Raw genomic sequence first — 50126 nt, 5'->3', positions numbered from 1 at the left:
CACGCAAAAAGGAGGAAGCAAAGGTTGATACCAATCCGACTGAAGCACAGAAAGAAGCTGGCAACTACAAGAAAGGTCATATCAAGGTAGATGGTTTCAATGTCACTATTGAACAGCCTAAGGGTAGTGTTCGTCGTGGTAAGGACGCAAATGGCAAGGAATGGGAAACCGAGATGCATAACACCTACGGATACATTCGAGGTACGGAAAGTGTTGATGGTGATCATATCGACATCTTCTTGTCAGATAACCCAACAGAGGGTAACGTCTTTGTTGTAGACCAAGTAAATAAAGATGGTTCTTTCGATGAACATAAGGTAATGTACGGATTCTCTGACATGGAGAGCGCAAGGAAAGCATACCTTTCTAATTATGAAGAGGGATGGCAAGGCTTGGGCAACATTACAGAAGTTAGCAAGGAAGAATTCAAGAAGTGGATTGATAGCAGTAAACGCAAGACAAAAGCGTTTGCAGAATATACTTCTGTTAAAACAGAGGGGGATGTTAATGTACAGCATCCTATTGAGGATAAAGGCGGCAAGCGTCTTGTATCTAATGAACGCTACGAAGAGCTAAAGAAGCGTATGCGTTCTAAGTTGGGTCAGCTTAATTTAGGTGTAGACCCTGAGATGTTGGCTATCGGTGCAGAAATGGCAGTGTATCATATAGAGAATGGCGCACGTGCCTTTGGAGCCTATGCAAAGGAAATGATTTCTGACCTTGGAGACGCAATTCGTCCATATCTCAAAGCATTCTACAACGGTGCAAGAGATTTACCAGAGATGACAGAACTATCTAAGGAAATGACCTCTTATAGTGATGTTAGTGCCTTTGATGTAGCTACTATCGGTAATGATGGCGAAGAGGTAAAGCCTACTGTATTCGATACCGCAGAGCAGGTTAGTAATGAGGCTACTGTTGAGCATAACGCACAGGAGGAAGCCAAACAGACAACAGAGACTGGCGATGTTGATAACGATGTGTACTCTATCACTAAGCAGCACAACAACAAGAAAGATGTTGATATTTGGGTTGTACGTGGAAAAGAGCATGTAGACCGTAATGTTTTCATGGGACAGAAGAGAGAAGCTAAAGAGAATAATGGTTACTACTCTTCGTTCCGTGGGGTTAATGGTTTTGTTTTCACCACACCCGAAGAGGCACATTCTTTTGCGAAAAATGTATTCACTAATGAAAATAATAACCAAACATTAAACATAGAAAACAATGAAGAAAATGAGCAAAGAGCAGCAGATACAGAAATTATTGCAAGCCATGCTGAACCTATAGAGGAAGATAAAACTACCACAGACATCAATGGTTTTAAGGTAGGCGATAAGGTTATGTATAAGGGCGAGCCAGCAACCATTTATGACATTGATAGAGGTAAACCTGTCCTTGATACTGGTTTAACACCTGTAATGTATGAGCTGGTAGAATGGGAAGACATTCAGCCTATTACTTCTACAAAAGAGGAAAAGGAGCTTCCACAGAAAGAAAATCAGCCAAAAAGTGGCAACCAAAAGAAAAATAATGTATCTTCGCAGGTAGAGAATGACCTTTTCGGAGATTTGTTCTCACAAAGCGAACCAAAATCACAAGACAATGAAGATAACCAAAGAACTCGAAGAGAGAATAGAAAAAGCGATGATGGAGTTTCGCCACGAGAATCTTCTGGGCGCAGGACAGCTGAACCGGGACAACTGGACGCAAATCCTACAGAACGCAGGACTGAGCGACAAGGAGATAGCGGAGTACAGAGCGGAAATGCAGAAGTACTCAGCAGCACTGGACGACCCACTGGACGCTTATCGAGATTAAACGTTTCTAATAATCATGCTGAGCGTGGTGTAGACTATGCGCCTACATCCGTTGATGCACGTATAGAAGCTAACATCAAGGCTATTGAGTTAGCTAACGACCTTGTCGAGAGTGGTGAAAAAGCAACTCCCGAAAAAATGCGTGTGCTTAGAAAGTTTAGTGGTTGGGGTGGTCTTGGAAAAGCTTTCTCTATAGGTACACCTATTTCTCTCAAACTACAACAAATGTTAGGTGCAGAAGCATACGAGCAAGCCGTAATGAGTGCCAATAGTGCTTATTATACACCAGCATACGTTATTGATACGTTATGGGACGTAGCAAAACAACTTGGATTTAAGGGAGGCAATGTTTTAGAGGGTTCGGCAGGTATCGGTAATATAATAGGGCAAATGCCTATGGAGATTAGCGATAATAGCCATATACAAGCCGTAGAGATTGACGGCACGTCTGGCAATATCTTATCACTTCTGTATCCTGAAGCTAATGTTGAGATACAGGGCTTTGAAAAAACACGAGTACCAAATGGTAGTGTAGATTTAGCTATTACCAATGTGCCTTTTGTAACAGGGCTTCGTGTGAATGACACAACAGGAGATAGCGACCTGTCAAAGAAGTTTCACAACATTCATGATTTCTGTATTGCAAAGAATGTACGCAAATTGCGTGAGGGCGGTATCGGCATCTTTATATCTTCAAACGGTACACTTGATAACTCACAGAAGTTGCGTGATTGGCTGGTTAGCGATGGTAAGGCAGATGTTATCGGGGCATTCCGACTCAACAATAAAACATTTGGTGGTACTGGTGTAACATCTGATATTATTGTTATCAGAAAGCGTGTAGGTGGAAAGGTTTCTCCTAATGCTATTGATGTTAGCACTGTAACAGGTGAGCGCAGCGTTGATTATAATACTGGGGAAGAAAAGAAGATAAAAGGCACGTATGTTTCTGTTATCAAACACTTGTCAATGGATTACAATAAGTATTTCATTGAACACCCTGAAATGATGGCAGGTAAGATGGAGTTTGCTTTCGAGCATGGCGATACCTATCGTGCTACCTCAAAAGGACTTTATCCAACGAGTGATAAGCAACAAGAGAAGATGTTGCAAGATTTCGTGAACTCTTTTGCTCACATGAAAGATGAAGCACAGGTAAAGAAAGAGGAAATGCCTGTCAATGTAGTATATGAAGAGCTTGGCGATGATGTCAAGGAGGGAAGCATGCTTATCAACAAGGACGGTAAGCTTTGTGTTGCTCAACTGGGACAAGCCGTTCCACTTAATTTGAATACAAATAAGGTAAAAGGACACACAAAGGAAGAATGCTTTAAGGCTTATACTGCTATTAAAAAAGCCTTAGATGATGTATTGCATTATCAGTCAGAGAATGAAGACGATAAGGGGTTACAGCCTTTACTTGACGAACTCAACAAGGCTTATGATGACTTTGTTAATACTTACGGACACCTTAACAAGAATGTTTCTATTGCTTTCTTGCGCAATGATATTGATTATCCTAATGTATTCTCACTTGAAAGATATGAGGAAACAGGAGACAAGGATGGAAAACATGTGCAGAAATTCATTAAGACAGATGTGTTCAGCAAACGTGTTATAGAGAAAGACGTTGAGCCTCAACCTAAGAACGTAAAAGACGGTATTATTGTTAGCATTTATAAGACAGGCAAGATTGATATCCCTTATATCAGTACACAACTTAGCATGAGTGAGGACGATGTGAAAAAGGAAATCATTAGCAGTGGCTTAGGCTTTGAAGACCCAACGTGCAAACAGGTAGTCGTTTCTTATCAATATCTTAGCGGTAATGTCAGAGAAAAATTGAAACAGGCAGAGGCTAATAATGAAAATGGAACTTATAATGGCAATATAAAGGCTCTTAAAGAGGTCGTTCCTAACAGCATCCCTGCACACCTCATAGAATTTAACCTCGGTTCATCATGGATTGCTTCTGAACTTTATGACGAATATGTAAAGGAGAAGACTGGTATTGACGTTAAGTTTACGGCAGCAGGTGGTACATGGTTCATGAAAGCACCTGATTGGGGGTTGAACAATGATAAAAACCGTACGAGTGGTGTCCATAGTGAGGTATTCAATGAGTATATTTATGGGCATAAGCTAATCGAGGCTGCTATCCAAAATAAGACCATTTCAGTTTCAAGGGTACAAAAACATTACGATGGTTCCAAAGAGACTATAACAGACAAGGAGGCTACACAGGCTTGTGCATCTAAGATTGATGAAATCCGTCAGAACTTCAAGGATTGGGCAAGAAATAAGATGCAGAGCGACCCTGCAATGTCCGAAAGAATGGAAGCCGTTTACAACGACCTCTTCAATAATTATGTCCCTGTTGATATTCCTTCTGAATATATCCCAGAACATTTTGGAGGTGCAACACACAGTATTACCCTTCGCCCTCATCAGGCAAAGGCGGTAGTACGTGGCACTATGCAACCTTTGATGCTTGCCCATGAGGTAGGAACAGGTAAGACCTTTACTCTCATTTCAACGGCAATGGAAATGCGCAGACTGGGAACAGCCCATAAGCCTATGATTGTAGTACAGAATGCTACCGTTGGTCAGTTTGTTGCCAGTGCAAAGCAATTATATCCTAATGCAAAGATACTCACATTGGAGGATAGCGACCGTAGCGCAGAGGGTAGAAAGAATTTCTATGCCAAGATACGTTACAACGATTGGGATATGATAGTCGTTCCTCAATCCACCTTTGAGTTTATTCCTGATAGCGAAGAGCGTCAGATGGCTTTCATTAAAGACAAGATAGAGGAGAAGATGCTTGTTCTTGAAAAAATGAAAGAAGCTGATGACTCAGAGCGCAACCCTATTACTCGACAGGCAGAAAAAGAAATCCAACAGTTGGAAGACGAGCTTGCATCTATCTCTGGACAACTCGCAGATAAGCGTACAGCAAAAGATGAGAAGAAGCGTGCAGTTACTAAGCAGAATACAGAGGTAAAGGCACGTGAAATGCTCGACCGAAGAACAGACGATACGGAAAACTTTGACGATATGGGTATTGACGCCCTACTCGTTGATGAGGCTCACGAATACAAGCACCTCGGATTTGCTACAGCTATGCAGCGTGGCGTTAAGGGTGTAGACCCATCGTATTCAAAGAAGTCGCAAGGTGTTTATTTGAAGACACAAGCCGTATTGCAAAAGAACTATGGACGTAATGTTATCTTTGCTACTGGTACTCCTATCAGTAATACAGCAGCAGAGATATGGACTTTCATGCGTTATCTGATGCCAGCCGACACAATGAAAGACTATGGTATCTACTACTTTGATGACTTCGTGCGCAACTTCGGTAATATCCAACAGATGTTGGAATTTACCACCAGTGGCAAATTCAAAGAGAATAACCGTTTTGCAGGTTACATTGACTTGCCTGAACTCGTGCGTATTTGGTCAAGTGTGTCTGATACTGTTCGCACAAAGGATGCAGGAGGTGTGAGCGATAAGATACCTGAAATGGAGACAGGAAAGGCACAAGACCTTTATCTGCCACAGACAAAGGCTTTACGTGGTATCATGAAGTTTGTAAAGGGCGAGCTTGAAAAGTACGACAATATGAGTGGCAAGGAGAAGAAAGAGAATTCTCATATTCCACTTACTATGTATGGTATTGCCAAAGCAGCAGCCGTGGATGCCCGTTTGGTTGATGCAAGTGCAGAAGATGATGCTAACAGCAAAACCAATGAGGCTGTGCGCCAAACATTGCGTACTCTGAAAGAAACGGCAGACTATAAGGGTACTATTGCTATCTTTGCAGATAACTATCAGAACAAAGCGAGCGGTTTCAATCTATACGAAGATGTTAGAGAGAAACTTATCAAGGCAGGTGTTCCAGAGAAGCAGATTGTTGTAATGAAGTCGGGAATGACTGTGAAGAAGAAACTTGAAATCTTTGACAAGGTAAATCGTGGGGAGGTTCGTGTTATCATGGGTAGTACATTCACCCTCGGTACTGGTGTGAACATTCAGGAACGCTTGCATACACTTATACATCTTGATGCACCAAACCGACCTATGGACTACACACAGCGTAACGGACGTATTCTAAGACAAGGCAATATTCACAAGGAAATGAATAAGCCTGTACGTGTGCTTCGTTTTGGCGTTGAAGACAGTCTTGATGTTACTGCATATCAGCGTTTGAAAACTAAAGGTGCTATTGCAGACAGTATTATGAACGGCAAGCAGCTTATGTCAAACAGTATGGAGAACCGTATTCTCGAAGAGGAAGAAGATGCTTTTGGAGACACCGTAGCACAACTTTCAGGAAGCGAGTATGCTATGCTGAAAAATCAAGCCGAGAAGAATGTCCGTAAGTTTGAGAGCAGAAAGCGTCAGTGGGAAGCCGACCAAACGTATATCCATAACGCAAAACCACGTCTTAACGGTCAGATAAAGCAGGAGCAGGAGCGTAAGGACACAAATGAAAAGAACCTTTCTCTTGTTCGCAAAACTTATCCTGATGGTAAGTTCAAGATTATAACCATTGGCAAACAGAAGTTTGACAGCGTAGAAGCTATGGCAGACTTTATAAAGGAGCATAACAAAAAGGTCAAAGACGAGAGCGAAAAGGTTAAGGATAGTGCAAATGCCTCATACACGAGTAGCCTCAATGTAAATATTGACGGCTTAGATTTTGTTGTACGCACAGAAGTTGCTAAGGAAACTATATCGCAGGGCATCAATCTATTTAGTAAGGCTACACGTAAGATGTTTTATTCTCAAAAGGAATTAGGTCTTACAGATGTACCTGTAAAGAGTGGCTTGCTTCGCAATGCTATTGAGGATATTACCAAAAATGTTATTAATGGTAATGATTTCGAGAATATCGTTGGATATGCAGAGCAGAACATAGCTCGCCATAAATCCGAACTTAAGCAGATGCAAGCAAGAGAGGGTAAGCCTTTTGAGTTTGAAAAAGAACTTGAAGAAGCTAAGGCGAAATACGAGGAATACACCGAGCTGATGAAGCAGGAGATGGAGGAAAAAGAAAAGAAGTATGCCGAAATGGATAAAGATGTTGAGGCTGTTTCTACTCTTTCTGAAGCATCAGAAGACGAAGAAGACCTTATGCGTGATGGTCAGGGAACATTAACTGATTATGAGTTGAGTTTCATCAACGACCCTTGGGTAAAAATGCTGGGTAAGTCTAACCGTACAGCCAAGCAACGTGCAGCATTTGCCGAACGTGAACGTAGTAGAATGACTAATCGTGTAGGGGAGCTTGCAGACATATTACATCTTGACAATGTAGAAGTGATTACAGATGCCAGCCAGTTAGACGGTAAGCGTGCAAACGCTAAAGGTTTCTACTCAAAGAGTACAGGTAAGATAACTATAGTTATCCCTAATCATGCCAATATAGCAGATGTAGAGAAAACTTTATTGCACGAAGCAGTAGCACATTATGGCTTGCGCAAACTCTTTGGCGACCATTTCGATACATTCCTTGATAATGTTTACCAAAAAGCAGAGCCTGAGATTAGACGTGAAATTGTAAAACTTGCAACCAAGAATGGCTGGGACTTCCGCACAGCGATAGAAGAATACCTTGCATCACTTGCAGAGCAAACCGACTTTGAGCGCATGCCTTATAGTTTCTGGACAAAGATAAAACAACTGTTTATGAAGCTGCTCCACTCTATTGGTTTTGAAAACTGGCAAGGTGGCGAGTTGAGTGATAACGAACTTCGCTATATCCTTTGGCGCAGCTATCAGAACCTAAAAGAGCCAGGAAGATACCGCAGTATCTTAGGAGAAGCAGAAGATGTGGCAAAGCAGTATGAGTTGAAGGTTGGTAATTATGCAGAGCAAGAAGCGGACAAGTCGGACAGGTCGGACCAGGTAAATAAAGCCTTCAACATAGAACTTGAACGCTATCTAAATGGGAATATGGCGACCAACGAAATGTTGCATTTAGGCTTACCACAAGGAATAATGATTGACTTCTTACCAAACCTACCTATTGTCATGCGCCAGCGTATTTTAACCAAGGCAAGCGTAAAGAAACACGATGTTGATTTAAGTGCTTTACATAATCTACCACAACATTTGTCAGCACCTATTTTTGTATTTAAACGTGCAGATAATAATTTAGGTGTACTCACAGAAATGAAAGACCGCAATGGAAAAAATATCTGTGTAGCAATTGAGTTGAACAAGACTATACAAGACGGCAAAGAGTTCTTAGAGGTTAATGATATACGTTCTATTCATGGACGTAACGAACGTGATGTCATTTATCCTATTGTAGAAAATGGCAGCCTACAATGGGTAGACAAAGAAAAAGGGCTTAATTGGCTCTCCTCAGTATCACATTATGCTCAACAGGAAATAGACAATCAAGTCCTTAATTCTGTAGCAAAGATAGTGAAAGATTTTGAGAACCCAAGCGTTTCGGAAGAAAATGTTGAGGAAGATGATGTTTTGTTACGTGAGGGAGAGGGTAGAGTTGAGGCTCGTGATATTTACGAGCAGCGTGTCAGTAGAGCTATGTTCCAAACGCAGGAAGCTATACAAGATAGTATGCTTGGACTTAAAGAGGCTATGGATGCTATTATAAAAGGCGAGGGTAAGAAAACGGATATTGCAGATATAGCAGGTTTTGAGAATGCCTATTTAGGAGAAAATAGATTATCTTCTGTCAATAAGGCTGAGGCAGATGCTTTTGCACACCTTGTATTTCAACCGATGCTTGACGAAGTTGCCAAACTTGCTAAAAATGATAAGCAGCGCACCGAACTCGTTGATTATATGATGGCAAAACATGGTTTGGAGCGTAATCAAGTTATGGCGGAACGTGATGCTACTGAGGCATTCAAAGCAAATGAACAGGCACACCCTAATAGTACAAAAAGTTTTGATGATTATCTTGCAGATGCTCGTGAACGTGATTATGCAGGTCTCACTGCCTTGACCGGAACAGATACAGTGGAAGACGCTGAAGCGGAGGCTGGAAGAATGGTTGCAGATTACGAGCAGAACAATGATACAACAGCGTTATGGAAAAAGGTAAACGATGTTACGAATGCCACTCTATCAAAAAGTTATGAGTGCGGTATGATGAATAAGGACACATACGACAAAATAAAGAGTATGTATCAGTTCTATATTCCACTTCGTGGCTTTGATGAAAAGACAAGTAGCGAAGCATACGCATACCTTACTCATCGTCAAAGTGCTTTTAATGCTCCGATTAAGGTTGCAAAGGGTCGTACTTCAAAAGCAGATGACCCATTTGCAAACATACAAAGTATGGCAGAAAGTGCGATAACACAAGGTAATAGGAATAAACTGGTAAAGCAGAAATTCTTAAACTTTGCTCTTAACCACCCAAGCGACCTTGTTAGTGTGAGTGATTTATGGTTGAAACATGACGATGTAACCGATGAGTGGAAACCAGTCTTCCCTGATAACATAGAAGACACAGACTCAGCAGATGATGTTGAAAAGAAGCTGCAAGACTTTGAGGCACGTATGGAAGAACTCGCAGAGCAAGACCCCGAAAAGTATAAGCATGGCAAGGATACCATCAATGTACCGTATCGTGTCGTAGAAAGTAGGGATTTGAAGCAGCATCAGGTTCTTGTTAAACGTGGTGGTAGAAATTATGTCTTGACTATTAACGGCAACCCAAGAGCAGCACAAGCCCTTAACGGACAAACTAATCCTGATAATGACAATTCAGGTTATATCGGTGCTATTCTTAAAGTTGGTGAAATGGTAAATAGACAGTTGAGCGCATTCTATACAACACGTAACCCTGATTTTGTTGTGTCGAACTTCATTCGAGATATGCTTTATGCTAACTCAATGGTATGGGTAAAGGAGAGTCCAAACTATGCGTTGCGATTCCATCGTAACATTGGAAGATGCAATCCTGTACAGATAAAGATACTTCTTACCAAGCATAGAAACGGTAAGCTCAATATGGATAACGACCTCGAACGTTCATTCTATCAATTCATGATGAATGGTGGCGAAACAGGCTATGCCAATATACGAGATATTGAACAGCATAAGAACGATATCCGTAGAGAATTGAAGCGTGCTAATGGAAAACTTGGTATAGAAAAGGCTATCAATTTATTTGGTGAAAGACTTGATGAGTACAACCGTGCAGTTGAGAACAGCGCACGTTTTGCAGCATTCCTCACATCACGAGAAATGGGAAGAACAATTGACCGTTCTATCTATGATGCAAAGGAAATCTCTGTGAATTTCAATAAGAAAGGCAGTGGCGCAAAGTTTATGAGAGCAGTTGGTCAGACGAAACTTGGCAATACAAGTGCTTTCCTTTCAGGATTTGGACGTAGTGGCTTTGTATTCTGGAATGCAGCCATACAAGGAACAACAAACTTTGGCAGACAATTTAAGAAACACCCTGCAAAAGCATTTACGGCAGCAGCAACGATGTTCATACTCGGTGCTTTGGTAGCAGGAATGGGTATGGGAGACGGCGACGATGACAACAAGAATAGTTATTGGAACTTACCTGAATATGTAAGACGTAGCAATATCTTGTTTAAGGCTGGCGACCAATGGGTATCTATACCATTACCTACAGAATACCGTGCTATATATGGTATGGGCGAGTTAATGGTTAGCGCAATGAGTGGTAAGGAACATTTCACAGGTACAGAATTAGGCAGAGCCATTGCTGGTCAGGTTACACAGATTCTTCCTATAGATTTCTTAGAGGGTGAAGGAGGTTTGAAAGCGTTTATACCAAGTGCAGTAAAACCTTTTGCTGAAGTTTATACCAATAAGAGTTGGACGGGTATGCCTCTCTATAAAGCCACTCCTTATAATAAGGATATGCCTGAATGGACAAAGGCTTACAAGAGTGCTAACAAATACCTTGTTGGAATATCTAAGACTTTGAATGAGGTAACTAAAGGCGATGCTTACACAAAGGGGGCGATTGACATCAATCCTGCAAAGGTAGAATACATTCTTAATGGTTATTTCGGTGGTGTCTCTAATACCATTGACAAACTTACTAAGAGTGCAGAGACTATTGCAGGGCAAAGAGAATACGACCCAAGAAGTTTCTTGCTACTCAATAGAATTTTGAAGAATGGAGATGAGCGCACAGAGTCGCGTGCCATTAACAATGAGTACTACCGAGCAAAAGAGGAACATGACAAGCTAAAGGCACGGATAAAGCATTACGAAAAAGACACAGACAATGGTGTTTTTGACTATGCCGAGAAGATTGATTTTCTCTATAACTCTCCTGAATATGCACGCTATGAGATTTTCGAGGACTATAACAAAGAGATTGACGGTCTCTATGATGAAATGAAAGAAGCGACAGACGATGATGAACGTAAGGTTATCGAGAACGAACTCACTGCATTAAAAAAGCAGATGATTGAGGAGATGAATGCTACACGTAAATAGTTAAACCCACGGTGGCACATATTTTAATTAGATTTGTGCCACCGAAAACAAGAAGATATGCATACAGTTACAAAGAAAAAAGAAAAATTACTACCGATGAGCCAGATTGCACCAAAGGCAGATAGAGAAGAAATGGATACAGTTTCTTTTCGTTCGCATAACTTTGGCAGTCGTAGGGCTTTTGATATTCTTATGGAAGCGCAGCATTACTGGAACCAAATGGAGCAATTCCGAAAGGATAGACAACGTAACAAGCGTTATACATACGGAAGCCAATGGGACGATATGATATGTGTAGATGGTAAATCTATGACAGAGGAAGAATATATCAAGCAGCAAGGTAATGTTCCTCTAAAAAACAATCTTATTCGTAGGCTTGTGCGTAATGTGTTGGGGGTTTACCGTTCCCAGTCGAAAGAGCCGACTTGCACCGCACGGGACAGAGACGAACAGAAACTGGGAGAAACAATGTCTACCATTTTACAATGCAATATGCAGCTTAATCGAATGAGTGAAGTCTTTGCACGTACTATGGAGGAGTTTCTTATATCAGGCTTTATTGTACATCGTAAGAGTTATGGCTGGCGCAATGGTAAGGAAGATTGTTGGACGGACTATGTTCAGCCAAACAATTTCTTCATAGATAATAACATGAGAGATTTCAGAGGTTGGGATGTTAGTTGTTTAGGAGAGGTTCACGATGTGAGCTTTGGACAATTGTGTGAGCAGTTAGCCGAGTCTCCCGAAGACTATCAAAAGCTAAAAGAGATTTACAAATGGGCTGCACGCAAAGAATTTCTTGTCAATTATGCAGAACATTTTGGTTACAGTAGGCTTAATAATTACGATTTCCTCTTTACAAGTGAGCCTGGTCGATGTAGAGTAATCGAAGTATGGCGCAAAGAACAAAAACCTCGCTACCGATGCCATGATTATCAAAATGGCGATATATACAAGATTGAGGAAGAAGATTTTGAAAAAGAGGTTACTTTGGTTAATGCACAGCGTATGCAAATGGCTGAGGCTACAGGGATGCCACCAGAAGAAGTACCACTTGTCAAAGCTACTTGGTTTATGGACGATTATTGGTATTTCTACTACCTCACTCCATTCGGCGATATTCTGAAAGAGGGAGAAACTCCTTTTGAACATGGTAGCCATCCGTACGTGTTTAAGGCATATCCATTTATTGATGGAGAGATACATTCGTTTGTGGCAGATGTGATAGACCAGCAGCGATACACAAACCGTCTTATCACTCTTTACGACTGGATTATGCGTGCCAGTGCCAAAGGTGTATTACTTATGCCTGAGGATAGTTTACCTGATGGAGTAAGCATGGAAGATATTGCAGAGAGTTGGGCTGAGTTTAATGGTGTTATTGTCTTCAAGCCATCAAAAAGCGGTCAAATCCCCCATCAGGTAGCTAATAACTCTACAAATATAGGTATAACCGAACTTCTTAATTTGCAGCTCAAATTCTTTGAGGATATTTCAGGTGTTAATGGAGCATTACAGGGTAAACCTGGGTATGCAGGGACAAGTGCAGCTAAATACAACCAAGAAACTCAAAACGCTACAATGTCGCTTCTTGATATGTTGGAATGTTTCTCGTATTTCGTTGTCGATGGTGCTTACAAAGACGTGAAGAATATTCAACAATTCTATGATGGTAAGCGAGTATTCAATATTGCTGGTAAGACAAGCGCACAAATTGAATACGACCCAAAGAAGATTAGAGACGTTGAGTTTGATTTGTCGATAACAGAAAGCACAACAACTCCTGCTTATCGTCAGCTTGCAAATGATGTATTGATGCAGTTATGGCAAGCAAATGCCATCAGCGTGGAGCAGTTACTTGAACATGGTAATTTCCCATTTGCGGACGAATTGTTGCAGAGCATACAATCTCAGAAAGAACAGTTGCAACAGGGACAAACACCGCAAGGTGTATCTCCAGAGATTATGCAACAGGCGCAGCAGGGAGCAAATATGCAAGCTGTAAACCAATTACACCAAGCAATCGCATCATAACAATAAAAGGCGTAAGATTTATTCCTACGCCTTTTATATTATTTACCTTTATTATTCTTCCCCTTTCGGATATTCTCTAATGCCAGCGCATCATTCGTAAGTGTAGCAACACCATCGATGTCTTGCTTACTCTTTGTGCTGTATCTTCCCATCATACCATGCGTAATACTGTCGCTTTTTAAACTCAATAACTAAAGTAGAGAACTCCGCAGAACCATTTCTGTAAGGTGTAGCATAGAAGCACCCTCTTTCGAGGTCGGCAACAAAAGCCTTGCTGGTGATGTAGCCCTTATGCTTCAGCTTGCGAAAATTGAACCTATCCATAATTAGGAGTGTCTTCTTTTTACTTGATGAGGGCATTACATAGTAACGCTCGCCTGTTTTCTCGTGAGCCTCATCAGCTTTATTTACCGCTTTACGATAACGCAGATAGGCTTTGAATTTCTTAAATACATTCATAGTTTAACAATTTTGATAAATGAAACTTATATGGTGGCAGCAGATACTGCTTTTTTTTTCTTTGGCATTATTCTATTGACACGCAGAACAATTGTTGGTATAGGCATTTCGTAGAAACAAATATGTAAACCAATAGCACGTGTCATTAATAAGTCGTCATGCTTGCCTATGATAGCTCCAAATGCACCGTTCTGTTTCTTCTCATATACCACATATTCATCTAAGCAACGCTCATCACGTTCTATGTATAGATGTTCACGCACTACCTTGATAAGCGTTGATATAATCATTGGCTTGGTAGCTACATTTGTATGGAAGCCGTATTTGCGAGGAATACCCTCTCGTATCTCATCTTCCGTCTGCTTGCGTGCATAGAGGTTAGGATAAACGTCTTTAATCTGATTGAGGATAAAGTGAGACAAATCACCATCAACAGAACGCTCCTTGTCGTGCGTTTCAAGCGTGTTGCTCTCAATTACCAACAGGGAGTTATCATAGAACGCAGCTATCTGTGCAGCTTTCCATGCAAGTATATCCATATCAATATGTCCATACCACTGCGCTACTACTTGCGGTCTACCACCGTCCATCATGAAAAGGCGGTCGATTACCAATATTACAGACCAGTCTGCTTTTTTAGAACGTCCACCAATATCAACAATAGTAACGTATCTATTGGTTACAATTTCCTTATCGTCTATTTCAGGCAAATCCCATACCCACAGAAGCCCTTGTGCGTCTTCTGTAAAGCGCAGGTTCTTCAAAGCATTCTTACCTTCATCTTCATCAGCATAAACATCACCAATTAGCTTAGGAGGTTTACATGAAGCTCGGAAAGTATCAACCTTATACTTATCGAATACACGTTCACCTGAATGAACAAAAGCCTCAACATCATCAGATGGATATTCAGAAGCCATTGGTGCGTGTTCGTTGTACTTCGCACGTTCTTGTACATACCAATTGATAGCTTCCAATGTTGCACCCTTCTGCCAAAGCCACCAAAGATACCTACCACTTTCCGCACGTGCAGAAGATGGTGTTGTATTGTTTTTATTTTTCCAAAGCCATATAGCGAAGTCTGCTTTTTCATCATCATTATCAAATGGCAAAGAATACTGTTCAATATCAAACCAAGATACAAACATAGCTTCAAACTGTGAAGTTCCACGCTTTGCTGCATCGTATTCACGTTGGAAGAAGTTTCCCGTACCATTAGCCGTACTCTCATAGACAATCATCGTATAGGGTTTTAACAAGACACCCGAACAGGCAGAACGCACAATATCTTCAGGTTTTTTTCCGTCAGTAGTCTTCCATAGTCCAACCTCGGACAAATGCACAAGGTTGTAATCTCCACCACGACAAGAGTCTGGGCGTTCAGCAGTACCAATCTTTATCTTACAATTACGTTGTGGTACACGATGGATAGACCCTGAATGTCCTACACCTACCAGTTTAGACTCGTTCTCATTGTATGTTTCTCCCAGCTTATAGAGCATAGATATAGGGTAAGCCTTAATCATACGATCGAACATATCCTTGATTTCATCAGAACCTGCACCTTGATGAGCAATGATAAGAGAATTAAGTCCGACTTTATGAATGAGTTGTAACCATGCCATATACAGCTGTGAAGTTGTTGAACCACCCCATTGGCGAGCCTTTAACAACACTATTCGTATAGGTTTGTTGGCTTTACGAAGTGCTTCAAGACGTTCTACAAACTTTCTCTGCGGACGTGTCAGGCGAAATAGGACATCATCTCCACCGCCCTTGTTCTTGATGTACACATACATAGCAGCCCAAAATGCAAAATCATACCTGCATCGTAGGCGCACGAATTGTTCTATAACTTTCAGACGGTCTTCTTCGCTATACTCTACCGCCAGTTCAATAGTTAGAAAATGTTTGATGCTTCCGCATTTCATCAGTAATTTAACCAATAGAAGATTAAGCATTTCGACTGGTAGATATTGTGTCTCTAATGGGAAATCGTCAATATGTACTTCTGTACGTTTCCCTATAGAGCCAATACCACTGATAGGGTCGAACCACTGATAGACATCGGCATTGCGCTTGTTGTTCTCTTTTAGTATGCTCACTACTTCTTTCTGCATATTGTTATAGGATAGTTAAGAAGTGAAAACACGACCCCACACAAATAACAATACAGATGTAACCAAGCATTAGTATTGGGGAAGAAGAAACCAACAATAAGATAAAACAGCATCCACGACTGGTAGTATAGTTTCTTTCTTACTTCAAAGGAGATAGAGCCAAATAGAAAAAATACAATACCTGACATACCTACCGTTGGCAAAGGTGGAAATGATATAAAGGATGACAAAGTGTCAATAGGAAAACTTACAGATACAATATACGCTACGAATACCCTCGTAAGTTTTATGTCATAGATAAACATCAGGCATATAAAACACCAAGCATTAAGTGAGGCATGTACCACACTGGCATGAAAAAAAGGGTAGAGTAATCTCCCTATCCACGAGCCTCCTGCATAGATACCAATTGAGTACCAATTAGAGGAACCTATTAAAGAAAGTACAATAACTGCAAATGCTAAAAGCAATGACGTAGCCTTTTCTTTCTTTCTTCGAAACGTCTTTTCTTTTCCTTGCATATCATTACTCCTATACTTTCTGCTGTAAGATAAAATTTCGGAGCAGGTTGTTCTACAACAATCTCACAACATTTTTTTATTGTCCAAGAAGGGTGCAGCTTTCGCAAAGTCTTAACTCGTCTGAATATCTCTTGAAACATTTCTCTTTTAGACGGTAACATATTTTTAAGCTGGGATCCCTTAAACATTGCATACATCATCTTGCTTGCCCATATACTTGACACCCAAAAACGTGGTGCAGGTATATTAGCTATATGTTTACAAATATAAGAGGTGTCGATGTATTCACATGATGAAATATATTCATCATAGATGCGCATTATGCTTTCGATGCGCTCTTGAGAATGCTCCATTAAAGAACCTCGTTTCTTCATATTTACCTTATCTACGTTTCAAAGTTACTAATAAAAACAATAATACTTATACCTAAAACTAATATTTTACAATGTATATTTGCAGTAAAACAATCATCAAAATATAAAATCATAAAAGATTATGGCTGATAGTACAACAGTTAGAAGTAATCGAGACAAGTTTTCGGAAAGGATGAAAAATAAATATCCTGACCGACAATTTGATGATGATGAGACTTTATTTAGTCAAATCAATGACGATTACGATAATTATGACAAAGAGGTAGCAGGGTATAAGGAAAGAGAAAAGGCTTTTTCCGACCTATTTACGAGCGACCCTCGTAGTGCAGCATTCCTTACCAATTGGCGTAAGGGTGGTAATCCTGCCATTGAATTGGTACGTATGTTTGGAGAAGACTTTGTAGAGGAGCTTCAAGACCCTGCAAAGCAAGAAGAAGTTGCAAAGGCAAGTAAAGAATATGCTGAGCGAGTTGCTAAGGAGAAAGACTTTGATGAACAATATCAAAAAAATATCTCCGAAACTTACGATACCATTACTGCAATTCAAGAAGATAAAGGCTGGAGCGATGAAGAGGTAGACCAAATTATGGAGTTCCTTATAAACATTATGAAAGATGGTATACTCGGCAAATTTTCACGTGAGAGTATAGAGATGGCATCAAAAGCTATTAACCATGATGCCAACGTCGAAGAAGCTGCACACGAGGGCGAGGTAAGAGGACGAAACGCAAAGATTGAGGAGAAGTTGAAAAAGTCCTCACGAAATGATGGTACTGCCAATCTCAATGGAAAGAATGGAGGTGGGAAGGCACAGAAGCCACTTCCAGAGCTAGGAGCTATTGGACGGTACGATGGCAATCAAACTATTTGGGAACGAGGAGGTGAGAAACGAAAAACCTATAACCGATAACAAATATCACTCATATATAAATTTCATAATAACAAAAGCAATGAAAACATTACGAAAAAGTTCAAGTTTTCTTTATCGCATTATGCTGACGGTGTTGGCATTTGTGACGGGTGCATCAAATGGTGTGCTTATGGCTGATGCCTCTGCACTTCCCGATGCAGGAAAGACCAGCGCAGGAGCTGAGGGAGATGGAAGTAAACAGACCACCGCAGGTATTGCTACCGAAACACAGGGGCGCACAGACGGTGATGGTAACTTCTACATGAGCGATGTAGACCAGCGCATCGTTAAAATTCGACCAATGGCTACTCCTGTAGACCAGATTAGCCGTTATGCTAAGTCAAGTTCTTGCGACTCATTTGAGGTTAAGTACTACTCCGTAGGAACACGAGAGATTAAGTGTACTACAACGAAGCAGGTAGATGCTATGAGTAGCGGTGCAAGTACCTCTTTGCCTGTAAGCGATACCAATATGTTCACTCTTGACGATACTATCCGTGTTGTAGGAGTTAAGGGTGTTACTGACCCCAATACAGGAAAGGCTTATGAGGGTAGCAACATTCCAGACCTTGTATTGTGTGTATGTGGTAAGGATGCATCAACTAATCTACCTACAGTCTATGCCGTAAATGGCGCAATGGATTCTACAAGTAAGCAGCCTATCTTTGTTCCACAGATTAAGAGCGGTGCAACCCTTGTAAGAATGGGTAAAGCATGTGGAGAATTAGATGTTCAGACAGGTCGTTTCAACAACATTCCTATGCCTGAGACGCAGTACTGTCAAAACTTTATGATACAGGTTGAACAATCTACCTTCGATAAGATAGCTGCAAAGGAGGTAAACTGGAACTTCTCTGACCTTGAAGAGGACGGTATCTATGATATGCGCCTTGCAATGGAAAACACCTATCTTTTTGGTGTAAAGAATGTTATCAAGCACATTGCCAAAGAGGGTATGAACACATGGTTCACTGGTGGTATCTGGTGGATGGCTGGTAAAGACATCGAAGTTGGCGAGTGGGATACAGAAAAGAAGTGTGCAGTAATTTCGGACGAGAACCTTGTAGATATTACTAAAGATTTATTTGTCGGCACAGGTATTGGTAATAAGCGTAAGATTTTGTTCTGTGGTTCTGACATGCTTTCCGCATTCTCTAAGATTAAGAGCGATAAGTTCCGTTTGAAAGATACTGTCGAAGTATGGAACTTGAAATTTAAGTCTTGGGATACAGACTTCGGAGAAGTACTAACTATTCATCACGAGTTGTTTGATGTGAACGGCATGAGTGATTGCGGTTTTGCAATGGATCCTGAATACCTTTCTAAGAAGACACACGTTTCTTGGGCGCGTAATGTCCTTGACTTGAAGACCGCAGGTATCCGTAACACCGATGCAGTAGTTATTCAGGAAGTGAGCTGTTTATACTTGCGCTATGCTAAGGCACACGCACGAATGAAACTTGCACAAGCACCCCAGTCTTATAAGAAGAACTAATAAAAATAACATTACAAAAGGGGGTGGGATAATTAACATCCCATCCCTTTCTTAATTATAATAGATATGATAAAGCATTATAGTTCGGACTCAAATATTGCGGTAAACTTAGTTCTGCGTAGTGGCAAAAGTACGCACATAGCCTTTGTCCCATTATCAAGTGGTGGTAGTACTTTTTCAACCAATATCGAGGATATTCAAAAAGCCCTTGAAAATCATTACCGATTTAACTCTCTCTTCAAACTTGACAGAGCAGAAGACGAGAACGCACCAAAGACTACACCTCTGCAAGAAACAAGTAAGGAAGATACGACAGTATCATCAAATGGTCTCCGTAAGATTACTGTACACGATGAGGGAGAAGCAAAAGACTACTTAGCTGATGTGTTAGGTGTTAGTCGAACCAAACTCCGCTCCTCAAAAGCCATCGTGGATGCAGCAACTGCAAACGGCATTGAGTTTGAGGGATTGTAATAGAGGTTATAGGTATGAAAGTTTATCGTCTTGAAGAAATAGCAAAAGATGTCCGTATTGCCATAGACCAAAATATGTCAAGTGAAACACTTAGTGATTTTGGCGATGTGGACACGCTTTCTCTTAATGACATTATCAAATCAAAGATAGTTGATGCCATTAGGAGAGTTCACAGTAAAGCTCCTTCCTACTTACTTGACAGTGGAAGTAACTTTGGCGATGCTATCTATTGGAAAGAGCTTGAAAGCGGTTGGTGTCTACTCCCTGAAGACTTTATGCGCCTTGTAGTATTCCAGATGGACGATTGGGAAAGACCTGTTTACCACGCTATCAGTGAAGATGATGAAGAATATGAGAAGCAAAGCAGTCGTTTCAAGGGCATACGTGGTACTGCACAAAAGCCTGTTTGTGCCATTGCTATACGTCCCGAAGGAAGAGTGCTTGAGTTCTATTCCTGCAAGAGTACAGATGCTATGGTTAGTAGAGCAGTTTATATTCCATATCCTAAAATTGATGATGATGGTGGAGTACAGATTTGCGAACGCTGCTATCAAGCAGTAATATATACTATAGCATCATTAGTATTAACAACATACGGCAATGCAGACCAAAGTAAGGCTTTGTCGGAACTGACTAAATCAACATTAATATGAGTTCAATAAAAAACACACAGATAGACGGTGATGTTTCCGTTGGGCGCAATGTCTCTATTGGTGGTAACACAACTATTCAAGGAAATGGTCATATAAAAGGCGGTTTTAAGGTAGATGGTTGGCTTGAAGCCAAAAATATAAAGGGTGCGAACAAAGGTATATTTACCACTGTTGAGAAATTACGTGAAGCCTATCCATTGCCACATGATGGTTGGTGGGCTATTGTAGGGCGTTCACTCCCCAGTCCTATTTACGTTGCAGACGGTGGAGTATGGGTAGCTACTGGAGGAAGTGGTGGTAATCCTACAGTAGATAGTGAGCAGCACAATAATAACATTGCAAAGCTACAAGCAGACATTAGCGAAAACTCCAATAAGATAAAAGCACTTGAAGTACAAAGTACTACACAAAGGGATAGTGTAAATCAAACTCGTGAAGCAGTTGTGAAAGCACAACAGACTGCAGAGAATGCAAAGAAAGCAGCATCTGATGTGAATGCTGAATTAACCACTATAAAAGACTCGAAAGGCAAGGCAAATGGTATTGCACCTTTAGACGAAGAAGGCAAAGTATCATCTGCTCATTTGCCGAGTTACGTCGATGATGTCATAGAGTTTGATAGTTGCTTGGATAGCTTGACAGCACAGCAGCAAGCTACAGATAAGTCATCAAAAGATGAACATACTAAAGTCGTCTACAACAGAGCTAAGAATAAGTTTGTATTAGCAGTAGCATCAGACGAAGATAGTACAACCACATATTACGGTGATTGGTCTGGTGCGGACAATTACGGTACTGCGTCTAAAGATGGTCGCACCCCTGCAAGTGGTAAAGTATATATTGATTCTTCTGACAATATTACCTATAGGTGGAGTGGGACGAAATTAGCTCCCATTGGCTCAGACCTTGCACTCGGCTATACAAGTAGCACTGCATTTCCTGGTTACGATGGAAAGCAGCTGCAAGATGATATGACCGATGTCAAGAAGCGTGTTTCTACGTTGGAGAGCAGTAATTCTAATACGGTAACGCAGATTAAGGCACGTGGCGTTATCAATGTTAATAAGCTATTAGGTCAAGAGAATGGCGATATGACATTCTCTGTAGCTCTATCAAAGATTGATGAGCTGCCAAATAAAGCAGATTATCAGATAGCAGGTATTGTCCTTACTTTCAATACTCCTAATAATGGTTGGCAGTCAAAGCAATGGGTGAACACCGAGGCGTGGAACAAAGAGGGAAACTGGAAAGATTTTGGTACAAATGGTAGTAACATTGGAAACATTCTCAATGTAAACACTATATGCTCAGACGTTGAATACACATTAAGTACAGCTATTAAAGCCGTTCAGAACTTAGAAAAACAAAGTGGATTTAAGTATTTTAAGAGCGGTGTAGTACTAACATTCAAGACTGCTGACAATGATAGTAACGGTGCTCCTGTGTGGTCGACATTCCAATTTACTCGTGAAGTACCAGACATCAATCCAGCAGATTTGAAGCCATGGGTTGCCTTTGGAGGTGGAGGTACAGCAAAGGTAGAAGTATCTGACACCCCTGAGCAAAATGGAGAAAAGGCTTTTTCAACAGGTGGAGCTTATTCTAAGATACCAACAAACATCAAACTCAACACAGAGACCGAAGGTGTTGTGAAATTGCAGCTTGTCAATGAAGCCGATGAGGGTGTAGGAGATGAGCAACAGTTTACTGTTGGTACAAGTGGAAACACAAGTGGAACAACCATTGCCATAGCTTTTAAGGAAAACCCATTGTATGGAAAGGCTGGTGGTTCATTTATCTGCCATGCTGCTATTATGAGTATTACTAAGGCTGGAAGCCAAGAGACAAGCAACAGTATTACAAACGTGCAGTTTGTAGACCGTACAACAAAGAAAGTCGTTGCTACATTCGACACAAAGAAACCATCATCTTCAACTTTGGAAGACTATAGCTTTGTCTTTGATTTGAGTTCACTCTATGTAAATGCAGGACAAGGGAGTTTACAGATGCAGGTCGTTGATGACGGAGGGAATACAGCACGTAAGAACCTCTCCGTTACATCTGTCGATGTTACTTGTGTCAGTGCGCAGACACTCAACTATACGAAAGATACCAGTCTAGAAGTCGGTGGTAAGCCCAAAAACATTCTCATGTTTTCATACCCCAACAACAGTAGTGATAAGGGTGTCAAGACTACTATAGAGATTTATCGTGATGGCTCTTGGAAAACACTTGCCACTCCTATAATTACCGATACATACTCGCATACTGTGAACATTGATCCTACAGGATTATCTCATGGAGCATACCCTATCCGCATACAGGGACAAGATGTCTCATCAGGGGTAAAGGGTAATGTTCTGTATACTGCCGTTATGGTAATTCAACAGGATAGTAGCCTTGATGACTACGATAAACCTATTGTTGTAGCACGGTGGAGTGATAATAGTGATGGTAAAAAGAAACTTTACTCTACCATTTCTTTTGATGTTGCAGTATATCAACGTAGCACTTCACGCCCCGAAGCAACTGTAACACTTACAAATGTAGCAGGAGGGAAAGTAGAAACTGTTACAAAGCAGATAATGGTTCGTGAAAAAACTTTCACTATCAGCAAGCGATTAGTTAGCTATGCAGAAAATGACCAGCTAACATTTGATGTTACGTGTGGAGCAAGCTCTTTGGTTGAACTTTATAAAATTACTATCAGCGGTACACTATTACCTATCAGCGAAACAGAGGGTGCTTTGTTTAAGATAAATATGTCCGAGAGAAGTAATGCCGACAGTGATAAGACCATTACGACACAGACAACTGATGGGCAAAAGATTGATATTGCGGTAAAAGGTTCTAACTATTCAACCAACGGCTTTGTCAAGGATAGTTTCGGTACAAGTAGCTATGGCACTACAGATGATAACGGACGTATGGCATTGCGCATTGCAGAAGATGTTTCAGCAGTATTCAGCTATCATCCATTTGCTTCTAACAGTATAGAAACAAACGGTATGGCGCTTTCGTTTACAGTTATGACGAAAAACGTTGCAGATAACCACACACATATTATTAAGTGTATGGGAGAGAAACTTGGTTTCATACTCACTGGAGAAGAACTTATCCTTGCGACAAATGGTTCTCTTACAGATGCTGCAACAACGGCAATAGTACCATACGTTAATAATAAGGTAACACGCTTCGATATTGTAATTGAACCATCAGCCATTGCGCCATATAGTGGTATTGGTGTAATTAAAATATTCCGTAATGGAGATGAGGCTGGTGCTGTAGCCTATAAAGCTGGAGAGCTTACAAACCATTATACACCTATCAGTTTTGACGGGCATAAAGCAGATTTATATCTATATGATATAACAGTTTGGAACACATACTATAACTTTATTCAAGCATGTAATAACTATATTGTAGGGCTTACAGATACGGCGGCAATGTTTAACGAATACGAGGAGAATGATGTTCTTGCGAGTGTTACAGCAGAAGGGACTACAAAAGAGAGACCAACCATGCAAAAGTGTCTTGATGCAGGACTTATGGTGTGTGCTATATGTAAGAACCCAGACACAGAGGATATAGCAGCCAATTACCCTGATTATCTTGAAGCTAAGGACGGTGACAAGAAGACAAAACAGATTGTAGATTGGTATTGTTATTTCCCTGACCGACCTTGGCAGGATTGTAAGATTATTGGTATCTCGCAGACCAATCAGGGAACTACATCTTCTTGGAGACCTATAAAGAACAAGAAGGGAAAAATGAAGAGGGCTATTGTAACCTTGTTGCATACACGAGAAGAAATTGCAGCAATGTTCCCTGGCAATTCCGAAGCTCTTGCAAAGTATGATAAGTGTGTATCTATGGCAGCAAAGCACCGTGTTCAAATTGTTGATGGTGGTAATTTTACAAAGATCTTTACTATTAAGGTAGACTATTCTGATAGTTGTGGCGCTCACAATGGTGCCATGATGGAACTAATGAACGATACGCAGATAGCTTTGGGAAAGGCTTACATGACCCCCGCTCAGATTTACAATGAAGGGGAATATGAAATCCACACAAGTATAGATAGCGTACCTTGTGCATTATTTCGTACTGATAGCAAGATGAACCATAACGATGCCGAAAATCCGACCAAAGCTTATTTCCACGCAAAAGCCAACTTCAATGCTGATAAAGGCGATGCAGACTTCTTTGGCTTCAAAGGGGTAAACGGATATAGTAAGAAGTGCCTCAATTATGGTGACTTTATAGAACTCGTAGCAGCACAGAATCAAACACTAACAGTTTTTAAGTCGCAAGTGTTAGCAGACACCACCCAATTAATTGCAGGAAATATCTATGTTCTTAGTGAGTATTGTGGTGATAAGCATATTGTGATTGAGAATGATGGTAAAGGTACTATGCGAGAGGTACAGGCTGTAGAAAAGCCTGTTGCAGTCGACAAAACGCTTGCAGAAGTTCTTACAGATGATGTTAAGAACTACACTTGGCAGAACGTGTACAAGACCAGTGATAACCACTATGTACAGTATCAAGGTGGAAACTGGATAGACACTACTGGCAATATGACCTTTAACAAGGCTACTAAGAAGTGGAGTGTTACGGGACGAGTTGTAAATCCAACAGAGTGCTATGAATACTTAAAGTATGATAGCCTATGTTGGGGTCAGGGCGTGAACAGTCTTGATGACATGATGCGTATCGACCCTGCAATAGGAGCACCAATCTGGATGAGTTATTATGAAACTCGATATCCTGATGATGACAATCTTGAAGCGCTTTACAAAGCAGGCAAAAAAGTCCCTTATAACCTTTATAAGTGGCTTGTGTTCTCACAGCAATGTAACCAACATCAGACAGAAGCAAATGGAAACATTACACTTGGTGATGTCTCAGTGCCAGGTACAAAGGAAAATCGTCTAAAGAAATGGCAGCAAGAAGTGCATAAGCACGCCAACCCATATTCATTGTGTTGCTATACAATTGCGTCCGATTACAAGGCAGCAGTAGACCAGCGTAGTAAGAATATGATGATTGCCTTCTATTTGGAGCCAGATGGAACGATACGAGCCTACTTCAACCATTGGTACGATGGAGATTGTGTAGACGGCAGCGACAATGACTGTGGTCTTACAATTCCTTGGGATATGGATGCCGTCACTTCACATCTATATCAAGGTTGGGATAGTGTAACATTCGTACAGACGTATGCAGCACCAAACTTATGGATAGATGATAGTGGCACAACAACCATCACACTACATGATGTGGCTGATGCAATGCGAAAAGCAGAGCGCAATAACCGCAAAGTTTTCTCCGCTGATGGCTGTTACCATTACTGGATAACAAAGAGATTAAGCAAATGGGCAAAGGTTACAAGTTCATTTGATGGAGAACGTAAGTACATTCAGAGTTCTACCTCTGCTGCTAATTATTTTTACGCATTGCATGGGTTGAGACTTGAAGATTTACCCGATTATCAGCGTAAGCGTTTTAAGTTGCGTGATGGCTTCTATAAAGTGGGCGATCTTTATACAGCACCTTTCAAGGCTCGTATGATGGGAGTTATCAATATTAAGATTACAGCTGCTCAGGACGGCTTCTTCGGTTTGGGAGAAGACCGTGCAGATACAGTAACAGATAGTTGCTATTTGAAAGCTGGTGAGAGCTATACCTTACGTTCTAATGATGCTCAAGAAAGTGGCAAGATGATTTATATCTTTGGTGCTGATAAACTTGGAGTACTTGATATTTCAGCGTGTACACCTAAGCAGGAAGCGTTCGATATAAGTACTTGCACACTATTGGAAGAATTGATTGTTGGCGGAGAAAGCTATACACCTGCCTACACAACAGGAATTCTGACTTCTCTTAATCTTCCTGCAATGCCATTCTTAAAGAAGATAGATATACAACATACCAAGGTACTTAGTGTGAGAGCAGAAAACTGCCCACGCTTAAAGACAGTCCTTGCGAAAGGAAGTACCCTTAAAGCATTTACACCAGCAGAGGCTTGCCCTTTGGAGGTTGCAGAGTTTCCTGCGAGCATGACGGATATTGTATTTGTCAACATGCCAAATATAACATATCCTAATGGGGGCTTAACATACGAGGGACTAAGCAAGGTAAACACAATTAAGATAAGTGGTTGTGCCAATATAGACCCAATACAGGTACTTGAAGATGTTATAACAGCAGGTGCAACAATCAGCACAGTGTCTATTCAGAATATAGAATGTACTAAAAAAGATACGGCACTAACAGCGATGAAGGCAATGGGTACACGTGGTATTGGTTCTGAACAGAAAACACTTTGCGATGGTCTCAGTGGTATTTGGACTCTTAATAAGTATATTGAAGAAGAAATCCTTGCATCTTTACAGGGGTATTATCCGAACTTAACTATTCATCAGTCGCAATACACCATGATTGTATTTGATGACACTATAGATGACCCTGCAAACATTTCCAATCTTGACAACAACACTGGTAAGCAGTTCGATAACGAGTTTGTAGCAAGTGGTCACGTTACCAAGATACGCAAGAACTTAATCCCTGTCAAAGGAAAGCTGAATACAGAACGAGATGTTTGGGAAGGTGTGAAGATTTCGGAAGAGAACTATCACAACTTAGCAAATGGAGAAGAGTTTGACTATAAGGATAAGGCAGCTGGTGGGTATGATGTTATGATGCGTTGCCCAACACTGTGGTATAAAGGCATTAATGACTTCAAGAACCAAAAGAAGTATATTGCATGGAGTAGCCTTGAAGACAAGCCACTGTCAAGTGCCAAGAAGACTACACGCAAAACGTTGAGTGATATTCTTCTAAAAGCCAACACTGGTGTTATGTCGGAGAGTATTTCGGAGAACGAAAGTACTCTTGGAAGCGCAGGAGTTCTTGCAGATGTTTTAAACGTTAACACCTACAAGATTGATGTAGAGGGCATGAAGCAAGTGAGATATCCAGGTATGAACAACTCTACTATTGGCGCATGCTTTGTAAATGCAGATGGTTTGATTATCTCCAAATATAACATGACTATTGGTAATACGTTATTTGATTTTGTAGATGGGGACTATATCTTTATAGAAGTACCACATGGTGCAAAGAGTTTTATATTCTCTTCTCGCAATACCAACGCAGAATTAGAAGCTATAGCAGTAGACAGTTCGGAGGTAGAAGCTATTGAACCCGATTGGGTACGCAGCGAAGAATGGCTTGGTGGTGTTTATCAGGCATCGGTAGATAGCTTGTTACGCTTACGTTCTGTTTCAGATGCTCCAGTAGGCTCAGGAGACGGTGAGGACAAAACATCTCCTGAATGGCAGTATGACGAGAATGGAGAACCGAAAAACATGCCTGTAAATACAATTCACTATACTGGAAAAGATTTTCAGAATATAGCACATAGGAGAGGAAAGGGTTACCAGCTATTTGACTACGAAATGTCTAAGTTGATGGCAATACTTTGGTTTTCCCTTAATGGCACACGTGATGCGCAGCTTGTATGTGGTTACGGAAGAAGTTCAATAGGTACTACTACTGGTTTTCGTGATGATATTGGTAATACTGACAGTAAGCGTAATGACAATGAATATAACAAGTGCCTTGGCTTTGAGAGTTTCTTCGGTTGTTTGTGGGAGTTTATGGATTATGTTGCCATAAACGTTCCAACGTATGAGCAGTTTATGAAAGACAAGTGTGTACCTGCCGATACATATCCGCTTGATACTGTATGGCATATCTACGACCCATTGACAAAGACAGAACGCACCGTACAGGGGTTAAATATAAATAACTACTGTATTGCAAGAACAAAACATGGCAGATATTGTGATGTCATTGTGTCTAAATGTAATTCAGACAACATAAGGTCGGCTTTTAACTATACTGATGAATATCATCATTCTCAAGATAGAGGCGTTTTTATCATTCGTAGCGGTGGGCAAGCGAGAGCTTATGGCGGTCTCGTCTTTGCGAATTCGAGATACACATCATCGAGATCGTTCTCTGATACTGGTTCTCGGCTTGCCTTCAGAGGAAAAATAGAGATAAGCGAATAAAGCGAGAAGCGCAGAGCGTCGGCGGGTAAAATCCGCCACGCCTTGTGTACAAATTCACATAAAAGGAATTGTTATGAACACAGAATTTTTCAAAGTATTTGGGATGAAGAAAAGACATGATGAGTTGTTGAAGTTAAGTGAAGATCATTATGTCTTATTTTGGGGATTTGTCAAAAACGAAGAGAGCGAAGAAGACGGCTACTGTTGGCGCAAAGACTATGACCATAAGCCAACAGAAACAGAGTTAAAGAGAGACCTTGTAAAATTCATAAATTCTCTCATTGATGCAAAAATTCTCAGTGGTTTCACTTATGAAGGAAATATGGTATGGCTCTCACAAGAGAACTGTTTCAACTACAAAGCAGCCTTTGATTTGTGTATGATGACAGATGGAGCAAACCTACCTATAACCTTTAAGTTCGGAAACGAAACTGAACCTGTGTATAAGAAGTTTGAGACAAAGGAAGAGTTAAAGAACTTCTTTACTTCTGCAATGTCTTTCATTCAGACTACATTACAGGAGGGATGGGAGGAAAAAGATAGCATAAACTTAACTGTATTCGGATTATGATAATTTTACTTATTCTTTCAGTGTTACTGTCAATACCAGTAACATTACTTGCTATACGGAAAGCAAAAGAACTTCCTGATAGTGTTAGTAGCTTTAGTTACTACATCGGGGATGTTCTGTTTTCATTATGGATAGCATCAGTAGCTTCATTGCTTTTATTCCCGATGCTTCACGCATTGCCTACAAGTCTTGTATTTGTTGGTGGATTGGTAAGTGCTGGGCTGTTGATGGTTGCAGCCTCTCCATATTATCGAACAGAGTGGAAAGTCATACATTACTTTGGAGGTTACTTATTTGGTGTAGGCAGCCAAATAGTTGTGGCGATATTAGAACCTTGGTTACTTTGCTTATGGACGGTTTTCCCTTTTATATTCATTAAACATGAGTGGAGAGAGAATGCAACATTCATCAGTGAAGCTATTTGTGTACTATCATTGGTAGCCAGTATAGCAATAAAGCTGTATTAAAAGATAAACCAAAAGTGCAATAATATAAAATTATCTTTGCATGAGGCACATTCTAAAAGAAGATTTATGAAGAAAATTATTGAATGGATAAAACAGAGCAATCGCTGGAAGCATCTATTAGGAGGAATTCTGATAGGCTTAGGGGCTAACGATTGGTATTGTGCTGCATATTCAGGAATTGGCATTGCAAGCGCACTAGAGTTAAAAGATAAGATGTGGGGCGGAAAGGCAAACATCATCGATTGGGGGCTGACTGTTGGAGGTGTTGCTATCGGCTTTGGTATACGAACATTAGTATTAATTTGTAAACGATGAGTAACTCTATAAAGAACACATTGATAGGTGTGTTTTTGACCGTAGCTATCGCATTCTTCGGAGCTTGGGTTCAAATAAATTCACGCATTTCTATGTTGGAAGTTCAGGTAAATGATGATCATGTAATGTTTCAGCGACAGACAGATAAATATGAAACAAACATGAAAGAGCTGATGAATAAAGTAAATGATATTCAAAACAAGGTAACAGAGCTTGGTGCAAAGCAGGAGGTTAAAAATGAGTTTTAGGGAATGGGGATATAGGTGGAAAGCTAAGACTCCATCTTTCTTTAAGAAAATAATCAAAATAAGTTTGGCTATCAGCGCAACAGCGTTAGCCATTCATACGGCACTTGTATCAGGTGGGGCGATAGAACCTTACTGGTGGTCTATAATATATCCGTACTTGATAGGTGTACCAGCAGGTGCAGCTGCTCTTTCTAAATTTACAATGGAGGATAAAAGTGATGAGAATAATTAAATTTATAGCAGTACATTGTACAGCAAGTCATCAGACAGAAACCATTGATGGTTTGCGTAAGGAATTTAAGCGTAAAGGGTGGAAGAACCCAGGCTACCATTATGTGGTGTCGCCAGATGGCAAGATTACACAACTTCTTGATGAGACCAAAGTCAGCAATGGCGTTAAGGGCTTTAATTCTGTTTCTATCAATGTTGCTTATATTGGTGGCATTGATACTAATGGCAAACCCACTGACAACCGCACGGACGAGCAGAAAGCAAGCTTGCGCTCGCTGTTAAAGATGTTGCATAAGAAATATCCAAACGCTATCATTCAAGGGCATAGGGACTTTTCGCCAGACCTTAACAAAAATGACAAGATAGAACCGTTTGAATATATCAAGGCGTGTCCATGCTTCAACGCAAAAGAAGAGTATTCTAATCTATAAACTTATCATTATGGAAAAGAAAAATACTTTTACAAAAGCATTAGTATCTATAGGATGTTTGCTTATAGGTATGTTTGCTATTATCTATTATTTCTTGTACCGATATTACAAGTTACCTCTACCGAAATTGAACGAGGTAACAGATACTATCCATTTTCAAGATACTATACCGTACTATTTGCCTGTACCAAAAGATAGTACCGTACTTAGATATGATACCGTAACACTCCCTGTTAGCTGCGAAAATACACATTCTGATAAAAAATATATTCTAAATAATACAACTTCTGATGGAAATTATATAATGCCGACTGACAGTAGCATCAAAAGTACTCCTGATAGCGTAAAAGTAGTGATACCAATCACACAAAAGGTTTACGAGGACAGCACATATAAAGTATGGGTAAGTGGCTACAATCCAAAGGTAGATAGCATCTTTGTGTACAACAAAACGAACGTTGTCAATCATTATTTCAAAAGCAAAGAGAAGCATTGGGGGGTGGGGGTGCAAGTAGGCTATGGTATTGGTAAAAACAGCCTACAACCATATATTGGTATAGGCATTAACTATAATATCGTAAAATGGTAACATGAAAAGTATTGAATTTCAAATAGCTAAGGGAGAAGTTTATAATGAAGTTGCAAAGACAACCTCTTATACTGGTGCCAAGATGGAAAATGACGAAGATGCTTACGACCGCATCTTCACAACTGATGAAGATAAAGCAATGCTTGAACGCTTTTGGAATGAGAGCAAGAATATGGTTGCAGGCAGCTTAAAGAAAGTACTTGGAATAGAACAGGAGGTAAGCGACCTATACACATTGGGATTAGAATTATCTAACTCTTTCGATGAAAACCTGAAAGAGAGTATGCAGCGTAGCCTATTCAGCTTCTTTGTTATGAATATCACGAGTAAGTGGTATACATTCACAAATAAGAAAGAAGCAGAAAGTTATGCGAAATCTGCTGCAACCGACATGGAAGATATTCTGCGTAAGGCTTATTTTAAGAAGAAGCCGATACGTCCAACATACGAATAGTTCATCTAATTATATAAATGATATGGCAGAAAACAAGAAGAACCTCGTTATAACGGAAGAGGTTAAAGAGCTTATCTATGACATTCAGAACAAAGCCTATCTAACAGGACAGGCACGTGAGGCTGAGGGTAAGAAGACTTATGAGGCAGCATCGAATATGCAAGCAAGTGATGATGATGAGAACAGCTATCAGGTACGCCGTTCACTTGCCAATGCTTTTTCGTCCCTCAAAAGTCTGCTTGGCGAATATCTGTCTGAAGATAAGACCACAAGCAATAACCGTATGCAAAGTGAGATTGATAATAGCGGACAGCTTACTCTTACATTTAGACTACCATCTAACTACAACAATGCTTCAGCAGATAGCTTAGGTAATGGCATACATTCGTATTTGGTTGATATGGCACTTGCAGACTGGTTTGCCATAACCAACAAGGAAGACGCAGAAACGTATGCAAGCCATTCAAAGGTTAGTCTGGAGAATGTAAAGCGTGCTTTGTATAAGCGCAGCCGTCCTACACGTCCTACCTACTAATCTTCTGTAATATGGGATATTGCCAAAATCAGAACACAGCTGAAAAAAGTAACAAATTGGTAACGCTTACATTCAAACGTGCCGAGTTGTTGTATGATGCGAGTAATTACTCTTTCGTTGAGGCTGATATTATGCCACAGGATGAGGAACACACGAAGCATCAGGTGTTTGATATTGCACAAGACGGTAATGTGGATCGTGTTACACGAGTCCTAAATTTAGCCCATTCTGAATGTGTTGAGTTACTATTTCCATATGCAAAGGAAGATATACCAGATACGGAACAGACGCTTAATGATATTCTCGTAGAACCTGATGAGTACAAGGTATGTCTATCCTTACCGTCTACATTCTCTATGACCACCGTTAAGATGTTAGAGCATTTGATACATGAGTTTTTGATTTGTAGAGTTCTTGCAGACTGGATGAGCATCACGCTTCCTGCGAGTACTGGACACTGGATAGATAAAGTGGACGAACTGAAAACAAAGATACGGACATCACTTGTGTCAAGAACTGGAAAGATAAGGCGGAAACTAAAGCCGTGGTAAAAAGCAAAGGCAGAGTTACATCACGTAGCCCTGCCTTTTTCCATGAATAACAATCTTAACCTTAGTAATAACTAACTTAAACTATCGTGGTTGGTTGTTCAGACGTGGAGCGAACTGTACAGAACAACCAGTAATACCTTCACCTTTCGTAAGCTCAGCAAGTAAAGCTATACGCAAGTACTTATACGGTGTACCTCTAAACCCTCGCAAGTAATGGTCTGCAGAAGACCATACAGGAATCCAATTATACAAATCATTAGAAGCAAACAATACCGATTTTACGTGTCCTTTATGGAATACACCACGTTGTATAATGGTATCAACAGACTTGTGTATATCGAATGCGTCAAGTTTTATAGGGCGAGATATGACAATATTTTTATATGTGTCATCAGACTCATCAGAGAAATTTACAAGACAACCATTATCAGTTACTGCCAGTGCATCAGGGTAAGCATTTACACTATTTGCTATGTTTGATTGCATCATACCCCATTGCTTTGATTTCATCGACCATACATAAGCGTAGTTGCATCGGGACTTATTAGTACTTGTGTCTTTGCTATTATTGTACACGATAATACGCTGATGCTTGTAGTCGTATATCATACGGCAGTCCTGAACAAACTCTATAAAAGGAAGAATCTGCAAAGATCCTTTGTTTTGTCCTGCGAACTCTAAAATTTTATCTATTTTTGGTAAGTTCAGAACAGACACCGAATTATCTCCATTAAGAATATTGGATATACACGTTGATTGAGAACCTTGTATCATCATTATTCCTCTATTTGTGGCAAACAAGACAGCAGAATCAATCTGCGTGAGCGACTTTGCATCAAGACACACATCACGAGTAATGGGCTGTCGTGCTGTATATGTCCCAGTTTTTGATACTTCTAAAGCCCAAACTCCTTCTGTTGTAAACGCATATAATGGGAACTGTCCGAATTGACCTTCACTAAGAGCTTTTGCAGCAGTCGATATACCCAAAATCTTACCTGTCCCAACAGTATTTATGCCTAATAATGGATAATAGAGAGGGTTGTTTATCTCCGATGTGTATATTTTGTTTGAAATATCTATTGTACGTTCGTTATCGTTAGATACAGTAGGAGTAGGAGAAACTCGCCCCGATATTTTTCCCCATTCTGCGAAACATAAAGGAACACCATCCTTTATTATTTTTCTAAATCCTCCGAAATAGAAAGAACCATTTAGGAAAGCATGTCGTTCTAACGGTATTTCGTAGAATATTCTCGAATCGTCATTATAGTCGTAACATTCCAAAACAGCTTTATAAGCATTCACATTTGGGTAATATATAAAGAAAATGGGAGAACCATATCCTAATACCCCTGCTTTACCATGAACGACTATTTCCTTTCCACCTTGCCTAATATATATATAAACTGAAAGCACGATTTTTTTATCAAATTCAGTAGTAGGAGGCTTATATATGTTGATTATTTTTACATTTCCATCTGTAAAAGGCAACATAGAGACAGCATTAAAACCTTCAAACAACCTTTTCCTTACATTGGTGAGGTTTACACGTGAGTTATAGACAAGCGCATTCTTCGGGATTAAGTTATCGTGACTGTCATAATCATCAGTCATAACCTCACGAGTAACAAGCGACTGCAAATAATCTTCTTTTATGTTGATTATTGTACGAGTCGTTGTTAGTTGCTCAACCTTAATACTTTTAAGGAAATAAAAGTTAGAACAATTTCTAATCTCCTCTTTTATCGCAGATATATCTCTATTTGGAATTCCGATAATATAACCCAAACTGCGATTAAAATTAAATTTAGAAAAGGAATTATAAAAAAGCTCGTTCATACTTTTCATTTGATAGCGTACTGGAAATTTAGCAGCTGTGTCGACTGTTTGATTGATATGTTTACAAACAGAATATCCCAAATCCTCATTTTCGTACTCTTGCTCGCGATAGATTTTATCGCACTCTCCGTTTTGGTCGTAAGTATAAATAGGCTTAGAAATAAATATGTCTACAGACTTAACTATATCTGACCAATTCTTAAGCAAATTCAATTCGCTTTCATTGATAACAGCATAGTCGAGTTGATGTAACATACCTGTGACACTAAAGTAGACATGACCCATTTTCTCTTCTGTAAAAATATGATCACACGCCACAATGGGTGCGCAACTGGTTGTACAAACCATTAGTATAGGTGCTGAATGCCTGGTGAGGCTACCATCATATAGTCTATATGCATATCTCAAAAGAAAAGGATATAGGAATCTTCCTTTATTTGTGGACTCATCAGCTATAAACTTGTTTACTTTAGCAAGAACCTGTGAAGTTACTTTTTTCTTGCCTTCGGCTGAAAACTCATGAAAGAACATTAAATTATTATCATTGTACCAAGGGCTTAGGGGGACAGAATTTATTGTAAAAATTTCAGTTTGCTCCATTTTCCCTTGTAACCCAAAAGATAAAGATAACTCAGGAATATTATTTCCAAGGAAATGATAACCAGAAGTCTCACTTTTCCAAAGGAAGTAGAGCATACCAATACTTGTAAGGGCTATAAGCGTATTACCAACACAAATAACTTTATGCAATTCTTTTGTGTCTAAATCATACAAATCTGCGAACTCCTTACCATTAGAAGTCCATACCAGCTTATTACTTTCGGTATCATGTATGATATAATTCTTGTAGACTGAGGACTTATGTATATAGACGATACGCATATTTGCCTGTAACTCCATGACCGTCTTTGGTGGCAACACTGGTTTCAATGCACCATCTTCAGGCACAATATTAAGTAAGAAGGCAGCATCACCATCAGGACACAAGTTGTCTGGAGGGGTGGTTGTAAGTCCGTTATACTTAATTTCCTTTATCATATTACTTGCTTGGTTTATCTATTTGGTAAAATAGCTTTCCATTTGTTGTTTTTACCGACGACACAGACAGTTTGTAGCAGTGCTGGGCAGACAGTCCGTAGTCGTATAGAATACGCCCAACAGAGGGATTGAGCGTTTCAAATCCTATACACTTGTATTTACCGTTATACTGAATGTCGCATAGTTGTGTTGGCTTGTCTATGTCAGGATTGAGCATGAAGCCAAATAAACCAGTATCAGATATACGGAATACAAAAACTGTGGCTTTTTCAGCTACACCCGAATTATTACGAATGTGGTTGAAAAGATGCTTTGATAACGTTACAGAGTTGTCGGCAGGGTCAAGTATAACGAATAGACGTAAAGACCTATACCAGTTCTGTATTTTATTGAATATTGTTACCATAACGCAAATATATTATACATAACCGACAACTTAGGTTTATCTCTTAATACTCTTTACGAGAACGAAAAGAAACTGTTTCAATGAAGAGGAATGAGAGCGTTGTTTGCAAGTCTGCTCTATGCTTGTCGGCTTCCTCCCTGCTTTTGAAGATGTAAGAACAGAGTTCTTTTTTGCAAGTTCCCTTTGTTGCTACGATGTTTGCATAATACTTGCGTCCAAACAGGAACGCAATTACTTCTTTTAATACTGTTGTTTGCATAATTTATAAGTTAATATTTAATCTTTTCTTTCATTATTTCTTTCAGTTCCTCTGCACTTGCATAAGAATGCTCTTTCAGAATAGCGAGAAACCTATCACGCTTTAATTTCTTGTAATACTTTACGAAGTCCTCTCTTACGAGGTCGCACGGCTCACCCGGCTCAATCGCCTTTTCCTTTCCTGTCCTTTCTGCAATAGTGGATAATGCGAATATATCAAGACCGTCCTTATTAACGATGATGTACATATTTCGGTTAATGGTTATCCTACCATAGTATCTCACTATTGAAAACTGGGAGTTTGCCCAATATTCCTCTGCCATGCAAATTGGTATATCGTTGTTTGTCATGTTCTTATTATCCTTTCTATGTTTGTCTTATTATTCAGATTTTTGTCTTTTTTAGTTCTTCGATAAGTGCATCTGCAAACTTAACAGACAACTTACAAACATCAGCCATAGTTGGGTTAGGATTTACTCCTTCAGTTGTAGGCATAGCAAGTACTCCAACCATAGCAGCTTTCGCAATCTCGTATCTGCGTTGCTCCCAGTCAATGGTATATTCTGGAATTATCAACAAATCATCTACGCAAAAAGGCTCAATCCGCATAATTCCGTCATTACCATAACATTGCATATTCTTATCTTCAGTTGATATGGCAACGATTGTTATAATTTCCCCTGTGCTTTTAATTTTTGCTTTCATATTATTTTGTTTCAATTAGTTCTTTGTTCTCATACACGTTCCCGACAACAACCTTTTTAAACTCATCTATCCATCGTTGAATTATGCTACATTGAATATCACCAAATACAGCTTCAAATCTCGCCTCTCTATCATTGTATAGTATGCTGTGCCTGCAACCATTGCTCTCTATGATGTCCCCTTCAAATATCCTCTTTCCTTTTGCATCTTTCAGTCCTGTGTACTGCCCTACCGTGTCAGCGTCTATCACATAATCCTCGTAAGACGCTAAAGGATTCACGAACTCATCGGGCGATATAAAATGCTCGCCACGGTTCACTAAGTAGTAGCCGTACAACCACTTTTTATTTTTCTTGTTCCACCCACGAAACAATATCTCTCTCTCTTTGCCATATACGTAATTCTATTTATATTGTTCTTTATAATTTTATGTTGTATCTGTAACTTATCCTCGCTATTTCGTCTTCGTCTGCCCCAAGAAAATTGCACCGTAAACTTGATAACAAGTTTAATCATAGCTTGTTAAGTTTATTCGCAAGAGAATTGAATACCCTCGCAAATTTCTTATACTGCTCCTTATCTTGTATTGACGATGTAAACTTGTGTGCTATGTGTTTCTTCTTCAAATCCCATATAAGACGCGCCTTATCTACTCCGTCCACGAAGAAAATGTGAGGATATTTTCGCCATTGAATTAATGTGCCAACTTCTACCAATGATACGATTTCGGCAGGTAGTAACGATGTTGTGCGTTCTATATATTTTATCTTTAATTCCTCTTTTTCAACAGCTATCTTTGTTTTATCAATATCCTTTTGAAGATTATTCAATGCGCTGTTTTGTTTTTCCCACCTTCGCATTGTGGATTGACCACACCGCTTGTCGTTCAATGGTTGTCCGTTAGCTCGCTTGACATCGTTGAAATGCTCCTCTATCTTTTCATTAAATCTTTCCTCTTTCTTCATCAGTGAGGATTTCAATATTTCTAATCTACTCATATCGTTTTTATTTACAAGGTATCATCGGGCGATATAAAATGCTCGCCACGGTTCACTAAGTAGTAGCCGTACAACCACTTTTTATTTTTCTCGTTCCACCCACGAAAAAGTATTTCTCGTTTTTTCATTATCTTTGCTTTTTGTCCTTATTTCTTATCTTTCTCCAAGTCAGCGTACATCGCTTCCACATACCTCACGACACGCTCGTATTCACGTCCGCTCACCTCGCTGTCTTTGTATGCTTTCTCAATAAGTTCCTTACCCGTTCCGTAGAAGCAGCCTACCTTCCACATCTTATTGGAGCGTGTGTATGTGAAGTAGCGACCGCTCGACCATACATTCTTTCCCACGTAGTAATCGGCTGTGTCTCTTATCCTCGCATCGCCGAAGACCCAAGCGTTGCCATCTACACGAGCATTGCCATATACCAAAGCATCGCCATACACCCGAGTATCGCCAGCTACCCAAGCATTGCCAGCTACCCGAGCCTTGTCAAATACCCGAGCATAGTCAAATACCCGAGCATAGTCAGTTACACAAGCGTTGTCAGATACCACTGCGTTGCCATATACCCGAGCGTTGCCATATATCTCTGCGTTGTCAGATACCCGAGCGTTGCCATATACCTGAGCATAGTCAGTTACACAAGCGTTGTCAGATACCACTGCGTTGCCATATACCTTTGCATTGTCATATACCCGAGCATCGCCATACACCTCTGCATCGCCATAGACCTTTGCATTGTCATATACCCGAGCGTTGCCATATATCTCTGCGTTGTCAGATACCCAACAATTACCAATATGTGATAGGTTATCCTCGCTCTCTATATAACCTCCTTTATCCCCTTTCTTAACGTTTGCAAAATCTTTCAACGCCTCGATACGGTAAAGTGTCCCACTGCCTACCGTAATAGTATCATTCTCCAATAGTCTGTATTTCTTTTCCATAGTCATTGTTTTATCCCTTTTCTAATTGTTTAATAATTTTTGCTCCCAGTCAATTGTAGGAATAGCAAGTACTGGTTTGTTTGTATTTTCTTATCTTCTGCGATAAGAGCCAAAAAATTAATACAACCGAGCATCAGGAGGATACCTTTGGCACGTCTGGCGAAGCACACAGGCGATACCAGAACAATAGGCATAGTCGTTTTTAATGTTGTTCATACGTTGTTAGTTCTAAAAGACGGTTCATTATCAAAGTTTACGATATGTGCCATTTCTCTTAATCGGTCAGCAAGACGTTCATCGTAATATTTTCCTATCTCCTTTCCCGACAAGTTAGAAGTTGCTATGGTGCAGAATTGTTCCTGATAGCGATGATGGATAATATCGGTAACTGCCGTTATGATTTCTCCATAGTGGAGGCTCTCACGTGCTTCTGCACCAAGGTCGTCAATACATAAGACTTCTATATTCCTTATCTTGTTGAAATACGCTACAGCCTCTGCATTCTCTTTAGTTGGATTAGCGGATGCTTTGGCATACTGCACCAGTTCTTTTGCCGTGATAATCACAAAGCCTTTGTATGGTAACTCGTACAATTCTTTTTCTGTGTGTGAGGTTTCATCTGAATGAATATAGGCGTAAAGTGATTGCAGGGCTTTAACGATAGTTGTTTTGCCATTGCCTTTATTGCCTGAGAGAAACAGACCGAATGTACAATCAGTAGAAGTGAGCCATTTAGATATATCCCAAAGGTGTTGCTTATACTTATCAGACAACATGAACTTGCGCATACGAGCATTAACCTCAGCCTTGCACGAAGCATATAGCATAGTATAAACTTGTTCTGTTGTATAGGGTAATCTAAAACGAGTTGGAATATGTTTTTTCTTCATCAGTCTTGAGTAGATTTCCTCTACGTCCAGCTTTGCAGTCGGTTCTAACTTTATCATTGCTTGTTACAATTCTTAACCAGTTATTAAAATGTTTTTTTGCGTCATTGATATTGTCGTGTGATGTTTTACCATCAGCAACACATTGAAGTTTGAAGTCATCAAGTTTGTTTTTGATTTCATCTACATTCATGTGGTGGAGGTTCTGCATACTATCCAACCATACTTCTGACGATTTCATTTCATCTATTTCCTCATCGAGTGTTGTTGCGTCTGTAATTGGCAGCGAAGAAGGTTGAGATTTCTTAGTATCATCTTTTGAAAGATTATTATCCCATCTTGCTTTGGCTGCTCTACTTCGCCTATCAGAGACCGTCTCGAATTTTTCAATATTTCTATCTATTGTTTTTTTCATGAATGAGAACGCCATTTTACTTAGCGGTTTCAGCTTTACCAGTGTCCCCGTTGCTGCATACGTAATGATAGCATCGTACACCTCAAGTCTGACCTCCGCAGGGTATTCCATCAGGATGTCCTGCCATTCCGTGTAAAAAACGAAACTTTCTCTTTTGCTCATAATCAATCACAGTATTTAATGTAGTCGTCAACTTCTCTGATAAAATCATCGAGAGAATGACAAACCACGTATTTATAATCTCCCTCAGAGGTAATGATTTGCTCCCAGTCCTTTTGCGATTTACTTTGTCTACCTGTCAGAGTCTTCATTTCAACAAGCAATGCTCCATAAAATCTATTAGGAACAAGGAGTATTAAATCAGCCACCCCAGCCACGACGCCCTCAGCTTTTAGTTTTGCACCAGTAAGCGCATCACGTTTACCACCATTAGGGACTGCAAATAGTCTTCCTTTTAGTTTCCGATGTTTGAGGTTGAACCACCGCACGCAAGAACATTGTATGCGGTGTTCCTCATCGGACGGACGCTTTCGAGTGGTAGCCTTTTTCTTTGCTATCAGTTCTTCGAGTGTCATTCGTACTTACTCTTCTATGATAACAATATCAGGTGCAATCTCTTTTATAGAAGTGACTTGCTCGTCAATAACCTTATCCCTCTGCTCCTCTAAGGTTTCCTTTGCGCCTGGAGACAGAAGAATAAACTGTACCTGTCTGCCATCTACTTGCGCAAATGTTTCCACTTCAAGGATTTCTGCTGGTAGACCTTTGAAAACAGGGAGCTTAACAGTGAACTTATCAGGGAGGTTACTGTTTACTACTTGTGAGAAATTGTCAGTACGACTTCCGTTCTCCTGTAACTGCTTATCTAATTTGTTGTTAATGGTAGCTGTGAAGTTCATCAGTGTTGCCACTAACTTCATATTCTCACTTCTGTCAGCGAAGAATGAACGGTTCATCTTACAGAACATTCCCAACTCGTTAGGTGTCCAAACCTTATTGCTATTGATACCAAAAGCCTCAAAAGCTGGATGTACTTGCAGTTTGCCTCCAATAGTCCCACGCTTGTATGCATCAGACTCGTTAATGATGAGCGTAATACTTACCTGCTCTCGATTAACAATAATGTGAGCATTATCAATATTGATAAGTTCTACACGCTTTTCAAGAAAACGAGCAACACTATCAATGTTGCCATAAAGACTAACAGGGATTGGAGCTTTCTCTGGAAGCTTTTCCGGAGCTTCCCCTTCACGAATAACCAACTCTTTGATACCTTTCTCCAAATTGATTTGAAATTTTTGTTCTTCCATTTTTTCTTAATATTAAAAGAATTATACTAATTTGCTTATGCTTCAGTACCAGTCTTTGCTGGTGTGTCGTTACCAGACGTTGGCATCGTATGGAACAATGTTGGTTGCAACTCATCTGCCGTAGATGGACGTTCTTCGACAAGATCGCCATCAGAGTTGTAATAAGCAGTTCGTCTTGTGTCTCTGTCTACAAAGGCATAACACTGCTCTTTCACCATTTCAGCTTTTTGCTTAATGTTATCGACCATTTCTTTTCTGTCTTCCTTAAGCGGTTTAAGCATTTCCTTATAATGTTCCTTTGCTGCCTTCAGTTCCTCTTCAATGTCTTGAATTTCAATTGAGAGATTTGCAAGGTTCTCTTTATGTTGCTGCAATTCTTCTGGAGAGTAAGACTTCATGTAGAATTTCTCCTCAACCTTATCGCAGTTGTCTTTTAAGAACCTCATGCGTTCAGCAGGGTTCTTGTACTCTTTTCCTATTTCGCTTTGCATAGTGATGAGTATTTATTTGTTTATGAGTTTTTTCAACTCCTGACACGCCTTAATCTTTACAGTCTTGTGTGCAGGGATAACCGTCTTCTTTCCATGCAGTCCTGACACACGTTCTTTCACGTGTACTACTTTTAGAGTAGCGAATCCACGAAGAGTAACATCTTCACCCTTAATGAGTGACTTCTTGATAGCATTGATGATTGCTTCATAAGCCTTGACAGCTTGTGAGCGTGTAAGGTCGGTTGCGTCTATTACCTCTGATAGAATTTCATTCTTTTTCATTTTTCTTATTATTAAAAGTTAATACTAATTTGCGTTTAAGTTTCGTTACCAGTTGTCTGATACAGCATGCACGAGAAACGTATCTTTGTCCTTTCGTCTTATCATACAGGCTGGCAGCATCTTCCAAGTACTTGATGATTTTCTCTATATCCGACTTGCATATTTCCATTTCATTTGTTCAAGAAAGATGAAACCAATTCGTCATAGTACACTTCATCAGTAGGAATATCATCTTCTGAGTTCATAATCTCTTTAGCGATAGACTTTTTTCGCTGAATAAGAGAATAAATAGTATTGTCGATTGTACCACGACCGAGCAGATAATAACAGTTTACATTATCATTTTGCCCGATACGGTGCGCACGGTCTTCACATTGACAACAATCTGCCATTGTCCATGGCAATTCACAGAAAGCTACGTCCGAAGCAGCGGTAAGGGTAAGCCCAACACCAGCAGCTTTGATAGAACAGATGATGAGGCGTGTATTTTCGCCAGTCTGAAAGGCATCGACAGCAGCTTGTTTGTTTACTGCACTGTCACGACCTGTAACCGTTACGGCTTTTGGAAACGTTTTACATAGTTCATCGACAATCTCATGGAGAGAGCAGAACACTATTAGCTTCTTACCACTTTCAAGAAAAGTGCTGATGAAGTCTATTGCCTGTGCAATCTTTCCTTTTGTGGCAAGCGCACGCAACGTCATGAATTTAACAAGAGCTTCCATACGCATCTTTCGTCTTATCTCCCAGTCTGTACACTCCGTGTACTGTTCGAGGTACGCAACAAGGTTTGTAGCAGCCGTGTTATATTCTTCTCTGTTAGATATATCCACATAAAGGTCGGTACGTGTCTTGTCTGGAAGTTGAGGCAGCACCTTTGTCTTTTCTCTGCGTATCATACATGAGCTATACAGTTTGTTGCTTAGTTCTGATAGAGGTACGGCTGGTGTAGCATCCTTATCCTTTGGGTCGGTGCAATAATCGGCAACAAATTGAGAACGTCCACCAAATTCATTAAGACGACCCATTATTGAGAGCTGCGCTATCAAATCTTCGGGACGATTAACTACTGGAGTTCCTGAAAGGAGTGTTATCCATTCCTTACCAACTGAGAGACCTTTTGCAAAAATTGTCTGTTGTGCAGATGGGTCTTTTACACGGTGGCTTTCGTCAATAATAATAGACTTGAACACTTTAATTGCTGGGTGGAAAACAACATCTTTTAGTCGGAAAGACTTTCGACAACCTTTAATATCCCAAACAAAGTACTTGCGAAGACTCTCATAATTGACGATTGCAACCTTATGCACTCCCATTTTCAACAGATACCCCCAAGTAGTCTGTACACTATTATCAAGCACGAGGGCGGACTTATCTGTGAATTTTTCAAACTCTCTTTGCCAATTGATTTTCAAAGATGACGGACAGATTACGAGGCAGGGATATGCGTTAGCGGTATCTACAATGCCGATAGACTGCAACGTTTTGCCAAGACCAGGCTCATCACCGATAAGTATTCGTTTGTTTTCAATTCCGAAACGAATACCCTCAGCTTGATAAGGATAAGGCTCAATACGGAGATGATGTTTTAATGTTGTAGTCATATCAATTGTTTTGAGGTGTCATACACCAATAGGCAAAAGCCAGTTCTTCATATTTCTCACGTCCATGTTGGTAGATTGCATCACCACGGTTGATGAACTTTTTGAATACTTTACAGTTCTTTTTTGAGATAGCATAGATAAAGTCCTTATCAGAATGTGCTATATCCATATACCATGCACGGCTTCTATCCCAGTCGAAGAAATCTACAGCCTCATCAAATTCCTGTTGAGATGAGGCAAAGGTTGTCTTTAAGTCTCCACCGAAGTGAAACGCTTCCAACCACCAATCCCATTTGCAACGCGTATCGAGAGAGAAAGGAAACTCGCAATAATAGAACTGCTGTCCTTTGTTTACCATGCACTTTTGTGTGTCAGATAATTCCAAGACCTTTGCTAAGAATGGGTCTTTCTGAGCTTCCAACCTAAGTGAGCGTTGCATTTCCTTTGCGTGTCTGAACTCATCATCAGTATATTCTACATCATCAACAGTAAGATGATAGTAATCTACTCTATCAGGTTCTGTTATCAGTGCATCAACCAGTGTCCCGAAACGGAAAGCAGCCTCTCTATCTCCGAACATCGGTCGTGGGTGCATTACCTCTTTGAGTGCAGTGAGGTCTGAGTTACTGACCTCACTGCGGTTATAGTATGTATCGGGATTATGGTTCATATTACTTTGCCTTTACATCGTTAATGTACTCGACACTTTCGTCCTGAATGAAGGTACCTTCCTTGTTAGCTTGTTTCTCACAGAAAGTGATTTGCTTCTTAAATGTTTTAGTAAGCTCATCAACAGACATCTTGCATCCCTCATGGCTCCACCACATTGTGATAACAGGCAGAATACCTTCAGGATTGAGTAGATGCAGCTTCTTAGTTACCTTTGTCTTAGGCTGATATGCTGCCATAGTAGCCTGCCCAGCAAACAAACCGTCCATTTCGGCTGCTTGTTTCTTCATTTCAGCTTGCTTGCGTTCTTCCTCCTCACACTTCATACGTTCCTGTTCCAATCGAGCAGCTTCCTCACGTTCTTTCTTCTGCATTTCCTCTTTGAGTCGTGCAGCCTCTGCCTCGTTAGATTTTGCAATTTGTTCGAGGTTAGCTTTCTTTGATGGAAGATGGTCAAGGATATAAGTCTTCATTTCTCCTACTTCAAAGCCGTACTGCTCCTTGAACTTTTTACACAGACTATGGCTAACGCCCATTTCTATAGCTTCTGCCTCGGCAGCTGTAATGTTATAAGGCACACGTACAGTAGCTCGTAGGTTGTTAATCCACACAGGAGATAAACTGGTTGAGTATGTATTGATGTCATTTAATGACTTCTCGTAATTCTCAAGAGTAACCGCATTGTCAATGTTTTTTAGTGCATTGAGATTCTTGTTGAGCTCAGACTGAAACTGAACTTTTAGATTATACTCAATGTCGAGTTTGAAACGCTCACGAGCTTGAACAGCTTGTTGCTTTGCAAGTTCTTCCTGACGGCGTTTCTCTTCCTCTGCACGTTTCTTTGCTGCAAAAGCATTACGGAGCTGCTGCAACTTGTAAGATACAGTATTAGCTTTCGTTGGGTCAATATCGTTCTCAAGAACGGTAAATTCCGTGCGTATCTGGTCGAACAACTTAGTAACTGGAGAACGACGTTCGTTCATCTTCTTAACCGTCTTACGTGCTTTCTCAATGAACACTGCTGCTGCTTGGTCGAGCTCATCAGTCATGTTGCCACCGTTCTGCTCGATGAGGCTAAGTATCTTCAGTCCAGCCTCGACACACTTATCATGCGATAGGGAATTATCCTTGTATGATTGCGGTGCAGCTTGCACAATCTGCGCAATATTTTCTTGTTTTACTATTGTAAGTTCGTTATTCATATCTTTTGTTTTTAAGGGGGTACACATTGGTATTTTAGTGTACTCCATATATCTATCTAATTTGATACAGTACAAACCATTGATTTGTTGGCGTACATCTTTACATTGCTTACAAATATCTGATGGCATTCGTTAGAAAGTATCGTCATTGTCTCCCTGCTTTGCAGGGTCAATGGTTACACCTGCCGACATATCTTGTGGGGCAGCGAAACTCTCTTCCTCTGCTTGCACAGTATGAGGCTGAGACTCAGGTTCTGCTTCCGTTTCCGTTACGCCTCCGTATGGGTCGAAGTCCTTTGTTGGGTCATCAATAACATCACTCTCAAACTGTGTACCCTTACCGATAGCAATCTTAGGGTAAGACTTGAAAGCATGCTTGATGCACTTTGCCATAAGGAAACCTGTATCTATCTGACCATTAACGGAAAAATAAAGCTCGTTGGCTTTTTCTACACGTTGATGTGAGTTCTGATCATAGTAAGCATTATTCTTTGCCGAATAATTGGCAAGACGCTGCCAGTCGCCCTTCAACATTACAGAATAATCTACGCTCCCATCTATGCGTGTTATCTTCATAAAACAAGCAATGATATTCTCAGATGTACGAGGAAGATTACAACGATAGTTTACATACTTGTGTCCGTCCGTTTCTCCGTAAGAGAACTCATCACCCTCATACACAATAACAGGATTATCAGCATGTCTAATTTGTCCTGCTCTTGCCCGAAGTACCAATTCTCCATACCCCGAAATGGTAAGATTACAGCGACTTTCCCACATATCCTTACCATTCTGTGGGTTTACACCAGCCTTATGGTTACGAGGTAAGAGGTAACATAATGCCTGTGCGCCTTGTTCCAAAGATAGACCACGTACAGCGAGGTCTATGAATGCAAAGAATACCGATATACCAGTACACTTACGCAATTTCTCGTTATCTCTCAACTGCTTATTGAAGTTGATTGCTTCTCGTTCATAGGCAGCTTCTCCACCTTGCTTCCATATCATGTCATAGACATTGATAAACTGGGAGCGTACATACTCATCACGCACCACTTCTGTTGCAGAAAGTGTTTGCAGATGTTTTGCTTGATTGATAGTCTCACTCATAATTATTAATTTTGTTTGTTATAAAATCGTTGTGGCTCGGATTGGAGTTGCACCAATTCCTCATTCGACCCAAATCTCCACTTATCGAGCGTGCCCTGCGTACACTACCGAGCCTAATAGACTACTCGAAGTAGTCTTGCTCTGTGCGCTGAAGTACTCTTAACCTTTTTGTGGAATATTCTACCTTGCCAGGTCTCTTATATGGATGTATCAACCCTTTCTTACGCCACCTATCAACATTGCCACGCCCGAACATACTGTAGGCTTTTCGCTGGCTTATCATTTCAGGATCATTCCTGTCGTTCTGTAAGAATGAAGCTAAACGAGCAGCTAAGTCGTTCATAAACGTGTCGTACGAAACCACCTTATCGGAGAATACTAATTGAACCATAGCTTAATCTTCTTCTATTGCCAAGTCTGACAGTTCCTTAATCTTGCCGAGACTATCCCAGTGCTTGAACAGTTTGTAGAAAGCAGCAAAGCCGACTAAAGCAAAAGTTTTTGTCAATAATAACATCAACGTATTGTTGGTCTCACTAAATAAAAAGAATAGTGAGACGGTGAAGATGGCAAACAATACGTAATTGCGCCAATTCTTGTAGATTGAAAAATACTTCTTCATAACTATTTACTTTAATCGTTTAACTTTGATAACTCGCTTTACTCTATCGGTCTCAGTGGTATATTTGCGGTCGTATCGCAAACCTGATGTGCTGGCAATACTCTGAACAGTACTAATTCGCTCAACAGGAAATTCTATTTCCGCACCGACTGCCATTTCGTACATTTGTTTTGATAAACTTTTTCTTACCATTGTTTTGATATGTCAATTTATAATTTTAACTTTATAGTGCAAAGATATTCATTCTGCTTTTAAAAAACAAGCATATTGCGAACTTTGTATATTCATTTTGAATTATTTAACATTTACAATATGGAAAAGAAAGACATTCTTGAAAGCCTTGTAAATTACTATACTAATGGTAATAAGGCTAAATTTGCAGCGAAGTTGGGAATAAAGCCACAAACCATAAACACATGGTTAGGTCGCAACTCTTTCGATATAGAGCTAATATATTCAAAATGCGAATATTTATCAGGAGATTGGCTTCTTAGTGGAGGTGAGGGTGAAATGCTTCGTGCTACCAAGATAATCAAAGCGGATAATGGAAGTATCGTTACAGGAGACAATAGCAGCGTTCACGGCAATGCCACTAATGTAACGTTGGCGGACGTGGCTGTGATGCAGGAGCGTATCAAGTCACTTGAGGCGTTGCTGGAGGAGAAAGAGCGATTGATAAGAGTGTATGAGAAAATGAACAAATAACTTTCAAACAGCCTTGACTTATGAAAAACTTAGATGAGATAACCATTAACGACATCCTTGAAAATATCATTAAAACCTATGCAATCAAAAAGAAGCGGAAAGATATTATTTCTTACTATGTTCAAAAATTTGAGGTCGGTCTTTTTGGAAATGAGAATGAAGAGGGAAAGTTTATAACAGAAAATGAAATAGCAAAACGAGTTGAAGACGTACAGAAAGCAGATAAGAATAGTGCGGATCCATATCTTCGGTATTCAAGTCCCTATTACTCAAAATCAAGGAAGAAAGGTTTGATACGTTTGTAGGTACACAGATAAGATACATATTAGTTGCAAGATGTTCTTTTAACGGAGAGGACAGAAATCTGTTTTTTACATTTACCAACAATGACATACAACGGCTGATGTATAAGAAAGTCATACCACAGCCAGGTGGCGATGGGAAAAATCTTTCAATAAAGATAGAGTTTGACCAAAGAACTGGTAAAGCATGGATGTATAACGACAAAGACAGGGACGAGGTAACATTTAATATGAACAATTTTGATTTGTAGTAACGATGAAAAAGGCATTATTAGTTTTTGATGTATGAAGAGAATACTTTTGTTATTTATAGCTTCTATGTGTTTTTTGCTTTCCTTCTCGCAAGTCCATATGACGGCACAAGAGAAAGGTTATTATAAAAAGCAATGGATTGATATATGTCGTACCATAAATCAGCAATGTCCTATACATGTTGATAAAGTTACCGAGTTAAGGTCGATGGTGTTCTATAATTGGACTGTAACAACTAATTATGTTACGAATATAGATTGGAGTCTTTTAGAAGAGGCTGAGAAAAAAGAGATAATGTATAACGTGAAGAAAAATATGAAGGCACGGCTGAAACAAATATACGCAAAAGGGAAATACAGCTTTGGAATGAAGAATTTTTCAGAAGTATGTAAGTTGTTAGGTCTAAAATTCCGATACAACTATATTGATGAAGATGGAAGATTAATAGGAGTTGTGACTTTGGATTATAAAGATTTTAGGTAGAATTAATTTAAGAGAACTGTTATGCTGTATGAACGGTTTGCAGAATTGCGCACAGAGCTTCCAAATTTTAATAACGATACAACAAGATAAATAATAAGATTAGGAATGAAAAAAGGAATTTATAATTTGGTTTTGGTAGCAGTGTTTATCCTTTGTATTCTTGCAGTCTCATTCATTATGGCTTGGGTAGAGAAATTATTTGCTATACGTATTGGACAGGCACTCATGTATGCAGGATTTTTTGTAGGCATTGGTATTTTCTTTATATTAAAGCCAATAATACATAAGCTCTTTTTCAAAGATAATCAATAATGGCAAAGAAATAAGTATGGCTGATAAATATTATAACTTAGCTAAAATTATCATCTGGTTGCTACTAACAGGTTGTATTTATCTGATAGCAGAGGACAACCGTTATCACTACATAAAGATATCTGATGATACCTATGCGGTCTTTGACAAATGGACACGAACATACAGGGTTGGCATCGTAGATTTCGACAACGACCCATATTCATGGCAGAGGCACGACTTGATGCCTAAGAAAATTAGTCTAAGGCAAAAATAGCCATTTTAAGCCGTTAAAAAATCGAGTACAATTACTTTATCGTTTTTGGCGTTCGAAGCGGTAGAAACGAAAGGAAATGGACAAATAAGCGATTTTACAAGATGACTCACAGACAGCATAAACAATAAAGCAAAAAACAATGAATTAAATATCAAAAAAATGGAGAGTATAAGTTGTTTACACAAGTACTCTAACTGCACGATGTTCAGGCATATTTTTCTGT

General features: G+C 39.9%; 49 protein-coding genes. 23 read left to right on the top strand and 26 right to left on the bottom strand.

The window, feature by feature from the left end:
* Together HMPREF9018_RS11215 and HMPREF9018_RS02530 are read left to right on the top strand one after the other, a co-directional pair.
* Positions 1-11291: LPD38 domain-containing protein (locus HMPREF9018_RS11215; protein WP_008447507.1), on the top strand; the 11291-nt coding region annotated here is incomplete at its 5' end.
* Positions 11292-11348: 57 nt separating this feature from the next.
* Positions 11349-13325, top strand: a complete 1977-nt coding sequence (locus HMPREF9018_RS02530; protein ID WP_008447459.1) for a portal protein — start codon at positions 11349-11351, stop codon at positions 13323-13325.
* A gap of 126 nt (positions 13326-13451) precedes the next feature.
* Here HMPREF9018_RS02530 and HMPREF9018_RS02525 read toward each other — a convergent pair whose 3' ends face one another.
* From HMPREF9018_RS02525 to HMPREF9018_RS02515, 4 genes are read right to left on the bottom strand one after another with little or no spacing between them, the layout of a single operon-like run.
* Positions 13452-13784 carry a hypothetical protein gene (locus HMPREF9018_RS02525; protein WP_039864105.1) on the bottom strand — a complete coding sequence of 111 codons (333 nt, stop codon included), beginning with the start codon at positions 13782-13784 and terminating at the stop codon, positions 13452-13454.
* Between the two features lie 26 nt (positions 13785-13810).
* The gene (locus HMPREF9018_RS02520) at positions 13811-15904 is read right to left on the bottom strand and encodes a hypothetical protein (protein WP_008447470.1); all 2094 of its coding nucleotides are present in this window, start codon (positions 15902-15904) and stop codon (positions 13811-13813) included.
* Positions 15889-16425, bottom strand: coding sequence for a rhomboid family intramembrane serine protease (locus HMPREF9018_RS10600; protein WP_081452754.1), 537 nt, complete (start codon positions 16423-16425; stop codon positions 15889-15891). The genes HMPREF9018_RS02520 and HMPREF9018_RS10600 overlap by 16 nt, the downstream gene beginning before the upstream one ends.
* On the bottom strand, positions 16365-16799 hold the full coding sequence (locus HMPREF9018_RS02515; RefSeq protein WP_039864103.1) for a hypothetical protein: 435 nt from the start codon (positions 16797-16799) through the stop codon (positions 16365-16367). The genes HMPREF9018_RS10600 and HMPREF9018_RS02515 overlap by 61 nt, the downstream gene beginning before the upstream one ends.
* Before the next feature lie 121 nt (positions 16800-16920).
* Here HMPREF9018_RS02515 and HMPREF9018_RS02510 point away from each other — a divergent pair, with 121 nt between their 5' ends.
* The 15 genes from HMPREF9018_RS02510 to HMPREF9018_RS02440 all read left to right on the top strand — a co-directional run bounded on the left by HMPREF9018_RS02510 (position 16921) and on the right by HMPREF9018_RS02440 (position 32804).
* On the top strand, positions 16921-17709 hold the full coding sequence (locus tag HMPREF9018_RS02510) for a hypothetical protein (protein ID WP_039864100.1): 789 nt from the start codon (positions 16921-16923) through the stop codon (positions 17707-17709).
* 40 nt (positions 17710-17749) lie between these two features.
* Positions 17750-19204, top strand: a complete 1455-nt coding sequence (locus HMPREF9018_RS02505; protein WP_039864098.1) for an SU10 major capsid protein — start codon at positions 17750-17752, stop codon at positions 19202-19204.
* 66 nt (positions 19205-19270) lie between these two features.
* Positions 19271-19678 carry a hypothetical protein gene (locus HMPREF9018_RS02500; protein WP_008447452.1) on the top strand — a complete coding sequence of 136 codons (408 nt, stop codon included), beginning with the start codon at positions 19271-19273 and terminating at the stop codon, positions 19676-19678.
* 14 nt (positions 19679-19692) lie between these two features.
* Positions 19693-20331, top strand: coding sequence for a hypothetical protein (locus HMPREF9018_RS02495; RefSeq protein ID WP_008447517.1), 639 nt, complete (start codon positions 19693-19695; stop codon positions 20329-20331).
* The gene (locus HMPREF9018_RS02490; RefSeq protein WP_008447504.1) at positions 20328-28412 is read left to right on the top strand and encodes a glycoside hydrolase family protein; all 8085 of its coding nucleotides are present in this window, start codon (positions 20328-20330) and stop codon (positions 28410-28412) included. Before HMPREF9018_RS02495 ends, HMPREF9018_RS02490 begins: the two co-directional genes overlap by 4 nt.
* Before the next feature lie 73 nt (positions 28413-28485).
* On the top strand, positions 28486-28983 hold the full coding sequence (locus HMPREF9018_RS02485) for a hypothetical protein (protein ID WP_008447475.1): 498 nt from the start codon (positions 28486-28488) through the stop codon (positions 28981-28983).
* Positions 28980-29450 carry a hypothetical protein gene (locus HMPREF9018_RS02480; protein WP_008447462.1) on the top strand — a complete coding sequence of 157 codons (471 nt, stop codon included), beginning with the start codon at positions 28980-28982 and terminating at the stop codon, positions 29448-29450. The genes HMPREF9018_RS02485 and HMPREF9018_RS02480 overlap by 4 nt, the downstream gene beginning before the upstream one ends.
* A gap of 36 nt (positions 29451-29486) precedes the next feature.
* Positions 29487-29765, top strand: a complete 279-nt coding sequence (locus HMPREF9018_RS02475; protein ID WP_394330068.1) for a hypothetical protein — start codon at positions 29487-29489, stop codon at positions 29763-29765.
* Entirely contained in the window at positions 29762-30013 is a 252-nt protein-coding gene (locus HMPREF9018_RS02470) for a hypothetical protein (RefSeq protein WP_050773460.1), read from the top strand. Before HMPREF9018_RS02475 ends, HMPREF9018_RS02470 begins: the two co-directional genes overlap by 4 nt.
* Positions 30003-30245: a hypothetical protein gene (locus HMPREF9018_RS02465; protein WP_008447445.1), complete on the top strand. Its 243-nt coding sequence runs from the start codon at positions 30003-30005 to the stop codon at positions 30243-30245. The genes HMPREF9018_RS02470 and HMPREF9018_RS02465 overlap by 11 nt, the downstream gene beginning before the upstream one ends.
* Positions 30232-30675, top strand: a complete 444-nt coding sequence (locus tag HMPREF9018_RS02460; protein WP_008447456.1) for an N-acetylmuramoyl-L-alanine amidase — start codon at positions 30232-30234, stop codon at positions 30673-30675. Before HMPREF9018_RS02465 ends, HMPREF9018_RS02460 begins: the two co-directional genes overlap by 14 nt.
* Positions 30676-30685: 10 nt before the next feature.
* Positions 30686-31264, top strand: a complete 579-nt coding sequence (locus HMPREF9018_RS10455; protein ID WP_008447506.1) for a DUF6808 domain-containing protein — start codon at positions 30686-30688, stop codon at positions 31262-31264.
* A gap of 1 nt (position 31265) precedes the next feature.
* Positions 31266-31718, top strand: a complete 453-nt coding sequence (locus HMPREF9018_RS02450) for a hypothetical protein (RefSeq protein WP_008447447.1) — start codon at positions 31266-31268, stop codon at positions 31716-31718.
* A gap of 22 nt (positions 31719-31740) precedes the next feature.
* Positions 31741-32253 carry a hypothetical protein gene (locus HMPREF9018_RS02445; protein ID WP_008447482.1) on the top strand — a complete coding sequence of 171 codons (513 nt, stop codon included), beginning with the start codon at positions 31741-31743 and terminating at the stop codon, positions 32251-32253.
* An 11-nt stretch (positions 32254-32264) separates the two neighbouring features.
* Complete coding sequence (locus tag HMPREF9018_RS02440; RefSeq protein ID WP_039864092.1) at positions 32265-32804, top strand: hypothetical protein; 540 nt, start codon at positions 32265-32267, stop codon at positions 32802-32804.
* 81 nt (positions 32805-32885) lie between these two features.
* On the opposite strand, the gene HMPREF9018_RS02435 is transcribed toward HMPREF9018_RS02440, so the two are convergent.
* The 22 genes from HMPREF9018_RS02435 to HMPREF9018_RS10870 all read right to left on the bottom strand — a co-directional run bounded on the left by HMPREF9018_RS02435 (position 32886) and on the right by HMPREF9018_RS10870 (position 47785).
* Positions 32886-35684, bottom strand: coding sequence for a hypothetical protein (locus HMPREF9018_RS02435; protein WP_008447495.1), 2799 nt, complete (start codon positions 35682-35684; stop codon positions 32886-32888).
* Between the two features lies 1 nt (position 35685).
* On the bottom strand, positions 35686-36090 hold the full coding sequence (locus HMPREF9018_RS02430) for a hypothetical protein (RefSeq protein ID WP_008447510.1): 405 nt from the start codon (positions 36088-36090) through the stop codon (positions 35686-35688).
* A gap of 43 nt (positions 36091-36133) precedes the next feature.
* Positions 36134-36349 carry a hypothetical protein gene (locus tag HMPREF9018_RS02425; protein WP_008447451.1) on the bottom strand — a complete coding sequence of 72 codons (216 nt, stop codon included), beginning with the start codon at positions 36347-36349 and terminating at the stop codon, positions 36134-36136.
* A 10-nt stretch (positions 36350-36359) separates the two neighbouring features.
* Entirely contained in the window at positions 36360-36698 is a 339-nt protein-coding gene (locus HMPREF9018_RS02420; protein ID WP_157794580.1) for a hypothetical protein, read from the bottom strand.
* A gap of 34 nt (positions 36699-36732) precedes the next feature.
* On the bottom strand, positions 36733-36984 hold the full coding sequence (locus tag HMPREF9018_RS02415; RefSeq protein WP_157794579.1) for a hypothetical protein: 252 nt from the start codon (positions 36982-36984) through the stop codon (positions 36733-36735).
* A 70-nt stretch (positions 36985-37054) separates the two neighbouring features.
* A complete protein-coding gene (locus HMPREF9018_RS02410; RefSeq protein WP_232724630.1) occupies positions 37055-37390 on the bottom strand; it encodes a YopX family protein in 336 nt (111 codons plus the stop codon).
* Between the two features lie 175 nt (positions 37391-37565).
* Positions 37566-38051, bottom strand: a complete 486-nt coding sequence (locus tag HMPREF9018_RS02405; RefSeq protein WP_039864084.1) for a hypothetical protein — start codon at positions 38049-38051, stop codon at positions 37566-37568.
* A gap of 146 nt (positions 38052-38197) precedes the next feature.
* Positions 38198-39001 carry an LbetaH domain-containing protein gene (locus tag HMPREF9018_RS02400; RefSeq protein WP_008447498.1) on the bottom strand — a complete coding sequence of 268 codons (804 nt, stop codon included), beginning with the start codon at positions 38999-39001 and terminating at the stop codon, positions 38198-38200.
* A 212-nt stretch (positions 39002-39213) separates the two neighbouring features.
* The gene (locus HMPREF9018_RS02395; RefSeq protein ID WP_232724629.1) at positions 39214-39948 is read right to left on the bottom strand and encodes a P-loop NTPase family protein; all 735 of its coding nucleotides are present in this window, start codon (positions 39946-39948) and stop codon (positions 39214-39216) included.
* A complete protein-coding gene (locus HMPREF9018_RS11075; protein WP_008447493.1) occupies positions 39860-40414 on the bottom strand; it encodes a DUF7833 domain-containing protein in 555 nt (184 codons plus the stop codon). The genes HMPREF9018_RS02395 and HMPREF9018_RS11075 overlap by 89 nt, the downstream gene beginning before the upstream one ends.
* 53 nt (positions 40415-40467) lie before the next feature.
* On the bottom strand, positions 40468-40878 hold the full coding sequence (locus HMPREF9018_RS02380; protein ID WP_008447500.1) for a VRR-NUC domain-containing protein: 411 nt from the start codon (positions 40876-40878) through the stop codon (positions 40468-40470).
* 6 nt (positions 40879-40884) lie between these two features.
* Positions 40885-41613: a hypothetical protein gene (locus HMPREF9018_RS02375; RefSeq protein WP_008447485.1), complete on the bottom strand. Its 729-nt coding sequence runs from the start codon at positions 41611-41613 to the stop codon at positions 40885-40887.
* 35 nt (positions 41614-41648) lie between these two features.
* Positions 41649-42104: a hypothetical protein gene (locus tag HMPREF9018_RS02370; RefSeq protein ID WP_008447491.1), complete on the bottom strand. Its 456-nt coding sequence runs from the start codon at positions 42102-42104 to the stop codon at positions 41649-41651.
* A gap of 12 nt (positions 42105-42116) precedes the next feature.
* Complete coding sequence (locus HMPREF9018_RS02365; protein ID WP_008447487.1) at positions 42117-42386, bottom strand: HU family DNA-binding protein; 270 nt, start codon at positions 42384-42386, stop codon at positions 42117-42119.
* Positions 42373-42555 (bottom strand): hypothetical protein, encoded by a 183-nt coding sequence (locus HMPREF9018_RS02360; RefSeq protein WP_039864078.1) that lies wholly within the window; start codon positions 42553-42555, stop codon positions 42373-42375. The genes HMPREF9018_RS02365 and HMPREF9018_RS02360 overlap by 14 nt, the downstream gene beginning before the upstream one ends.
* A gap of 1 nt (position 42556) precedes the next feature.
* Entirely contained in the window at positions 42557-43990 is a 1434-nt protein-coding gene (locus HMPREF9018_RS02355) for a DEAD/DEAH box helicase (RefSeq protein ID WP_008447477.1), read from the bottom strand.
* Between the two features lies 1 nt (position 43991).
* Positions 43992-44660: a PD-(D/E)XK nuclease-like domain-containing protein gene (locus HMPREF9018_RS02350; RefSeq protein WP_039864075.1), complete on the bottom strand. Its 669-nt coding sequence runs from the start codon at positions 44658-44660 to the stop codon at positions 43992-43994.
* A 1-nt stretch (position 44661) separates the two neighbouring features.
* Entirely contained in the window at positions 44662-45861 is a 1200-nt protein-coding gene (locus HMPREF9018_RS02345) for a hypothetical protein (RefSeq protein ID WP_039864107.1), read from the bottom strand.
* 132 nt (positions 45862-45993) lie between these two features.
* Positions 45994-46971, bottom strand: coding sequence for a recombinase RecT (locus HMPREF9018_RS02340; protein ID WP_008447497.1), 978 nt, complete (start codon positions 46969-46971; stop codon positions 45994-45996).
* Positions 46972-47092: 121 nt separating this feature from the next.
* Positions 47093-47362 carry a hypothetical protein gene (locus HMPREF9018_RS02335; protein ID WP_039864072.1) on the bottom strand — a complete coding sequence of 90 codons (270 nt, stop codon included), beginning with the start codon at positions 47360-47362 and terminating at the stop codon, positions 47093-47095.
* A gap of 3 nt (positions 47363-47365) precedes the next feature.
* A complete protein-coding gene (locus HMPREF9018_RS11380) occupies positions 47366-47488 on the bottom strand; it encodes a hypothetical protein (RefSeq protein WP_262498007.1) in 123 nt (40 codons plus the stop codon).
* Between the two features lie 111 nt (positions 47489-47599).
* Entirely contained in the window at positions 47600-47785 is a 186-nt protein-coding gene (locus tag HMPREF9018_RS10870) for a hypothetical protein (protein WP_100067220.1), read from the bottom strand.
* A 120-nt stretch (positions 47786-47905) separates the two neighbouring features.
* Here HMPREF9018_RS10870 and HMPREF9018_RS10450 point away from each other — a divergent pair, with 120 nt between their 5' ends.
* The 6 genes from HMPREF9018_RS10450 to HMPREF9018_RS02315 all read left to right on the top strand — a co-directional run bounded on the left by HMPREF9018_RS10450 (position 47906) and on the right by HMPREF9018_RS02315 (position 49903).
* On the top strand, positions 47906-48298 hold the full coding sequence (locus tag HMPREF9018_RS10450) for a helix-turn-helix domain-containing protein (protein WP_008447502.1): 393 nt from the start codon (positions 47906-47908) through the stop codon (positions 48296-48298).
* Between the two features lie 20 nt (positions 48299-48318).
* Positions 48319-48603, top strand: coding sequence for a hypothetical protein (locus HMPREF9018_RS02325; protein WP_008447479.1), 285 nt, complete (start codon positions 48319-48321; stop codon positions 48601-48603).
* A 98-nt stretch (positions 48604-48701) separates the two neighbouring features.
* Entirely contained in the window at positions 48702-48851 is a 150-nt protein-coding gene (locus HMPREF9018_RS10965) for a hypothetical protein (RefSeq protein ID WP_008447471.1), read from the top strand.
* A gap of 34 nt (positions 48852-48885) precedes the next feature.
* Complete coding sequence (locus HMPREF9018_RS02320) at positions 48886-49335, top strand: hypothetical protein (RefSeq protein WP_157794578.1); 450 nt, start codon at positions 48886-48888, stop codon at positions 49333-49335.
* A 105-nt stretch (positions 49336-49440) separates the two neighbouring features.
* Positions 49441-49647: a hypothetical protein gene (locus HMPREF9018_RS10960; RefSeq protein ID WP_008447457.1), complete on the top strand. Its 207-nt coding sequence runs from the start codon at positions 49441-49443 to the stop codon at positions 49645-49647.
* 16 nt (positions 49648-49663) lie between these two features.
* Positions 49664-49903 (top strand): hypothetical protein, encoded by a 240-nt coding sequence (locus HMPREF9018_RS02315; protein ID WP_039864068.1) that lies wholly within the window; start codon positions 49664-49666, stop codon positions 49901-49903.
* Positions 49904-50126 lie beyond the last annotated feature (223 nt).

The organism is Prevotella amnii CRIS 21A-A (assembly GCF_000177355.1).
Classification (GTDB): domain Bacteria; phylum Bacteroidota; class Bacteroidia; order Bacteroidales; family Bacteroidaceae; genus Prevotella; species Prevotella amnii.
The sequence above is the reverse complement of the archived record's forward strand: the minus strand, read 5'-3'. Positions and strand labels throughout refer to the sequence as shown.

Bases quoted from the DNA above. Each gene is read 5' to 3' on its own strand.
- HMPREF9018_RS02530 (WP_008447459.1), top strand. From the start codon at position 11,349: ATGCATACAGTTACAAAGAAAAAAGAAAAATTACTACCGATGAGCCAG.
- HMPREF9018_RS02525 (WP_039864105.1), bottom strand. From the start codon at position 13,784: ATGAATGTATTTAAGAAATTCAAAGCCTATCTGCGTTATCGTAAAGCG.
- HMPREF9018_RS02520 (WP_008447470.1), bottom strand. From the start codon at position 15,904: ATGCAGAAAGAAGTAGTGAGCATACTAAAAGAGAACAACAAGCGCAAT.
- HMPREF9018_RS10600 (WP_081452754.1), bottom strand. From the start codon at position 16,425: ATGCAAGGAAAAGAAAAGACGTTTCGAAGAAAGAAAGAAAAGGCTACG.
- HMPREF9018_RS02515 (WP_039864103.1), bottom strand. From the start codon at position 16,799: ATGAAGAAACGAGGTTCTTTAATGGAGCATTCTCAAGAGCGCATCGAA.
- HMPREF9018_RS02510 (WP_039864100.1), top strand. From the start codon at position 16,921: ATGGCTGATAGTACAACAGTTAGAAGTAATCGAGACAAGTTTTCGGAA.
- HMPREF9018_RS02505 (WP_039864098.1), top strand. From the start codon at position 17,750: ATGAAAACATTACGAAAAAGTTCAAGTTTTCTTTATCGCATTATGCTG.
- HMPREF9018_RS02500 (WP_008447452.1), top strand. From the start codon at position 19,271: ATGATAAAGCATTATAGTTCGGACTCAAATATTGCGGTAAACTTAGTT.
- HMPREF9018_RS02495 (WP_008447517.1), top strand. From the start codon at position 19,693: ATGAAAGTTTATCGTCTTGAAGAAATAGCAAAAGATGTCCGTATTGCC.
- HMPREF9018_RS02490 (WP_008447504.1), top strand. From the start codon at position 20,328: ATGAGTTCAATAAAAAACACACAGATAGACGGTGATGTTTCCGTTGGG.
- HMPREF9018_RS02485 (WP_008447475.1), top strand. From the start codon at position 28,486: ATGAACACAGAATTTTTCAAAGTATTTGGGATGAAGAAAAGACATGAT.
- HMPREF9018_RS02480 (WP_008447462.1), top strand. From the start codon at position 28,980: ATGATAATTTTACTTATTCTTTCAGTGTTACTGTCAATACCAGTAACA.
- HMPREF9018_RS02470 (WP_050773460.1), top strand. From the start codon at position 29,762: ATGAGTAACTCTATAAAGAACACATTGATAGGTGTGTTTTTGACCGTA.
- HMPREF9018_RS02465 (WP_008447445.1), top strand. From the start codon at position 30,003: ATGAGTTTTAGGGAATGGGGATATAGGTGGAAAGCTAAGACTCCATCT.
- HMPREF9018_RS02460 (WP_008447456.1), top strand. From the start codon at position 30,232: ATGAGAATAATTAAATTTATAGCAGTACATTGTACAGCAAGTCATCAG.
- HMPREF9018_RS10455 (WP_008447506.1), top strand. From the start codon at position 30,686: ATGGAAAAGAAAAATACTTTTACAAAAGCATTAGTATCTATAGGATGT.
- HMPREF9018_RS02450 (WP_008447447.1), top strand. From the start codon at position 31,266: ATGAAAAGTATTGAATTTCAAATAGCTAAGGGAGAAGTTTATAATGAA.
- HMPREF9018_RS02445 (WP_008447482.1), top strand. From the start codon at position 31,741: ATGGCAGAAAACAAGAAGAACCTCGTTATAACGGAAGAGGTTAAAGAG.
- HMPREF9018_RS02440 (WP_039864092.1), top strand. From the start codon at position 32,265: ATGGGATATTGCCAAAATCAGAACACAGCTGAAAAAAGTAACAAATTG.
- HMPREF9018_RS02435 (WP_008447495.1), bottom strand. From the start codon at position 35,684: ATGATAAAGGAAATTAAGTATAACGGACTTACAACCACCCCTCCAGAC.
- HMPREF9018_RS02430 (WP_008447510.1), bottom strand. From the start codon at position 36,090: ATGGTAACAATATTCAATAAAATACAGAACTGGTATAGGTCTTTACGT.
- HMPREF9018_RS02425 (WP_008447451.1), bottom strand. From the start codon at position 36,349: ATGCAAACAACAGTATTAAAAGAAGTAATTGCGTTCCTGTTTGGACGC.
- HMPREF9018_RS02420 (WP_157794580.1), bottom strand. From the start codon at position 36,698: ATGACAAACAACGATATACCAATTTGCATGGCAGAGGAATATTGGGCA.
- HMPREF9018_RS02415 (WP_157794579.1), bottom strand. From the start codon at position 36,984: ATGCAATGTTATGGTAATGACGGAATTATGCGGATTGAGCCTTTTTGC.
- HMPREF9018_RS02405 (WP_039864084.1), bottom strand. From the start codon at position 38,051: ATGAGTAGATTAGAAATATTGAAATCCTCACTGATGAAGAAAGAGGAA.
- HMPREF9018_RS02400 (WP_008447498.1), bottom strand. From the start codon at position 39,001: ATGGAAAAGAAATACAGACTATTGGAGAATGATACTATTACGGTAGGC.
- HMPREF9018_RS02395 (WP_232724629.1), bottom strand. From the start codon at position 39,948: ATGATAAAGTTAGAACCGACTGCAAAGCTGGACGTAGAGGAAATCTAC.
- HMPREF9018_RS11075 (WP_008447493.1), bottom strand. From the start codon at position 40,414: ATGGAATACCCTGCGGAGGTCAGACTTGAGGTGTACGATGCTATCATT.
- HMPREF9018_RS02380 (WP_008447500.1), bottom strand. From the start codon at position 40,878: ATGACACTCGAAGAACTGATAGCAAAGAAAAAGGCTACCACTCGAAAG.
- HMPREF9018_RS02375 (WP_008447485.1), bottom strand. From the start codon at position 41,613: ATGGAAGAACAAAAATTTCAAATCAATTTGGAGAAAGGTATCAAAGAG.
- HMPREF9018_RS02370 (WP_008447491.1), bottom strand. From the start codon at position 42,104: ATGCAAAGCGAAATAGGAAAAGAGTACAAGAACCCTGCTGAACGCATG.
- HMPREF9018_RS02365 (WP_008447487.1), bottom strand. From the start codon at position 42,386: ATGAAAAAGAATGAAATTCTATCAGAGGTAATAGACGCAACCGACCTT.
- HMPREF9018_RS02360 (WP_039864078.1), bottom strand. From the start codon at position 42,555: ATGGAAATATGCAAGTCGGATATAGAGAAAATCATCAAGTACTTGGAA.
- HMPREF9018_RS02355 (WP_008447477.1), bottom strand. From the start codon at position 43,990: ATGACTACAACATTAAAACATCATCTCCGTATTGAGCCTTATCCTTAT.
- HMPREF9018_RS02350 (WP_039864075.1), bottom strand. From the start codon at position 44,660: ATGAACCATAATCCCGATACATACTATAACCGCAGTGAGGTCAGTAAC.
- HMPREF9018_RS02345 (WP_039864107.1), bottom strand. From the start codon at position 45,861: ATGAATAACGAACTTACAATAGTAAAACAAGAAAATATTGCGCAGATT.
- HMPREF9018_RS02340 (WP_008447497.1), bottom strand. From the start codon at position 46,971: ATGAGTGAGACTATCAATCAAGCAAAACATCTGCAAACACTTTCTGCA.
- HMPREF9018_RS02335 (WP_039864072.1), bottom strand. From the start codon at position 47,362: ATGGTTCAATTAGTATTCTCCGATAAGGTGGTTTCGTACGACACGTTT.
- HMPREF9018_RS11380 (WP_262498007.1), bottom strand. From the start codon at position 47,488: ATGTTATTATTGACAAAAACTTTTGCTTTAGTCGGCTTTGCTGCTTTC.
- HMPREF9018_RS10870 (WP_100067220.1), bottom strand. From the start codon at position 47,785: ATGGTAAGAAAAAGTTTATCAAAACAAATGTACGAAATGGCAGTCGGT.
- HMPREF9018_RS10450 (WP_008447502.1), top strand. From the start codon at position 47,906: ATGGAAAAGAAAGACATTCTTGAAAGCCTTGTAAATTACTATACTAAT.
- HMPREF9018_RS02325 (WP_008447479.1), top strand. From the start codon at position 48,319: ATGAAAAACTTAGATGAGATAACCATTAACGACATCCTTGAAAATATC.
- HMPREF9018_RS10965 (WP_008447471.1), top strand. From the start codon at position 48,702: ATGTATAAGAAAGTCATACCACAGCCAGGTGGCGATGGGAAAAATCTT.
- HMPREF9018_RS02320 (WP_157794578.1), top strand. From the start codon at position 48,886: ATGAAGAGAATACTTTTGTTATTTATAGCTTCTATGTGTTTTTTGCTT.
- HMPREF9018_RS10960 (WP_008447457.1), top strand. From the start codon at position 49,441: ATGAAAAAAGGAATTTATAATTTGGTTTTGGTAGCAGTGTTTATCCTT.
- HMPREF9018_RS02315 (WP_039864068.1), top strand. From the start codon at position 49,664: ATGGCTGATAAATATTATAACTTAGCTAAAATTATCATCTGGTTGCTA.